Below are 55,033 nucleotides of genomic sequence, written 5' to 3' on the forward strand. Positions count from 1 at the left end.
CGCGGAACCTGCGACGCCAGTTTTCGCACACCCTTCTAACAATGGTGTGATGGCACCTTCCCTCGCGAGTGCCGAAAAAGAATGGTCCGCGACATGGGGCGCTGGTGCGGGCCAAGGCCGCGTCACCGAGAAGAACGCCGAAGTCGTGATTGATCGCATTCTTTACCTTGCAGCGCGTTATTCGACAGATACGCTGAACCCGAAAATCGTTGAAGTTTATGCACGAAACACCAAGTCCCAACGCTGCCTTTCCATGGCAAAGCTAACACTTGATCAGTGCATCGCGGCCACGCGAACACCATATGAGGAAGCATTTTGCCTTGGTGAACATGGGTTAAACGACATCGCCACTTGCACCGGATGGGTTGCTGGCGCTGACGGCAGCTAAAACCAAACTGAATTGCTTAAGAAAAAAGGCCGTGCAATGCGCGGCCTTTTTTATGTTGTTATTATTTGCGGCGATAGCTTCGGCAACTGGCCTCATAGGCTTTTGAAGAACGACGCGCGTTCCATCCGGCGGTCCAGGCATCGCCGCCATCCACCCCAAATAATTCACGGCACATCAAGAAACCGGTTTTATATTCCGATGACTGTACATTTAAGCCTTTTCCGCTCAGGCGTAGACCCTCATCGTAGCAGCCGCACACATCGCTGCTCACCGCCGTCGCCGTTTGGATCACTGGCGGTGCAAGCGGACCACCGCGATCAAAACGCGCAAAAACCTGATCTCGGTTCTGGGCTAAAAGCCCAAAACCAATCACGGTCACCACAAGCATCGTGCCGAGAATAATCTCCGTCCACGGAAGGTTGGTTGATGATTTCATCTTTTTGCCACGAGCGCGCGGTGCCGCTGTGGTTGCGTCCACAGGCGCGGCGGTCGGTGCCTCGTTCACCGGAAACATTTCCCATGACCGCCCACAATCCCGACATAGGTCGGCTTCTTGAAATTGGCGATTGTTACATTCGCGGCTTTGACAGCCCGTTTCGCCACAATGGCCACACCGATAAATCTGATGGTCGCAAGATTTTGCGCTCATCCGGGCTTTATCGCCTTTGCCAAAAAATTTCATCTTACGACCCCCACCCCAGCCCCCCGGCCTTTTGGGCATTAACCATAGACTAGCGGATGGGGCCGCCCGTCACAAGGATAGTACCGACGGGTTAATCGCTACGTCCGCCTTGAGTTTCACTCATTCGCAGGTTTCCGATTTCGCTGTTTTAGCTTGTGGCCGACCGCTGCGATGGCCTCAATCGCCGGGAGTAATTCACGGCCATCCGGGGTCAGCGAATATTCAACCGAAGGCGGCGATGTAGGCAAAACTTCCCGGAATATCACGCCCTTCGCTTCCAACTCTTTCAACCGCGTGGTCAGCATTTTTGCCGAAATTTCCGGAATATCCGCCCGCAATTCAGAAAAGCGCCGCGCGCCGGCCTCCAGCTTCCACAGAATGTTCGGCGTCCACGCCCCGCCGATGATCGAAAGACATTCGGCCAGCGGGCAATCATTAGGCGCGGGCGGGCTATGATTTTTGCGCATCTTAAGTGGCATGGCGGATACCTGGTTACCCTTCGGAAACTTCATTCCTTAATATCACGAATATATGAAGTTTACAAAAGTTACTTTGTGCGAATAGTTCATTACATCCCCGAAACACAACTCAGCACGGAGAATAACCATGAAACTATATTACCTACCCGGCGCATGCTCGCTGGCATCCCATATTGCGCTAAACGAAGTGGGTGCCGATTTTACCATTGAAAAAGTCGACACCAAAGCTGGCAGAACCGAGACCGGACAGGATTATAAAACCATCAATCCCAACGGATATGTGCCCGCCCTCGCGCTAGATGCTGACACTATTTTGCTCGAAGGCCCTGCGATCCTTCAGCATATTGCGGACAACAACCCTAGCGCCAAACTTGTGCCCCCCGTCGGCACTGTTGAGCGCGCGCGCGTTAATCAGTACCTCACCTTTACCGGATCAGAACTTCACGCCGCATTCCGCCCGTTCTTTGCGAACCCGGACATTACGGGGTCAGAAAAAGACGCCGCTCAACAAAATCTATTCCGTCGTTTCGACTATTTCGAAAATGAATTATCCGATGGCCGCGAATTTCTTGTCGGCGACACATTCACCGTCGCCGATTCCTATTTATTCGTCGTGTCGAATTGGGCAAACCATATTGGGTTTAATCTCAATCAATGGCCTAATGTTGCTGCATTTGCTGGTCGTATAGCATCACGCCCGGCCGTTCAAAAAGCATTGGCCGCTGAAGGTCTGTTGGAAAACGCGGCCTAGTGAGCATTCATTATGACGCAATTCTGCGCGTCCTGAAAAACTACTATGACGGTCTCTATCAATGTGACACACAATTATTAGAGACCGTTTTTCATCCCGACGCGCATTATCACACCACCAGCGGCGGCGAACACCTTTGTTACGATATGCCGGATTACATGGCGCTCATCAAAACCCGAATACCGCCGGCAAATGCAGGTGACACCTACGATTACAGCATTAGCAATATCAGCATCGCTGGCGACGACACCGCAGTTGCAACACTAAAATGTACGATGATGGGAAAACATTTTACCGATTTCCTTTCATTAATCCGCACCCAAAATGGTTGGCAAATCATCGCCAAAGTTTTTCATTACGACCTAAAGGACGAATAAATGCCTTATGTAAACATCAAAATCACTCGCGAAGGTGGCACCACGCCTGCCCAAAAAGCCGAATTGATCAAAGGCGTCACCAACCTATTGGCCGAAGTTCTCGACAAATCGCCAGCAACAACTTTTGTTGTGATCAACGAAGTTGAAATGGAAGACTGGGGTGTCGGCGGGCTTCCTGTAGAGGATTACCGCCGACAAATCGCAGCAAAGTAAACCCTGCTCCCGCACGGAAAATTCCTACTCAACCACCGTGAATTTATCGCGCGCGAGAACCTGATGTTGAAGTCCGGTTACATACCGGGCTTCATATTCCCCCGGCCCTGCCGTGATGGGATAGGCCGTGACGCGGCCTTCGGTCTCGCCTTCGACGGCGTCAAAACCATAGCGCACGGTGTATCCCCACATCTTTGAATCCGGCGCATCGGCGGGCGCAATCACCACGCGATCCCCGCCAAAAGCATCACCAGAATATTTCACGGTAAACTCCGTGCCGGCTTTTACGGTGTCTGGCGCATCTACTGTGGCGTTCGCGCGCGTGATGGTCATCGGTTGCCGCGCGATAATACGCGGGCCGGGCTGAATGCCGTAAACGATTTCATATTCGCCATCTATTGCTGGCACCCGGATAGCGACGGGATTAACAACTTCACCCGCACGTGTCGCCAATTTGGCGACGCTATAGCGGTTAAACTTCTCCGCCCCCGGTTCAACAATCGAGATCATGTCATCTGCCCAGCCGTCAGCGGGGCCAGTCCATGCAACGTCGATAGTTGATCCCCCCACTGCCGCTGTAGGTCCCGAAACAGTCGCCGTAACGTCCGTAACCTTGATCGGAATGACCGTCTGGACAGAGCGTTCCATCCCCGGATAGGTGGTATATCCGCCAGACATGACATAGCGAATTTCATAATCGCCCGGAACCGACGGCGTCGTCAGCGTCACCGGCTCACCATGGACAACACGCTTATAGCTCCCGTTATTAAGCGCGGCTGTCGCATCTTTTTCTATGAGTGTTATCACGCCACCCGGTTCTGCCGGCCCTGTCCACTCGATTTCAATCGGCGTCGCGACGGGCGCAGTTGCGGGTGCCGATAACGTATACTGACTATCGGTGACCGTAATCTGTTTACGCCCCAGAATAATTGCCGGATTATTCAGCACATAGCGAATTTCATAGTCGCCGGGGATGGTCGGCGCGCCAAGTAGCGCTGTCGCCTTGTCGTCATTGTCTATATCGCCATCGCCGTCTGTGTCAGCAGCGGTTTCATCGGCCGCACGCGCCCTTGCCGCACCGAAAAAGTAGATTTTCCGTAGCGGCGCATCATCAAGTCGGTTGACGCTAATTGCGGTGTTCAACTCATCGGGGCCTGACCACGTCACCGGAATTGCGACGCCCTCCGGCGTTTCGTCTGGGGCTTCGATGACCACCGGTAATTCAAGATCTATTGGGATCGTGACCACTTTTGGCTGTTGGGCTTTGATCGTAATCGCCGCATGGCCTTTCTTCGGCTCGCCATCGGTCCAACCGGCCCAGACGACATCGACATCGTAATCGCCAGGAAGAATTTCGGTTTCCGAAGCGCCTGTGTTTTCTGCGTTAAACACCGCATCACCGCCCGCTTGCGGCGTAACCGTCCACGTTAGTTGCGAAGAAATCTGTGGCCCGCCCGACAAGATCGTTGCCTTCATCGCCAATGACGATGGCACCGGCGCACCCGACACTTCCTCAGCCGGAGGAGCGGCCTGTGCGACCTGCGCTAATGCGCCCGATAATTCCGATGCGTTATCAGCCGCTAAAAATACGCCCCCCGTTTCTTCGGCAATACATTTTAGGCCGTTGCGTTCTTCGACAGTAACATCAAAACCGATAACATGGACGGTAAAATCAAGACCGTTTTCTTCTAGGGTGCGGGCCAACGCACAAGGGTCTGCCTTACACGTTTCAAGGCCATCAGAAACTAAAATAACATTCGCCGCATTTTTGGTGTAGTTCAGGGCATTGGCCGCATGTTCGACAGATTTTGTCAGTGGCGTTTTTCCTTTTGGATTCAGTGTACGGATGGCACTAATAACATCCTGTCTGCTCGCCCCCACATCGGCGATGGTTTGGATATCATTGCAATCGCCCTCTTTGCGGTGACCATAGGCCACCAGCCCCAATCGTTGTTCTACGGGCAGGCCGCGCACCAATTCTTCGACAACATCCTTTGCGATCACAATTTTGTTGACGCCGTCAATCTGGCCCCACATTGATCCTGATGCGTCCAAGATCAAAATTGCATCTTTATTTTGTACGGTTTCGGTCTGGGCCATCGCTGGCAATGCAACTGATGACATCAACGCAAAACCCAGCGCTTTTGCAGTAATCTGGTCGATCATATTTCCCCCTTGAACGGCAACGCTTTTGGAGCGCCTTTGGGGCGCACTATCGCCTGACTTCTGGTTCAATTTATCCGCGCTCGCTTGGTCTGGCAAATTCACACCGCAATCGGACCTTTTGGCCGGTTGCGGTGCAGCGGATCAGGGCTTATGTGACCGCCATGGCAAGTTTTGAAGACATCCGCAGCGATTTTGAGTTTCTCGACGAGTGGGACGAGCGATACAAATATCTCATTGATATTGGTCGCAATCTCGCGCCCTACCCTGATGAATTTCGCGACGAAGCCCACAAGGTTCGAGGCTGCGCGAGCCAAGTTTGGCTTCATGCGATCCGCGAGGGCGACCGGCTGTTTCTAAAAGGTGATTCGGACGCCCATATCGTCAAAGGGCTGGTTGCTTTGATGATCGCGCTCTATTCCGGCAAACCAGTTCATGAGATTTCCGCGATTGACCCAGAGGCCGAACTTGCACCATTTGACCTCAAGGATCATCTAACGCCGCAGCGCTCCAACGGCCTTCATTCGATGATCGCCCGTATTCGCGCAATTGCCGCTCAAGGTTAAATCCGGCTCTACGCCAACGTCGCGCGCTTTATGTTCGACCACCGATAAAGCTTGTTTGAACAATCCCTGTTGAACCGCCTTGCGCAGGCGCTCGCGCAAGCGCTTTTCCATATATTCAATTTGCAAATCGATGATGGGGCTATCGCGGCTGTCTTCTATATTGATGCAGGCATGCGATACGGTTGATCGGTCTCGGTTAAAATGTTCAGCCACCTCGTTAAGCGTCAACTGCCCTACCACATGCGCCAGATACATGGCGACCTGGCGCGCCCGGGCATGAAGCGCACCACCGCGCACGGGCGAAATCAAAACCGCATGCGGAAACCCATACGCTTCGCAAACAATTTCTTTGGCCATGCGCGCCGTGAGCCGGTTGGCACTTTGCGAAAATCGATTGGTCTTCTTCGACATCCCACATCCCCATCTTGCGCTGTCGCTTGGGCAACAACAATTGAGACAAGGATAAGAGCTGTATACAAGTTGAGGATAAGTTTTCGAGCGTGGTTTAAGTCTCGTTAAGGATTAACCATAAACCACGCTTACTGACGATTAGGCCAAGAAAGACAAGATCAACGCGAACGCAAGTAAAACTGCGGCCCAGAGCGCCATAAACCCGATGGGCCATGAACGCGCCATTTGCCCCTCTGGACCATGAACAGAGTAAATGCGTGCCATTATTGCGTGCACTCTGCCGGAGAAAATCCCCCATAAGGCGTTCCATGTTGCGCGCGACGCACCACTCACCCATCCGAGAAATGCCCGTCCCGGTATCCGATAGAACCAATCACTATCGAGATTGGTCGATGGGACCTCAGCGGGATACCATTTGATCAAGACCAACACGGCGAATGCAAGGATAGCCCACAACAATAGCTGTAGCTGTTCAACAATATGATAGGCCGTATAGGGATGATAACTCGCAATCTGTTCTTGGTCCGGTAACAGCGCATAGAGCGGGTCCGGATGAACCCCAAGACCGATACACATAACCGCCGCAATCCCCATCGCGATCATCATGCCCATCGGCGCATCTTTTGGCCGCTTGCCGCTATCATGGGCAAAAAACGTGAAATACGGAATTTTGATCCCCGCATGTTCAAGAACGCCCGCCGATGCAAAGAGCAATGTCAGCCAGATCCAGAACAAATTCGCGCCTGCCGCACCATCAATGATCAGACCTTTGGTGACGAAACCAAGCGTGCCGGGGAATGCGGAAATAGATAGCGCACCGATAATGCAAAGCCCCATGGTGATTGGCATGGTCCGGTAAAGGCCGCCCAACTCGGTCGCTTTTGACGTTCCGGTCCGATACATCGCGGTACCTAGCGCCATAAACAACAGACCTTCGAAAATGATGTTTCCGAACGCATAGCCAACCGCGCCATTAATCGCGCCAAGCCCGATGGCGCAGACCATAAAGCCCACCTGGTTGTTGATGGAATAGGTCAAAACCTTGCGCAGATCATTTTCGATCAATGCAAAAAAGATCGGGAAGATCGTCATCACTGCGCCGATATAAATCAGCTCTGGCGTGCCGGGGAATGCCCGCGCCAGCGAATAAACCGCCAATTTGGTGGTGAAAATTGATAGAATGATCGCGCCCGTGATGGTCGATTTCGAATAGGCATCCTGTACCCAATTATGGAGAAGCGGAAACGCAGACTTAATTCCGAACGCCAAAAACAGGACAAGTGCGGAGAACTTCACTGCGCCATCAGCATCACGCAAACCGACAAAATCAAACGCGAGCGAGCCTGTTTCGCGGTACGTCAACACAACGCCCGCGAGCAGCAATACACCCGAAAGGATTTGAACGGCCAAATAGCGCATGCCCGAAAGATACGTAACGCGCGTACCAGGTGCCCATACAAGAAACACCGATGTAATCGCCGCCATCTCCCACCAGAAAAACAGCGTGATTAAATCGCCCGCGAGAACGCCGCCAAGCGCCGCCGCCGGATAAGCCAATGTCGCGAAATTCTGTGAACGGTCTTTTTGCCCCCACGCATAGATAATGTTCAGCGCCGCTGCGATATGAAACACTACCGCAAAAAGACGAGACATCGGATCAAGCCGCACGGTCGTCAGTTGCTCGCCAAACAGCGAGATCGAGCCATATTCACCGAGCCCGAGCGTATAGAGTTTGACGGCCGATAGCGTTGTCGCAACCAACAAGATCACACTGGCTAAGTGGCGCGGAACCGCTAGACACATCAACGCACCAACAATGAGGATCACTGCCGGGTTGTCAGCAAACAGGGACATAAAACTACTCGCGCTCATCGTAATAACCCTCTTTGCGGCCTACGAGTTTGCGCAAATGCTGGCCCGCGAGAACGATGAAAAAGAATGCGGCAAAGCCCCAAACAGCAAAAAATACGCCGAGCCCTTCCACGTCAAAATGTGGGTGAGGGTTTTTCCATGCGCCGACAAATCCGGCGAGCGCCGCGCCAATACTCGACACGACTAAAACACCGAGAAAGATGCGGATAAAGGTCGGGTTGTCCGCCCAGCCGGGCTTTTCGTCGGGATTATGGTGGTCGGTCATTGGGCAGCCTCAGTTGTTCCCAGCAGCCATTTGAAGAACGGCCAATTTGATAAAAACGGCTCAGCAAAAAATGAAGTCACTAAGATTATTAGACCGCTACGCAATCGAACCGAAACGCTAAGGGTACCAATATCAGTCATCCATCTTGGCGGATTTAACCCTTTAGCATGCGCTACACGGGCCACTAACTGTAAGGTTCCGACGATGGCCGCGCCAGCAAAGAAAGAAATACCGGCAACAGCTAGAATCCGTTCCATTACTGCCCCCCGATCAACGGTAGGAGAAATTTATAAAGCGGGTCTGCAAAGAAGAAGAGAACCAACGCACCGGTCGCCGTGAATAGCGGCGGCGCGATACAAAGGATCGGTGCTTCTTTGAGGGCACCCCATTGAATGCCGGCACCGCCCGCCCCTTGGGGTTTAGCGTCACCTTCGGCAGGGTTCATATAAAAGGCCTGAACCGGGATCGACAAAAGATAAATCACATTGAGGATCGACGAGATTATCAGCACCGCGATGATCGCCATCTGTCCCGCATCGGCGGCACCCAACATCAAAAAGAACTTCGGCCATGAGCCAGCCAACGGCGGCAGACCAATAATCGACATCGCCCCAAGGAAGAACGCCCCAAAGGTAAACGGCATCACGCGGCCCAATCCGCGCATTTCGGAAATGAGTGTTTTGTGATGCGCCACATAGATCGCACCGGCACACATAAAGAGTGTCATTTTACCGAGCGCGTGCGCCGCAATCTGGGTCGCGCCGCCCATTACCCCCATGGAGGTCGCAAGCATCGCACCGAGGGTTACATAAGAAAGCTGAGACACCGTCGAATAGGCAAGCCGCGCTTTGAGGTTGTCTTTATGCATGGCAATCGCTGATGCGAGCAGAATGGAGATCGCAGCAACCCACATAAACGGAATTGACGCACCGGTATCAGCGAGAAAATCAATCCCGAAAATATAAACAACGATCTTGAGAACCGAGAACACACCCGCCTTAACAACGGCAACCGCATGAAGGAACGCAGATACCGGCGTCGGCGCGACCATCGCATTTGGCAACCATGGATGCGCCGGCATCAAAGCGGCTTTACCAATCCCAAAGACATAAAGTCCGAGCAGCACGCCCGCGATTGGCGCAACAGCATCGACATGTTCCGCAAAAATACCGCCAACTGCAAATTCAGTTGTGCCAGTAATCGCATAGGTCCAGACAATCGCGGGCAACAAAAGACCAATAGACGTCGCCATCAAGACGCCAAGATAAATCCGACCGCCGCGCCGCGCATTGTCGTCGCCTTTGTGTGTCACCAACGGAAAGGTCGATAGCGTCAGGACTTCATAGAAAATAAACAACGTGAACAAATTGGCCGCAAACGCAACGCCCATTGCCGCCGAGATCGCAACCGCAAAGGACATATAGAAACGGGTTTGATGTTTCTCGTTGCCGCCGCGCATATAGCCAATCGAATAGACCGAATTGACCAACCAAAGACCCGACGCAATGACCGCGAACATCGCGCCCAACGGTTCAGCTTGGAATGCGATGGGCAGACCGTCGATGACCTCAAACAGTTCATAGCCGGGGCGTTGCCCCTCGCCGACCGCCATAAAGACCGAAATCGCCAAAAGCAGCAAAACGCCACCGGTGATCAGGGTCGCCGCTTCGCGCAAATTTGGCTGCTTATCCAAAAGCCAAATCAGCAGACAGCCAACAACTGGCAAAGCCAAGGTTAGCGGAATTGCAAGACCGGGGGAAATCATGGCGCGCCTCCGGCCGTGAGCATGAGCGCTTCGGCAGCGCGGGTTGCGAGATCGCCGGTAAGATCAGTCCGCAGACCAAAATAAACATTCGCCGCTACGAGAATCCACATAGGAACCAACATCGACAAAGGCGCATCCTTTTTCGGGATCACATAGCGCCCCTCGGTTGCGGGTTCACGCAACAACATCATTTCAGCAATCCGGCCAATATATACGAGCGCGATCAGCGAACTCGCCACAATCAAAAAGCCTGCATACCAGTGGCCCGCAGAAAACGCAGCCTGAAGCAAATACCACTTCGAGACGAAGCCAACAGTGAGCGGCACGCCGATCAACGACAGACCGCTGATCAAAAATGCCCACGTCGTATACGGCATACGCTTAGACAGACCCGCAAAAGCATTGATCGAATGAGAGCCCGCACGCAGCACTACACAAGCAACGGCCATGAACAACGCACCCTTCATCAGTGCATGGTTGAACATATGCACCAGTGTAGCGGTTACGCCTTCGACAGTGGCGAAGGACAGACCAAGAAGCATGTAGCCAATTTGCGCAACAGAAGAATACGCCAACATCCGTTTGACGTCGTCCTGAAAGACCGCAACGAACGATGCAATAAACATCCCCGCAAGACCGAGTGGCAACAACACATATTGGAACGCCGCCCCAAGGAATGAAAAGTCGAAATTAAACACCGAAAAGAAGAAGCGGATCAAAACATAAACCGCGACTTTGGTTGATGTGGCAGCAATAAAGACCGAAACCGCTGACGGCGCATAAGTATATGCATTGGGCAACCAAAGATGGATCGGGAACATTGCGAGCTTAAGCGCGACGCCCACAAGGATGAAGGCAAAACCCGCCTGCACCATCCGATTATCTTGCCCCAACAAGCGATCATGAAGATCGGCCATATTGAGCGTTCCGGTGGTCTGATACAAAAGACCAATACCGATCACAAAGAATGTCGCGCCAATCGTACCCATCACCAGATAATTAAAAGCCGAGGTCAACGCCCGACGGTCCCGGCGGGCACCCATCGCGATAAGCGCATAGGTCGAAAGCGACGAAATTTCGAGGAAGACGAAAACGTTAAACGCATCGCCAGTGATCGTAACGCCCAACAGACCGGTCATGCAGATCAACAACGCACCATAGAAGAGCGGTGTTTGTTTCTCATCGACCTCAAGCTGAACAGAGCGATAAGCGAACGGGAATGTTAGCGACGCGATACCCGACACCAAAAGCAAGATCAAAGCGTTGGCAAGATCGATGCGGTATTCGATCCCTAATGGCGGTGCCCAATCCCCGAGGAAATAGGAGATCGTGCCGCCATCAGCGACTTCTTTCAGGAGCCACGCACATGTCGCAAAGGTCAGCCAGCTAATCAGCGTGGCCCATGCCCAAGCGGGACGCCCCTTTGGCAACAGCAATGTTATCGGCGCAGTGATCAGCGGCACGATAATTGGCAAAACGGGAAGTTGGGCAACCAAACTCATGCCGCGACCCCTTCGGTCTCGCCAAATTCAGCAACATCATCGATGGCTTCTAGCTCGTCCTCTTCGATGGTGCCGTAGGCTTCACGAATACGAACTGCGAGCGCAAGCCCCACAGCCGTCGTTGCAACGCCGACCACAATCGCCGTCAGGATCAACACATGCGGCAACGGGTTGGAATAAATAACTTCAGTTGCGTGATGAATGGCATCGGTCCCGGCATGGGCCGCGTCCGCCGCGCCATGGCCCGCCTCAGGCGCATGTTGGGTCGCGATATCGAAGCCACCAGAAGCCGCATGCTTATCGGCAGATGACAGAACATCGTTCGATATCTTCGCGCCATCAAGATGATTGGGGGCCGCATGGATCGCCGCCGCATCACCGTCCTGGGGTGCATTTTTTAACGCCTCTTTCAGGTCATTGCCGTGGGCATTGTCGATTTTAGCGTGGAGCGATGCCGCGCCGTCGGCTGCTGTTTCGCTCATTTCGTGCGCGCTGGTGTCGGCATCGTGAATTGGCGCTTCCTCGTGGCCGCCACCATGGTCTAACTCGCCACCGATATAAATCGGAGCCGTGCCGCCGGTGATCTTGCCGATCGTAATGTAGAAAATAAAGACGGAAGTTTGAAACAGGTTCAAGCCGACAATCTTTTTGACCAAATTGCCGCGCGCGAAAACTGTATAAAGACCGGTCATCATCAGGGTAATGACGATCCAGTAATTATAGCGTTCAAAGATGAATACGAGCCAATTATCCATTTGTGCTGCGCCTACCAATCTTCTTGATCGATGTCAGGCTCACGGCCCGTGAACTGATAGAAAATAGTGAGCATGGTTGACGCAACGGTCACGCCGACGCCCCACTCCACCAACAAAATTCCGTAATGCTGCCCCGCGTGGTGGGTCGATTCCGGCACGATTGCGTCATAGCCAAGAAGATTCGCCCCCAGCAGCATCGTCCACACACCCGTACCAGCATAGAACAGAACGCCGATAACCATGGCCCAAACCAGTGCCCTTTGCGGCAGCACTTTTTTGGTTTCATCAAGACCATAAACAAAGGCATGAAGAATGAACGCGACCGCAAAAATTACACCGGCCTGAAAACCACCGCCGGGACCGTAATCACCATGAAACTGCACATAAAGCGCGAATAAAATAATCGGCGCAAAAAGAAGTTTCGTCGCGACTCGAAGGATCAGATGGTCCACTACTCATCCTCCCCTTTCTTGACGTCGGAGACCTGACGGCCACCACGCACGGAACCCGCACCCAGCAACAACATGACCGCGACACCAGCGGTGAAAATCACCATGGTTTCGCCAAGTGTATCAAAGCCGCGATAGCTGGCCAGAACCGCCGTCACGATATTCGGCACAGCAATGTCATTGGGGGTCTGCTCTACATATTGTTGACCGATTGCCGTATTCGCCGGCGAATTTGCGTCACCAAAGGCCGGCATATCAATCGTCGCATAGACAAGCGCCGCACCCGCTGCCAGCACGACCGCAAGCGCCACAGGCGCGCGGCCCGGCGTTTTAGGTTTTTCCCGACGGGCGGTCAAAAGCATCCCCGCCAGCATTAAAACAGTTGAAATCCCTGCGCCCACAGCCGCCTCGGTGAAGGCCACATCAACAGCATCGAGCGACACAAAGAACGCCGCAGACAACAGCGAATAAATTCCCGACAACATAACAACCGCAAACAAATGCCGTGAACGGAGCATGGCAATCGCGACCAAAACCAACATGGTCAATAACGATAAATCGAGAAACGCTGTCGATGAAAGGCCGAGATCACTCATCGCCGTCTCCTTCATAACGAAGTGCGCTTCCTTGTAATGGTTTGAAGCCAACCATCCATGCGGAATGGGCAATTGCGTGGGTCGCAACGGGCGAAGTCAAAAACAGGAAAACACCAATAAAAATAAGCTTAACCGCAACAATCCATGTTGGGGCCTGAAGCAACATACCGATCAAAATCAACTCTGCTCCGCCAGTGTCCGTTACGCCCGCCGCGTGAAGCCGCGTATAGAAGTCAGGGAACCGCACAAGGCCAATGGCACCCGAAAGCATCGCCAGACCACCCGCGAGGAATAAGCCCCAAGATGCAATATCAAGGATCAACGCCCAATCGATATTCATGCGTCGCTCCTTTTGGCTTCGGTTTCAGCGGGGTCTTTTTGGTAAGAGAAGAATCGCAAAATCGCCAAGGTCGCCGTAAAATTGATCAGCGCATATAAAAGCGCGATATCGAGGAAGTCAGGGCGGCCGGTCACAAAACCCATCAACCCGATAAGCAACACAGTCTTGGTGCCAAACGAATTACCGGCCAAAATCCGGTCATAGAGCGATGGCCCCGCAAAAGCGCGAACCAGCGCCAGCACCATCGCCGCCACGATCGCGGTAATAACAACGGCAAACATCATTTGACGCGGCCCTCGGTTCGGGCCACGCGATTACCCATATCGGTAATTGCCGCAACATCACAAAGTTCTTCGGTCAAGCCGTGCACCAGAATTTCATTTTCACGCATATCAACAGAAACCGTGCCGGGCGTCAGCGTAATTGAATTCGCAAAAGTCACCTTGCCCACCGTGCTATGCGGGGGATTTGGTACGGTGAAAAGTTTCGGCGAGAGCTTTGGCTCAACAGCCAGGGCCTGACGCATGACCATCAAATTGGCTTTGCCAATCTCACCACCCAGCCAGATCCAATAGCCTAAAATACGCGGAAACAAGCTCGCTGGCACACTATCGTCATCAAGCACCGAGGCTCGACGCGCCAGCCATGCAGCAAACAGAACCGAGCCTGCGCCAAATGTGAGCAATAACGGATGGTCAAAATAGCCCGATAGCAGCAGCCACAATGCCGCCAATACCAGAACGAGGATTATAAAACGCCCCATCAGCCCTTTTTCAGGAACCTCTCATCATCCAGGCCATTCAAGTGAACAGCACCCCGATTGAAAACGGATCCGAGAATCACAGATCCGAAGACTTGAACCGTCTCGTTACAATATCCGCACAGTTTAGGTCGATTGCTAAAAATGCCGCAACGACTCGAGACGTCGCGAATTTCGCAGAATCTACGCAGAAATCAACGGGTTGATTGTCGAAAAGCAGCGAAGAAACAAAAGGTTTTCCCCGCCGACGCAACGCGCATCAGCGGTTTTGTCATGGAAAAGCTGTTTTGATTTTGTTGTGCGGTGCAAAAGTAATTGTGCGAACAACAATGGCCAAAACCGTGTGCGCTCTATCTAACTTTGGCGACGGGCGCGGGCGCGTTTTATCATTCGTGCCGTTTCACGAAGGATAGCGCTATCATTCATGTCCGACGGAACACCGTTCGCATCAAGATAACATTCAAGCGCTTCAAGAATAATGTTTTGACATGACATATCTAAATCACGCGCAGCCACCCGCAAGCGCACAAGGTCGCGCGTTGGCATTTTTAGCGTCACCGATGCCTTGCGATTCAAAAGATCACTGTAAGGACCACTTTTCGGTTCCGCTTTCGTCACTGGTTTGTGTGCGACGGGCCGCCCCGCGCTAGAGCGTTGACGCGGCACGCGCGGCAATGCCCAAATGTCTGGTGCGTCGCCGCTAATCGGTGCCGCTTGCGTTGAATGAACAAGTCTTACTGAGTTTTGTTGATAGTCTGAATTTTCTAATGGATCTGAATCGCCGCTATAGCTCGATGTAGAATCCTGGCTATTCGCCGGTTGCATCGGAGGTTGCATCGGGCGCATTTCAACATCGACGCCTTCATGCGCAACAGCATCAACCGCGGGCAAAGCTTCGCCTTTACGTGCCAACAAGCTGGACGTCAAAGACGCGTAGCCACCGCCAGATGCGGACGCATTTTGGGCGTATGCTGTCATTGCGCCGCCTTGCGCCCAAAGACACGATTATGCGGGTTTGACATACCGCTCTGTTCATCAGTTCGGTATCCATTTTCCGCACGCTGAAGACGTTCATAAAGATATTTCCACAATGTGGAAACTTCTTGTGATGACTGACAGAAAGGGTCGATCTCCATAACAGTTCGACCATCAATCATCGACGCCGCAAAATCCACACGGTGATGCAAGGTTACCGGCGCGACCGTACCGTGTTGTGATAGCGCGACCGCTGCCTCTGACGTGATCCGCGCGCGCGGGGTTGCTCCATTGACCACGAAAATCAACTGCTTTCCCCGTGCCTCGGCAATATCGACCGTTGGGCCAACAGCCCTTAGATCATGCGGGCTAGGCCGCGTTGGCGCGACCACAAGATCAGCAAAGCTCACGACCTCAGAGATGGCCCGGGTGACGGCTGGCGGCGTGTCGATCACCACCAGTCGAAACCCCTCGGCACGTGCACTGTCGAGGTCGTAAAACAAATTTGAAAACACGGATTGAATAAAGGCAGGAGCCGGATCTTTCCGAACATTCCACCATTTCGCCAATGAGCCTTGCGGATCGGTATCGATCAACGCAACAGGCCCAGCGCCCTGACGCTCCGCTTCCACCGCAATGTGCCCAGACAATGTTGTCTTGCCTGAACCACCTTTTTGCGATGCGAAAACGATAACTCGCATCGATGACAGCATGCGCCCTCCCGAAAAATCACAACCATTGTGACCCTTTCATTCATGGCACACTGCATATTAACACCGCGCGTTAAGCGAGATGAAAATTTTGTTTAAATTATACAGGAATAAAAGAAACGCCGGCAGCAACCTAAATACGCAAGACCGCCGCCAGCGCTAAAACGGGTATATCCCAAACCCCTTAAACGACACTTAAGAGAACGATTTTACTTCGCCGAGATCAAAGATACTGAGGTCATCAGCAAGCGCAGCCATAAGCCGTGTGATATGCGCAATACGCGGATTAGTTTCCCAATCCCAATAGCGCAGGACCGCTCTTGCAAAGTCGCGGGGCATTGAATCAAACACACCGAGCATTAATTCAGCATGGGCAACAGCCGCTTCGCCATCAGCAGCGTCAGTCAGAAAATCGAAAAAGTCCCCACGCGGAACACCCAGACTTTTACACAAAACGGCAAAGGGCTCGCCGCCCGCATCACGCAATATCCGGCCCGCGAGAACGCGAGTAACCCCGCCGATCATTGCAACGGCATCAATAATTTCTTCCGCCGGATATTTACATGCCGATGCCAAAGTACGCTTGACCACATCCATCGAAACTGGTTCGCCATTCATGCCTCGTGGGCGATGACGACGCTCCGCCAGAATCAGAATATCTTTGACGATCTGGTCATTATCGCCGCCCCGGAAAACCCGTGGATAAAGGTCGGCTAATGCATCCTGAATGATCGTCCGATCAAGCGTAAAGCGGGTTAAAACCCTGCGGCGACGTTCAGCGTCAATCCACCAGAACATGATAAAGCCATGCGCCGGTTCTAGCTCTCGTCGTTTCAAAAGCGGACCTTGCAGATCTTTATGGACTGCACTCATGGCAACAAGTTTGTTCACCGCATTTGGCGACAACACACAATCATCACGTTTTAATAGCGCCTTACACACATTGATCTCGTCATAGGTAAGACACGCATCAGCGACCGCCGTCGTCAGGTTTAACCGCTGAGCGATCATGACCCTGTGGGCCTCTGACACATCTCTCGCCGCTTCAATCAATAGCGCTTCGGGTAGTGTATCGGCTTCTTTGATTACATTTTCTGCGACCGCAGGCTCGTCCAGGATCAGCATACGCACCAAAACGGGCGAGCACTCAGCAACCCGCGCTACACGCTGAGCCACCTCTATCCGTAAGCTCTCTTCGACCTTGTCGAGAACTTGCAACAGAATATCGGCAACCAATGCTCGCTCATTCGAGGAAATACGCGAGGTGGGCAAAACTACAATATCTGTCAGTTTGCGCACCATGAGCGCCCTGACGGTTGGCCCAGACGCCGATAACGGCGTCAGCATTGTCTCCACGTCGATTGGCGACGTGGGTTCGACTTCGGGTGCGGTGTCAAATTCGGTCATAATTTCCAGATTTCACCTGTTTCATTCCGAACCGTTGTAACCGGAACACCCTTAACGGGGGATTTCACTTTTCGCTTCGGTTTTCCAAGACCTCGCCCGTTAGCGGTGTTAAGGTCGAAAAACGTAGCCAAGGAAGCCAGAAACCCGTGATTCGTCATATTTTCCGTACCGCCCTTCACCCCCTCTCAAATCACCACCCGGTCAAATTGGTTGGCATTTTGTCCCTATCGGCCCTTGGTTTAACGGCCTGTGTATCCACAGGCGACATTGACGCACTGCGGGAAGCCCCCGGATATCACGCAGGTTATGCCGATGGCTGCTCTACCGGTACGGAAGAAGACAAAAGCTTTTCGACTTCGCAAACCCGCGATGCCTATGCCTTTAAGAATGATGATGCGTATCGGATGGGATGGCGTCAGGGTTATCTTGAATGCTCACACACCACCCCGGTTCCAAGTAATGGCGGTCGGATTTTAGGTGAACGCAACGAATACTAATGAAGGGTTAATTTGTACGGAGCGGTTCGTACACGCCCAGAACCTAACGACGAAAAAAGGCGCTCCGGTTGGGAGCGCCTTTTTTCTTACCAATTTATCGTTGGTATTATTGTTCGTTTGCCGAAGCGTCGTCTTCAGTCGTTGCTTCTTCAGGGGCACTCTCTGCCTCTTCTTCATCTGGAGCAGACGACCGGTTCCGACTTGGCGGGCCCGCTTCCTCAAGTGCTTTACATTCACCCAGGCGTGCCTGTTGCTGTTCAATTTCTTCGGCGGAAGCTTCGCGATTCTGTAGGTCACGGATACGTTGATCACGTTCGAAACGCGCGATGTCATCCTTACACGCATCAAGGTTTTGCTGATACTCAAGCTTACGACCATCCCAATAGGCAGTCACAACCGCATCAATGTAAGTGATCCAGTCACTGGCACGACGGCGAGAGTTAGAGAAACGCTGAGCATTGACAAATGCCTCGCGTGCCCGAGCCCAGATCCGAGTATCTTCCGGCCCAGCTTGCGAGAACCGCGCTGTACCCAACAGCAGCCACGCATCGCCAGTGTCTTTTGATTCCATGCCGCCGCGATTAATCGCACTTTCGAGTGCTCTTTGCGACGCCGCGTATTGCTCGTCAGCAAGCAACACCATGCCAAGGCGATAATAAAGCTCGCCATTGTTTGATTGACCGGCTGCTTCGCGCAGGATCGGAATGGATTTTTTATGCTCGCGTGCCTGGCTCCAGAGCTGAGACAAAAGAATGAGGTTCTTTTGGTTCCGCTTGATGTTGTTCGCATTCATTTCACGTTCGAGCAAAGTCGCACCGCGATATGGATTGTCGAAGAACGAATAGTACTGGATTAGGGTCAAAAGTTCGTTCTCACCCTTCACCAATCCAGCGCGATACGCCACCTCAAGAACTGAAAACGCATCTTGGTCTTGGCCCATCACGGAGTAAGCCCCGGACAGCTGTGTCCAATAGCTACGTTCGTCCGGCCAAAGGTTGACCATACGCTCAAGCAAAGGCGTACGCTTGGCGTTATTATTAAGCTCAGAATATACGAGGTTCAGCAGATCAAAATAACCTTTGCGCGGTTCACCCATGCCAGAAATGGCCGCTTCGGCTGGCTGTACTGCAGATCTGAAGTTTGGTGGAGAAATCTGAGTATACGCGGCGGCTAACAAATAATATGCGTTGGAATCGACCTCGACATTACAAGTACGCGCATTTTGGATCCACTGATTCAACCCTGTAATGGCTGTCTGATAGCGTTCCATTTGGAAATTCAACTGCGCAATGAAGTAGCGAAGCTGGTTGTTTCGATTGGCTGGTAGACCATTCGCGTCAAGTGCAGTTTGGAAATCCTGTAACGCGCCGCCAAAGTTCTCCATGTTGACTTTGACGCTACCGCGCAATTCATAAACCGTTGACTTGTCGTACGCCTTCATGGAATCGCCACGATTGGCAATCAGATTATTGAAGCCCGTCAATGCTTCGCCATACTGCTCGGCTTGCATTAATTCATAGAGCTTTTGGATTTCTGCACCGACCCGTGGATCAAGTGTTTTAGAAGCTCCGCCCTCTTCCGCATCGCACTGTTGCGCCGCTGCCGGCAACGGCGCAGTGCTCATCATCAGCGCAGCCGTGAGCGACGCGACAGCCGAAAAACAAAACTTACGATAGTTCCCACGCATATTTATCATCCTGCCGTCTGTTGCCCTTAATTGGGCAGTCTCAAGCGTTAAGCCGGCGGAACGCCGCTAAAAAGTCAGCCCAACGGCCCGAATTACTGTTCCAATACGAATGTCACACTGGTTTGAACACCACGGCGCCATTCAGCTTTGTTATCCACCATCTTTGGTTGATACTTCCAACGCTCAACCGAACGCATCGCAGCACGATTGAGACAGCTATTTGTAGAATCAACTACGGTAATATTTGTTGTTTGACCGTCAGGGGTCACATCAAACTGTACCTGAACGGTTTCACTCGCACTCGCGCGGCTCATGCAACGCTCTGGATATTGTGGCGGGATACGAACCAAAGGCTGCGCATCACGGTCAGGATTGAAGCCCGACCCGATGCTTAGATTGGCCTCAATCGTAGGAATCTGAGCCGCAACACCATCAAGTGCTGGACGATTAGAAGGGTCGTTCACCGCCGGTGGTGGCGGAGGTGGTGTATCAAGTGTTGGTCGTTTGAATTCTCGGTTTGCACTATTCAATTCAGTATCATCGATCTTCGCCGTGATATCAATTTTCACAGCCGACTTCTCTTCTTGAAGTCGAACTTCCTGCTTAATCATCGCAGCCATGAACAAGAACAGCGCCCCAGTAACAATAATCGAACCGGGTATGCCGAGAACCAACCTAACGAGCGATCCCATAATCTTTTTCCTTAAACGTCTTCCGTCGAGACGGCGACATCAGTGAGACCAGTTGAGCGAATTTGATTGACCACCTCGACAAGAAGTCGGGTCTTTGATTTCGCATCAGCTTGAACCACAGCCGTCCCCTTAGGATTTTCACGACGCAACTGTTCAACCATTGTTTTAACGGCTTCGAGCGGGACCTGTTCTTTGTTGATCCAGATCTCGTCTTTGTCCGAAATCGCCACGATGATCGATGCCGCTTTACGCTCAGTCGCAGATTCTGCGAATGGACGTGTTACTTCAACACCTGGTTCCTTCACGAATGTGGACGTCACGATGAAGAAGATCAGCATGATGAACACGATATCGAGAAGAGGCGTTACATTGACGTCCTCGTCTTCGCCACCGCCGGACTGAGATATATTACGTCTCGCCATAGTTTTATCCGCCTACAAATCTTGTCGAAGTTGCGCAAAAAGCGCGGATCCGACTTAATTAACTTCTTTTTGCAACGCCAATGACACTGAGCATCCGCCACAGCCGCTTTGCGCTTGATCCAAAACCTGAACCGCAACACCAGATTCCGATGTCGGCGCGGCACTCACGAGAACGACGCCTTGAGGCTCCCGCGCGATGAATTCTTGGACCACTGGTGTCACTGAACCCGGATCAATCACACGGATATTATTTACCCGCACAAAGCCGTCTTCCTGAACCGCCAGCAATAATGCGGGGGGCGGAATTTCGTCAATCTTCGGTGGATTGTCTTCCGGTGTCCGAATGTCGATCCCTTTTTCGCGAAGGAACGTCGCCGTCACGATGAAGAAGATCAGCAGGATAAAGACGATGTCGAGAAGCGGAGTGATATTTACTTCCGCGTCATCGCCCGCATGTGTCGCTTTTTTTCTCATTGCGCTACTCGATCAACAGTTCATCGGAAATTTTGTGAGACGCTTTTTCAACATTACGATCAAAAGCGTTGATGAAAATCAGCCCCGACAGAGACGCAACCAAGCCGGCCATCGTCGGGATCGTCGCTTTGGAGATACCCGCCGCCATGAGGCGAGCATTCGAAGAACCAGTCACGGCCATTACGTCGAAGACCTCGACCATCCCCGTCACCGTACCAAGAAGACCCAGAAGCGGTGTGACCGCAACCAAAGCGCGGATCACATTGTTGAACCGCGAGGCTTCTTGGACGGCTTCAGAAATCAGCCGGTCCCGAACCGCATGAGCGTACCAAGACTTATGGTCGTTCCGTGCGCTCCAGGCGCGTTGGGCCCGCTTGGCGACGCCGCCATGAGCACCAGACCAGTACATTAGTCGCTCAATGATCAATGCCCACATAAAGAATGTAACGAACATGATGATCAGAAGGACATTTCCGCCTGCGCCAAGGAAATCCATTAGCGCGTCATAGGCGATCGCCGGATTTAGTAACTCGAGCATTCTCGAGACCCCTTTCCCTAGTCGGGTGGAGGGACCGGGCTATTAAGCCCGGCCGCCTTCCGCATGTTCAGCAATGATGCCAGCGGCTTGCTCTTCTAGAATTTGCGAGACGCGCTTAGACGCACCAGCCGCAAAGGCGTGAAGAAGAAGAAGCGGGATCGCAGCAACAAGACCAAGCACCGTTGTGACAAGCGCTTCAGAGATACCAGACGCCATGATCTGTGGATCGCCTGTACCGAAGAGCGTGATCGCCTGGAAGGTGTTGATCATACCGATAACCGTACCAAGAAGGCCAAGTAGTGGTGCAACAGCCGCAAGAACCTTGATGAGGTTGAGGCCACTTTCGAGTTTTGGCACCTCTTTTAGGATCGCATCATCAAGCTTGAGTGCAACCGTTTCGACATCATTCGAATTGGTGTTCTCGTAAGCCAACATAACGCGGCCAAGTGGGTTTGATTTCGATGCTTTTTTGCGACGAACCTGACCACGAACAGCACCAGCCGTCATTGTCAGTGTAACCCATTTGTAGATACCAAGGAGCGAACCAAGAAGCGCAGCAACGATGATCACCTTACCGATGAAACGACCTTGATCGATCCGCTCTTTAAGTGTCGGTGCTGAAACGCTGAGGTTCAGAAGCTGACCAAGCGCAGGGTCGATCGCGGCGCGAACAAACCCCTCACCAGAAGCATTTTCAACTTTAGAAGCTGCTCCGGTGACGTCACTAGCTGGCTGACGCGCGAGGAATTTAAGGCTTCCCGTTTCGCTATCGAGCGTAAGGAACTTGCCGTCAGAGAACGCAACGAAAGGACCAACGCGGGTCACGTTTGCGGTAGCGGCTTCACCATTTGCGAGACGAATGTCTGCTGGGAAGGTCGCTGTTTTGCCCTGCTCTGCCATTTGCTGGATCATAATTTCCCACAAATCACGAAGCTGTTCTTCAGTTGGCAGTTTCTCTGTTTGCGCAAGCTCAGTTAGTGCTTGGCTACGACCAGGGAACTGCGCAGAAATGATTGAACCTTTGATCTGAGCGTTCAAGTCAGCAGCAGCCGTACGCGCCGCACCAAACAACTCTTGGAATTCGCCCTGCTTAGACGCGAGTTCCTGATCGAGTTCAGCAATCGTATTTTTATTGGTTTCCATTACACCTTCGAGGCGTGTGGATTCCGCAGCCGCCGCAGTCACCTGCTGGCGCACCTGATTAAGAAGCGCCTGTTGCTGATTACGTTCAGCCAAAAAGCGCTGTTCACGCTCTCTGTTTTCCGCGCTGACTTCACGGCGCTCGGCGCGAACCGCGCTGAGGACCTGATCAAGTGTTAATTGCTGGGCGTCAGCCGATGCCATTCCGCCCGTTGAAAGATCCATGCTCACCGCGGCAACGCCGGCGATCAGGGAAAGAGATGCAAGTTTGAAGAATTTCATGACTTCATATTTCCTTTTAACCGATGCCACCAATTACTGCGCCGCGACCGGTGGCTTAACCGGTGCGAAGAAGATGTCAGGTGCGGTTTGCTCTTTCGCCATACGCAGAGCGAATTTTACGTCCTGCAAATAGCTGCGGTTAAGATCGGTCCAGCCACCCTGTGCTGTGTCCCAAATCCGCATCGTCGAATCATCTTCTGTCTTAAAGATCAGAGAGATACGGCCAATTTGCAGACACTCACCAGAAAGGGCCGCATCGCCGTCGCCGATCGTGCACTGTGAAACGCCGATGGTACGGCCTTTTTCATTCTCGATCTGGTATGCCTCGACGATCAAGCGGTAACGCTGCGCCGCTGACATGTCCGGGTTATCAAGAACACCTTCGAGGCGCGCAGCACGCGCTGAACGATCTTCGATTTCGAATGGCAGGTCAGCACTAACAAGCTCACCAAAGCGCATGACCATATCTTCCATCAATGGCTGCATAGCGCGCTGCAGACCCTCGACGTTAACGATATCATCTTGCAGCTGAGAAATTTGACGCTCTTGCGCTTCGATATTGCGCGTCAAAGACGCATTATAACGACGCGCCGCTTCGAGCTGTTTCAAATTCGCGCGATAATCATTGAGCAGCGACGCCGTTTGATCGTCTAACTGGTCAATGCGCTGTTGTGACGTAGCAGTGTCACGCGCTGTCGCTTCACTTTCTTGCAGCGCGGGGCGGAACTGAGCCTCGGCTGGTGCGCTCAAGGCCGCCAGCACCATTGCCGCTGAACCCAAAATCGCTGTTCTCTTCATAATTGCCTCACCTACCGGAATATTGCGGCTAATTGAAACGGCACCATTGCCGCGGACCAATGGCGCGTCACTGCGCCGTTTTGAAACACGTTGCCGCGTTTCGGAAATCTGTTGGTAAACACTCATCACCCTAGATTGTCCCCTGCTTCCCTCTAAGGAATACAAGCATTGATATATTTGCCAACGAATTGCAACGGCGTTTTTCCCCAAAGGGTAACACCGCTGGACTATTCGTTTTGTCCTGCAAGTAAAGTCGCAAGATTTAATACACCCTATACCACTCGGCGCACGAAACTCGCGCACCACCTCACACCCCGTTAGTTTGTAACAACACTCTGGGGAGCTTGCAATCATTGAATCGCATCAATTGTATACGAATGCCATTTTTTTTGGAATTTGTGCGCATACCAAAAAATAAGCACAGATGTTTCCCCCAAAGTTACGCACAACAAAACAACATGCGGAAAAACACGTCTGAGTCGTTTTATTTTAGGTATAAATTTGTGATGGCTGGGGCGCCAGGATTCGAACCTGGGAATGTCGATACCAAAAACCGATGCCTTACCACTTGGCGACGCCCCATCACCGCCAGACGACGCGCGCCCGACAAGAGGAAGCGGCGAGATAGCGCTTTCGGCCCTTGGTTGCAATGGGGTTGGAGGGGAAAATGTGTCGATTTTTCCCGCGATCCACAGCCGGCCCTATACTTTATACATATACACAGGCGGAAGCGCGGCAACTGGCGCATTTGAGTGGAAGAAAAACGACCTCCGCAGGGCAAACGCCCGAATCAGCAACGCCCCTCGGCCCTTACGCCGCAAATGCGTAACAAAATTCTGTGCGGATGAACTCTATTGGCGTATGAATGCACCGGATCACCCGGCTCGGTCGAAATCTATTTGCAGGAGATATGACCTTTTACTGCCCTCCCCCCTGCGCGTAACCTCATCGCGCATCAAGTAAGGACAGGTCTTCTGGAAACTCGTCATAATGCGGAGCGTTTTCGGGCACGACCTCCCACGGCGCTTTTGAACCCACAAAAATATGCGCTTTAATGTCGATGCCCGCACCATCATTAAGGCAACCCAGCGTAACACCATGCACCCGCCCTTCGACAATGCCGCAAAGGTTTGAACCACACCGCCCACAGAATTGCTTACCCGTAGTGCCGCCCGCCGGATAGGTCACCAACAAACCTTCGCCGGCCACCCATGAAAATTGATCCGCATCCACACGAGCATAGGAATTGGCTTGCGCGCTAAAGGCTTTGCGACAGCGTGAACAATGACATTGCCGCGCACCGTAAACATCCCCGTCGATTTTGTATTTCACACCACCGCAAAAACATTCACCTGTTCTGATTATTGTATTATTTACCATCGCCGAACGACCTTTGCTTATATTTTACTCCAAGAGTTCATAAAAAGATAAGTCAATTGGAGTTTACACTAGGAAACCCATAGAGCGCACTGTAAGGGAGAATAGTGTGGACTTCGTTGCACTTGACATAGAAACATCGAATTCGGATCTGACGTCAATCTGTCAAATAGGTATCGCCAAATTTGTAGGCGGACATTTTGTCGAGGGTTGGATTACCTATGTAAATCCGCAATCTTGGTTCGGAAATCGCCATACAAAAATTCATGGGATAGCGAAAAAAGATATTGCCAAGGCCCCAACGTTCAAACAAATTTCCAATCAACTGCGTGCCCGTTTATCAGGGATGCCAGTCGTAACCCACGCACATTTTGATCGTCTAGCTATTGATGGGGCATGCAAAAAGTTTGGCGTCCCAATCATTGATTGTCGCTGGTATGATTCTTCAATTGTCGTGAGGCGTTCGTGGAAGAAATTTTCACGATTCGGATTCGGGCTTGCGAATGCGAGCAGAGAAATTGGTTATAAGTTTTCTCACCACGACGCCCTGGAGGATGCCAAGGCCGCCGGTCATATCGTTGTAGCCGCGAGCGTCAAAACCGGGAAAAGCATTGAAACCCTGCTTTCTCAAGCGGAACATAAAATCAAAAAGAAAAAAGAATCACCGACTAAAGATCGCAATCCTAAATCGCCGCCCGGTAAGACAATTACTTTTACCGGGACACTCTCCGTAGACCGGGAATCCCTTTTATGTCTGGTCGAAAAAGCCGGATATGAAATCGCCCCAAATGTGACGGCCACCACAGAAGTATTATGTGTCGGCAAGTACAATGAAGCTCATATCCCTGCAGGACAAAAAAGTACAAAGCACAAGAAGGCTGAACATCTAATCAGTGAAGGGCATTCAATCCGCATCGTTACCGAGAGTGAGTTTCTGAAAATGACCGCGAACGGAAAAAACATTCACCCGTTCTGACCATAGCTTCCCTCCACATTCTCACGCATCGATTCTCATTTTTACAAATAGCGTGAGCCAAAAACAATAACATGACAGTGCCATCCTCGGTATCGCTGTTTGTTACGCGGTGATACGGCAAATCATCAAGCGTCAGCTGAAAGCCTTGCTAAAGGGATTGGCGAAACAATGGGCTTCAGATTAGATAGAGTCCGTTAAGCTCACGACCGGTATTGAAAAAGGAAGCCATCGCCAATGCACAGACTTTTTGCCTCCGCAATCGCTTTGACCGCATTGACCGCTTTGATCACACAATTTTTTGTGTCCACCGAAACAATGGGATCGCCCGGACTGGCCACCGTGCTTTGGCGAATGCTCGGTTTCTTCACTGTTCTGACGAATATCTTAGTCGTATTTACTTTTGCGCGAACGGCCATATCTGGCCAGCGGAATGGCCCTGTGTGGATCGGCGGCCTAACCCTTTGGATTTGTGCAGTCGGTGCCGTCTATCACGCGGTTCTGGCAACGCTATGGAATCCAGAAGGATTAGCGTGGTGGGCGGATCAAGGGCTGCATACGGCCGTGCCGATACTTGTTTTGATCTGGTGGCTGGGGTTTGCCGATAAAACCGGGTTGCGCCCTTATAGTGCCCTTATGTGGCTGGTCTGGCCGTTAGTTTATTGCGCCTATGCGCTGACCCGTGGCACGGTTAGTGGATTTTACCCCTATCCATTTATTGACGTGGCAACCTTGGGTACCGGTCAAGTGGCCTTGAATATTGCCATGTTGATCATTGCGTTTGGTCTTGGCGGCCTCGGTTTAGTCGCAATCGCGCGATTATTGTCTAACAGGTCGGTTTAAGCAGGAACGGCTGAATGAAAGCCGTGAAGTGCATTTAAGAAAAAGGGCCCCGCAGGGCCCTTATAATCGCTATGCTGATGGTTAAGCTGTCAGCTTACCCGGATCGAGCCGCGGAAGCGCCCCCGCAGTAATGCTATCGCCCAGACCAACGGTCTCGGTTAGATAATTATCCGCGTAAAAATTCGCGATGGCAATTTTCGCTTCATAGTAATCGGAGTCTTCGCCTTCGTTGATATAAAGCGCGGCTGCCTTTGCGCCCTGCGCGAGGTAATAGCCACCAGCCACATTGCCGAATTGCTTTAGGTATGGCGTCGCGCCCGCGAGCACCGCAGACTGATCGTTACTCGCCGCATCGAGCAACCATTCGGTTGACGCCGTCAGCGCATCAGCCGCCGCGAGAAGCCGCGCACCAATATGTTGCAGATCATCGCGCTTCGCCGCTTCAAGGATTTTCGCCTCTGACCGGACGTCAGCAATAAAGTCCTTTGCCGCCGCGCCGCCATCGCCCTGAAGCTTGCGGCCAACAAGGTCCATGGCCTGAATGCCGTTGGTGCCTTCATAAATCGCCGCGATACGCGCATCGCGCATATGTTGGGCTGCGCCAGTTTCTTCGATATACCCCATGCCGCCATGAACCTGCACGCCGATTGACGTGACCTCATTGGCGCGATCAGTCGACCATGCTTTTGAGATCGGTGTCAGCAACCCTTCAAGCGCCTTTGCTTTTTTTCGGGCATCTTCGTCTGGCGATGAATGTGCAAGGTCATAAGCCACCGCATTCGCGTAACAGATCGCGCGGGAGGCATCGGTCAGCGCTTTCATAGAATAGACCATACGCTGAACATCGGGATGTTCATAAATCGCAATCATGTCACCGGATTTGACGCCGGGTGCCCGACCCTGTTTGCGATCCTGCGCATAGGCGAGCGCGCGTTGATAACCGCGCTCTGCAATGCCGACGCCCTGCATCCCGACATCGAGCCTTGCCGAGTTCATCATCACGAACATGTTGCGCAGGCCTTTGTTTTCTTCGCCAAGCAACGTGCCGATACATTCACCGCTATCGCCAAACGCCATAACGCAGGTCGGGCTACCATGCAGGCCCATTTTTTCCTCTAGCTTGATGCAGTGTGCATCATTGCGCGCACCCAGCGAGCCGTCGTCATTGACGTGGAATTTCGGTACGAGGAACATCGAAATACCGGCTGTGCCCTCGGGGGCATCGGGAAGCCGCGCCAGCACGAGGTGAATGACATTGTCTGTCATGTCATGATCGCCATAGGTAATGAAAATTTTCTGGCCGCTAATTTTATAGGTACCGTCGCCCACCGGCTCGGCCTTTGCGCGCACCGCCGAAAGATCTGACCCCGCAGACGGTTCGGTCAGGTTCATGGTGCCGGTCCATTCGCCGGTCACCATTTTTTCAAGATAGAGTTTTTTCTGTTCATCGGTCGCCGCGTGAAGAATCGCTTTGACCGCGCCGGTGGTGAGCGTCGTGCCGATCGCGAAAGACATGCAGGCTGCGTTCAGCGCATCAACCAGCGCCACCGCTAGCGTCGAGGGCAATCCTTGTCCGCCAACATTTTCCGGAAATGCCAATGACGACCAGCCACCTTCCACATACTGCTTATAGGCTTCTTTATAGCCGGGGCTGGTGCGCACGATGCCATTTTCGAGAACCGCACCCTCGCGGTCGCTCACATCGTTCAGCGGCGCAATGACCTGATCACAGAACTTGCCCATTTCTTCGAGAATCGCCGAGACCAGATCGTCTGACAGCTCTGGATAAGCCCCGGTTTTTTCCAGCGAGCCAAAACCCGCTGCATGCTCAAGAAGGAATCGCATATCGCGAATGGGGGTTTGAAATGTCATTTCTCAGCTCCTGTTTGACGCTTTATGCCGGATTACGCCGCACTTGCGAAGATGAAATGTCAGGTCCCAGTGACGCATTTGGAAATCTTTTCAGCGTCCCATTTTAGGACAGTTGTTCGGCCCGCGCCGCAGTTTCGTTAATACCTGAAGAATGGCCCTAGAAATACTATCAGGTTGTTTCTCTAAATTACCGTTCTGTAACGGTTTTTCTCATTCTGCTCTCGTGATTTCACATAGGCGTGAGACACCCACAATTCGTCGATCTATCGATTGAAAATTTTGATGGCGATAGGCATCTGCGGCTTCCCCCCGAGGCGGAATGGTCCGCCCAGTAGAAGTAGAGATACCCTCCCCATGCGTAAAATATTGATCGCAGCCTCACTGATCGGCGCAACTGCGGCAGCCACCTCAGCGAATGCGGAAAGCTACGGTAAAATTTTCGGCGGTGCCACCTATGGCAGTGACCATGATGTAGTCGTCACCACAGGCGCGGTTGCCGCCCCTGGCGAATTCGACACCGACACTGGTTACGCTGTTGGCGGCGCTTATGGCTACAACATTAACCAGTTTTTCGCCGTTGAAGGCGAAATCGCCTATCGTTCAAACGAGATTGATTCCTCGACCGTCGCGGCCGCTGGCCTCGTCGATGATGACATCAATTCCCTCAGCTTTATGGGCAATGCGGTCTTTAACGCACCGACCTATGCTGGCTTTACCCCTTATGTCGGTGCCGGTGCTGGTGTCGCGCGGATTGGCGCACTTAACGACCACGACACTGTCTTTGCCTATCAGGCATTTGGCGGCGTGAAAAAAGGCATCACTCAAAATATCGATGCTGGCCTTGAATATCGCTATTTCGATGCGGACACAGCTTCGCTCGTCAATGGCGGTACCCTCCTCGACACAGAATATGACTCACACAGCCTCAACGTTGTGTTCTCTCGCAAATTCTAAGACGTCGGCCCCTCCCTGCCACGTCAAAGGGCGCAATGATTCATTGCGTCCTTTTTTGTGGCGAGACGTAGTCGAAAACCAATGTTATATGCGCGCCATGAACACACCGCGCGCATCAGATCTTGCAATCGCCGCCGACATCATCCGCAAAGGCGGGCTCGTGGCCATGCCCACAGAGACCGTTTACGGCCTTGCCGCGGATGCGACCAATGACGATGCGGTCGCGCGCATATTCGAAGCCAAGGGCCGTCCACAATTCAATCCGCTGATTATTCACGTGGCCTCGCGCGAAATGGCCGAGCGACATGTGATCTTCAGCCCGCTTGCGCAAAAGCTCGCCGATGCATTCTGGCCCGGCCCGTTGACGATGGTTTTGCCTCGCCGCGCCCAGAGCCCGATCTCGCTGTTGGTCAGTGCCGGGCTTGATACGATCGGGGTGCGGATGCCCAAACATGATCTGGCGCACGAACTGATCACCGATGTTGATGGTCCGTTGGCGGCCCCCAGCGCAAATATCTCTGGCGCGATAAGCCCGACATCCGCCGACCATGTAAAGGCTTCATTGGGCGACCGGGTTGATTTGGTGCTTGATGGTGGATCATGCACGATCGGACTTGAATCAACGATTGTTTTCGTGAGCGGTAAAACGGCGTCATTGCTGCGACCCGGCGGAATAGATCGCACGGCGATTGAAAAAGCCATCGGCAAACCGCTTGCGGCGCCGGCCAAATCGGATACACCGCAAGCACCAGGCATGATGAAAAGCCATTATGCGCCACGCGTAGAGCTATATCTGAATCAAACAGCCCCGAAAGATGGTCAGGCATTTCTCGGTTTCGGAAAAAATGGCGCTGGCAGCCCTTTCTGTTTGAACCTTTCGCCACGCGGGGACCTGCGCGAGGCCGCTGCGAATTTGTTCGCCTATCTTCGCCAGCTTGACGCACTTTGCGCCGAACACGGACTAAGCGCCATTGCCGCTGCGCCAATTCCCCGAACCGGCCTTGGCGAAGCGATCAATGACCGCCTCTCCCGCGCCGCCGCCCCGCGCGACACTTAAACTGAGCCATCAATCCATGGTGGTTCTGGCGTATCGAGGCCAGTGACGCGGGTCAGCGCGCGTTTTTTAAAGGCCGGGATTTTCAAAAGCGTATTCGCAAGATGATCGCGCGCGAAACGCCCGAAACCGCCAAGGTTTAGCAAAGCATCGGTTTGTTGGCGGGTTTGCTTTATAACCATACGCACTTGGGGCATACGCATTTTTGAATAATCAGCATCGGTGTTTTGGTGGATCATCCAGGCGAGCCAACAGGCGTCTTCGATACCTAAATTCATACCGCGCGCACCCACTGGCGAATGAATATGCGCTGCATCGCCAGCCAAAAAAACTGACCCGCGCTGCATCTTTTCCACATATCGGAAATTGATATGAAACGATGATTGCCAGATCAGATGTTTAATTTCCAAATCTTTCGGCAGCATATTCGATATATCGGCACGCGGAGAGATGTATCGGCACACATTGCCGCCCAACGGCATTCGCGCGAGAACGCCATCATTGGAAAAATCAACAAACAGCTCATCGGTCGCAAAAGGCTCTACGGTTTCAACATCCACTAGGCCAAATTCCGTCGGATAACTTTCGCCTGCAAAAGAAAATCCAAACCCGTTCCGAATGACTGAACTCGCACCATCGGCACCGATCACTTTGCTGGCGCGAATGCTCTCCAGCCCGTCTGGTGCATTAATATCGAGCACCGGCTTTTTCGGATTGCCGTTGGTGGCGATCACTTCTTTGTACCATTCGATCTCGACGCCATATTGCCTTAATGCGGCGGCGAGAATTCGCTCGGTCCGGCCCTGCGGCAAGATCAAAACAAACGGATAAAGTGCGCCGGGGTGGTCAAAACCGGCCTTGATAACATCGCGACCTTTTTCGTTGCGCATGCGAACGCGCTTGGCCTTAACCCCTTGCGCCAATAATTGCGCACTAACGCCAGACGGTGCCAGTAATTGTAATGTGCGGTTGTTGACGCCAAGTGCGCGCGATTCTGCCTCTGGCGTAAAGTCAGACCCCTTGTCAATAATGCGCGGCTTTAATCCGCGCCGGGATAATTCAAGCGCGCAGGCAAGCCCTGTTGGCCCTGCCCCTACAATTAAAATATGCGTGTCGTTCAAGGTGGTTTACTCTGGCTTTCGGAATTTCAGAATAAAGCGATCGGTTTTGCGGCGCACGGATGCGTCAAAAACATTCATATTGTAGTTATCGTCACCGTTGATAAGCACATCACTCTCGCCCGCAAATACCAATGACGCGCTCGTCGCAAGATTTTGTACAATCGCAGCATCAATCCGATGAACAGTACCACCCGTGGTTGATGGCGATCCTACGGCGGCCTGGTGATCAAGTACAATCAACGTTCCACCCGGCTTCAGGATGCGTGCAATTTCCGCAAAAGCCGCTTCGTCATCGCCGAGTGAACTGCCGTCAGCGGGCGTGTAATAAAGATCATGCGGTCCCAATATCCACGTTACAATATCGACCGAGGCATCGTCAGCATCAAGATCATCAAAACGCGACTTGGAAAGCCGTACATTCGCCAGCCTGTCATCCGCCAGACGTTTATCAACCGCATCGCCCAAAAAGCTATCGAATGCGCTCGGGTTCTGCATGATGACTTGACCATCCGGCCCCACAAGCCGCGAGAACAGCTCGGTATAATAACCACCGCCAGCTTCCATCTCAAAAATAGTCATGCCCGGCTCTATGCCAATAAAAGAAAGGACGCTACCGGGCTTTCGCGCCGCATCGTCTTCGCTGTCCGCTGCTAGCCGATCTTGATGGCTAAGCGCCGCTTCGACAGCACGATCATTGGCGTCCACATCCTCGGCAAGCTCTGCGGGGGTTGTCGTCTGATCCGGGGTGCATCCAATAATCAACAATGCACTTGCAATGCTAATCAGGGCCGCAGGGTTACGTGTCAGGCGCGCCATAGCTCTCTCCCCAGTCAGGCGGGTGTCCGCCCGAAAAAATCTTGTAAGGTCTATTGATAATCCTCTTTTGGACTGATGGCAAAAGGCGCGGACCGCCGGTCGGGCCTCAGTTTGAATTTGGTATGTCTGCGTTTGGGCTGAAGCTAGTCAACTGCACCGCCGAGAGAAACGTCACCTATTCGCCCTTTGCAGTCATACGTTTGATGTTGCTGAATGTCTTATTTCCGGGCCATGCGGCAATCGCTCATTATTTATTTGACGATTAAAATTGTTGCGGGAGCAAGGCTCTCAAGTGCTTCAGTTGTCAAAGAACGCCTGTTTAGTTCCGTTCTTTTTAGACTGAATTTCGGATTGTTGAGCAGCCCTGAATAATCGTTAACTGTAATACCAATATGGCTGGTGAGCTTTTGGCTGAATAGTTTTTGAATTAACTCGATCCACGATTCAAGCTCACTGCCCCAATGTTCCGAAAGCGATTCCATTGTCCTTTCTATTTTCGCTTTGGTTTTCTTGAGATCGTGTAAACGGCGCTGAATTTTCGCGTCTGACCAGCCTTTTTTGCGCAGATCACCAACAATCGTTTCCTCTGCAGCTTTTGAATGAGTTTCAATTCCTAGATAAGACGACCCAAGCCGCGTGCCACAATCGCAATGCCCGTTGCAAGTAAAATAGTAGTTTTCAGTAGCAAGAACGCCTTTGGGTTGGCCGTTTGCTTCCATGGCGTCAAAAGCTAGCCGATGTTCAGAAAACAACTCGCGACATGCACCGATTTTTGCAGACGCCGGTAACGTAATGGATATAAATGTGCACATTGAATACGGCCAATTGATTCACTTAATAACTATCCGATAGAGCTCCAAAACAAAATATCTGTTCACCACGAATTCAACAAATCAGCCGTTGGCAATATGGCACTGAATGACGGTTGTTGGCGATGGCCCGCCAGTTTAAAACTCTAACAAAAGGGCACTTTCTGGCCCATTGCGGTCATTTGCGGAGTGGCTATCTTTTGATGTATACTGATCGGAATAGCTTCTGTTAGAGTCAATTATGCTTTCTGCACTTATAACTATTGCTGCCGTTCAAGTCGCCACCGCCAGGCCGCCGATGCCCGCGACGATAGAAGAAGCCCTGGAAATAGTTCAATTAGACGAAGCTTGCGAACGGAGTGAATATCCAAGTCTTCGAATGACTATGTATTTGTGCCAGGAAAAGTTGACCAGTTGGTACTTTACCGTTCCCGATAATACACTTTCGCCGGGCTTTGTGAGGAGAATGGTAATCCGCGACGGAAAAGCAATAAAGATGCTTACTGACTCAAAATATTTCGGAACGGATTCTCAAGAAACAGCATTTTTTGAGTGGCAAACCGATATTGCAGAATCGATTGGGCAGTAACGTTCTATCGAACACCATTGACAGAGAATTGTGACATTGTTGAACGTCTACTTCTGGCGATTTGTTACAACTCGAATTTCTTCTCTAATCCACCGGAACTATCCGGAAAATAGACACTGCCATCTTGCGGATCGAAAACGCCAATTCCGTGTTTACCTGCGGCGGCAAGCAGGTCTTCAACAGCATTTTGAGAGGCAGAAGATGTAATCCCCGTTTCTATCCGATCCTTAGAGAAAAAATAATCAATAACATTTGGGTCGTCTAAATCATCTTCGGATGCCGCATCCGGACCATTGAGCGGCGGATATTTGGTTCTCACCTGATCATACCAGACTTTGAGGGCCTCGCTTAGGTCCTTCGGATCGATCATCTCCATATCATCGTCAGCATCTAGCCATTCGTCGAACTCATCAGCATTTTTGGGAGCCGCTGCCGCAGGGAAGAATGTCAAGTCGAAACTCATGATGTGTTTACTCCCTTTGTGAATTAGCTTTGCTAAGACTTTAACGTGCCTTTGAATTCATACAAGAAAGTCGTCTAGACTGGCGGCAAGAAGTAACCGCAAATCGGTCGTTCGCAGATTACGTGTCTACGACTGCTTTTGGCGAGTATTTGCCTATCGACGTTTGGCGGTCGGGGGTAAGTTTTGACAGAAACAAGCTAGTCAAAATTCAAACTGAGATACTACCGAACCGACACAATAGGGCCAAATGCTTTGCTTACTGGCTTGAACCGACCCCCGGCCATAACTAGACAAGGGTGATAAAGGACCGAATTCATGACCGCCGCCCCGCACCCCAAGCCCAACCCACAACAGCTTGACGCAATCCGCGCCGTCGTTGGACCAAAGGGGATCATCGAGGGTGACGACAAAGCGCCTTACCTGACCGAGTGGCGCAAACGATGGCATGGTGCGACGCCGTTGATCGTTGCGCCAGCATCAACCGAAGATGTCGCCAAGATTGTCAAAATTTGCGCGGCTGAAAAAATCGCAATCACACCCCAAGGCGGCAATACCGGTTTGGTCGGCGGTCAAATTCCATTGGGGAACGAAATTCTTTTGACGCTGAAACGTATGCGCAACATTCGCGCGGTCGAGCCGCTTAATAACACCATGACCGTTGATGCAGGGATTACCCTTGCTGAGGCACAAGAGCGCGCGCACGAAGCAGGACGGTTGTTTCCGCTTTCGATTGGTTCAGAGGGAAGCTGTCAGATCGGCGGCGTGATTTCGACCAATGCTGGCGGCGTCAATGTTTTGCGTTATGGGAATACCCGCGATTTAGTGCTCGGGCTAGAGGCCGTCATGCCCGATGGTGAAATCTGGAATGGGCTCAAACGTCTGCGTAAAGACAATACTGGATATGATCTCAAACAGCTTTTGATTGGCGGCGAAGGCACCCTGGGGATCATCACTGGCGCAGTGTTAAAGCTATTCCCGCAACCGGCTGAAAAAGTCACTATCTGTGCGGGCATGTCGAACGCCGACGACGCTGTACGGCTATTATCGCTGGCGCAAGCGGCAACGGGCGGCAACGTATCTAGTTTTGAATTGATGTATCGGCTTTGCATTGACCTGACGCTTAAACACATCCCCGATACGCGCGACCCGTTGGGCGACAAACATCCGGTTTATGTCCTTGCGGAGTTTTCTTCCGGCGTGGGGGTCGGCCTTCGCAATAGCGTCGAGTCGATGCTGGCCAAAGCACTGGAACAAGGCATCATTAACGATGCAACGATCGCCGAAAACGAGGCCCAGGCCGATGGACTTTGGCGAATTCGCCACGCGATATCGGAGGCAACCAATGGCGAAGGATTGGGCGCACGTCATGATGTTTCTGTGGGCACCAGCGACATTCCAGCCTTTATCAACAAAGCGAACAAAACCGTCGCCGCCATCGCGCCCGGTGTACGCTTTGTTACTTTTGGTCATATTGGCGACGGCAATATTCATTACAATGTCCTTGCCGAAGAAGGTGCCGCCAAGGACGCCCTTAACGACAAACGCGCAACGATCGAACAAGCGGTCTATGACATCATCGGCGAATTTGGCGGATCGATCTCTGCGGAACATGGCGTTGGTCGCCACCGCCGCGAAGACATCGCCGCACGCAAGAGCCCAGTTGAGCTGAATATGATGCGGGCCATAAAAAATGCGCTCGACCCCCATGGCATCATGAATCCCGGCAAAATGCTTTAATCTGTTTTTCAAGAACAAGGACGTTACAACGTATGCTGATTTTATTGTCTCCGGCGAAAAATATGAACTTTGATCCCGTGCCGGGCACACCACGCGCGACAAAGCCAGTTTTTTCAAAAGACACCGCAGAGCTGTCAGAAACCACGTTGAAATTGACCAAAGCCAAAATCAAATCCCTGATGAGTATTTCAGAGAACCTTGCCGAACTTAACTATGAGCGCTTTCAGGCATTTAACCCAGAAGGAAAAAGCGAAAGCCTGAAACAAGCTGCGCTAGCGTTTAATGGTGACGTCTATCTTGGGCTTGATGCAAACAGCCTTTCCGGGGAAGACCTCAAACGCGCACAGGACAAAATTCGGATCCTTTCCGGCCTTTACGGATTGTTGCGCCCGCTTGATGCAATCCAGCCCTATCGGCTTGAGATGGGATCAAAGCTCAAAAACACACGCGGCAAAAACCTCTATGAATTCTGGGGCGCGCAAATCGCCAATGAGATCGACAAATCGCTTAAGGGCCACGAAGACCCAACTGTCGTGAACCTCGCCTCGAACGAATATTTCTCTGCTGTGGACCGAGCGGCCCTTAAGGCACCGGTCATCACCCCGATCTTCAAAGAAGAGAAAGACGGCAAGCCCCGCCAGCTTCAGTTTTATGCCAAACGGGCACGCGGAATGATGGCGCGCTGGTCGGTCGAGAACCAAATCAACCGCGCTGAAGAGCTCAAGAATTTTGACGTAGATGGCTATCGGTTCCGGGCGAGCGATTCCACGGATGACACCTGGCTGTTTGCGCGACCCCAACCGCCGCTCAAAAAACCATCCAAAAAGAAATAGCGCGACACAAAAACGCCGCCACGCTTTTGTGACAGTTTTTCGCCGTGTGTTAATTCGCTAACACAGCCAGATGACCATATCGTCATCTGGCTTGCCTTGTTTTTCTTATATTTTTCACGACATTGATTGCTACGCTTTTGTGACAGTCACATAAGCCAAAAAGCTGGAAGCCCCGTCATTAGTGGGTTTCAGCCCCCATCAAAGTTACACTTTTGTGTCAAATGCGCATAATTTGCGCACACCTGTTGACTTTGCGCAAATAGTGCGCAATTATTCATGACAGTTTGATGACGGGCCAAAACAACAGGCACAAGAGCCAATAACCAAGCCCGAGGAGTAACAACTATGGCTATCACATCTCACCCGGCTGATTTCGCCGATCATGGTGTTTCATTTGGACCAAAAGCTAAATTGGCGGCGTTCTACGTCTTTGTTGGTATTATCGCGATGGCAGTCGCAATTCCGGCCGCGCTCGCTTTCGGGAACACTGCTGTTTTCTAAACACACCTAAAGAGGCCACCCTCCTCTTTGACCTAAACAAAAACGGACGGCTTGAGCGAAGACTCAGCCGTCCGTTTTGTTTTTTGGGCTAGCGTGGCGGCAAATTCGCCCGGAAGAACCGAACCGCGTTCTCGCCCATGACGGCGCGAATGGTTGCTTCATCTGCTCCTTTGTCGAGCAAGGCTTGTGAAAGTGCCACCATTTCTGAGCCATCAATCGGCGTTGTGACCGTACCGTCAAAATCTGATCCAAGCGCCACATGATCGACACCTAAATGTTCCACCGCATATAAAAGCGCATCCGCAATTCCGGCTGGCGATGCGTCACACACAGCAGCGTCCCAAAATCCAATCCCCACAAGGCCACCCGCATCAGCAATCGCCTTCATAAGGTCATCAGAGATATTGCGCGCAGTATCACAATGGCCCTTCATCCCCGTATGGGAGACGATGACCGGACGCTCGGTCCGCGCCAAGACATCCCATACAACTTGTTCTGACGAATGGGCCACATCAATGATCATGCCCTTGGCGATGGCGCGATCCACGGCAGCCTTGCCAAAATCCGTTAGCCCAGCGCCGGATTGTCCGTGTAACGAACCGCCCAATTCATTATCAAAGAAATGCTGAAGCCCCATAATACGAAGGCCGAGATCATAGAGCCGGTCAATATTTTCAAGCTCACCCTCCAATGGATGCGCACCTTCAATCCCGTACACTCCCGCGAGCACGCCACGATCGAGCGCCTTGTTAAGGTCGCTTGCGCTTTTCACATAAACAAAAGCGTCTGGCGCATCGCGTTCTAACTTATCAAGCCGTTGGGCCTGATAGGCCGCGCGTTCATAGATGGAATCCCACGTTCGTCGCGGCCAAGCCTGCACAACGGTCAGCATGGTAATATCATCCGTAGCCGCATCGTTCTCTTCATAGTTGAGCCCGCTCGGCGATTTGGTAACGGCGGTAAATACTTGTAGCGCAACACCACCAGCCAAAAGGCGCGGAACATCGGTATGGCCGCGTGAATTTTCTTTCGCGGGGTTCCGCCGCCACAACAACATGTCAGAATGGAGATCAGCGACAGGGATCGAGTCATGAAGCGTTTGCGCCGCCTCGCTGATTTCATAAGGGTCATGGGGAATGACCACATTCATCTTGCGGTCAATCCGCTGAGGAAGAACGCCATAAAAAATCGAAGCCGCTGCGACCAGCAACACAACCAACGCCAAGCCGATTTTCTTCATTCTAAATTTCCCTCAAAACTCTCTGGGTTCCCGCTTTAGCGAGTGAAAACCGGAAAGCCGCCACATTCAAGCATTGTTCTCAGCTAGGCTTTGGAAAACGGACCCATCGCGTCAAGGTCGTCTTTGGTGTCCACGTCACGAAGCTGATCAATGAGCGCAACTTGAAAATCTCTCGGCAGGCTTTTGACCGTGTCTTTGAGCGCATGTTTCGTTGACCAGCGCACACCATCAAAAAGATCAGGTGCCGCGCGACGGCGTGATAAACCAACCAGCCAATAGCCGCCATCTTCCGCCGGGCCAAAAACTGCGTCGGCAGCGCTAAGAGCGTCAAACGCGGCCTTTAGATGGCGCACGCGCATGTCCGGTGCATCTGCACCAATGACAATCACCGGACCGTCCGCGATTTGACCCATCGCATATTTCATCCGCTGGCCGAGATCGCCATTACCCTGCCCAATACGCCGCAAGGTTGGCGGCCAGAGATTACGAAACCCCGCGACCAACGGATCAACTGCCAACACGGTCTGCCAGCCCCCTTTGCGGGCCTCTGTGATTGTTCGTTTGGTCATCATACGGAACAAAACGCTCGCGCGGCCCATTCCAATCTCTGAACCCAGCCGGGTCTTGACCCGGCCCGCGATTGGGGCCTTTAGGAAAATAACAACGGTGCCGCGCATTATTCATAGCTCCGCTTTAGCGCTTCGGGCGATGCGCCCATTAAAAAACGCAATAAAATACAGCTATTTTTGAACACCCGCGTGAAATACCCATCACGCTCATAGCGCGCCGCCGACGTGATCGCCCGCGCCGGCAAAATTTCTAGCGCCTTACGGCCATGTTTTTTGGTCAGACGGCGGATAAACTCTGCATCTTCCATCAATGGCATATTGCCAAAGCCACCAACCGCATCATAAAGCGCGCGCGAAATCAAAAGCCCTTGGTCGCCATAAGGCAACTTTAACAAACGCGTGCGCACCATCGCGCCGCCCGATACAATATTCGGCGCAAAGCCCGATGTATCAAACCGCAGCGTAAATACTGCGGCGCGCATTGCACCCTCTTTTACAAAAATAGCAGCGTCTTTCGACCAGTCGTCGGCCAAAACGGTGTCGGCATGAAGGAACAAAAGCCAATCGGACTTTGCTGCCTTAGCCCCCATCGCTAATTGTTGGCCGCGGCCCGGTTCAGACATCACAACGCGCGCGCCAAAACCATCGGCGATAGCGGCGCTTTGGTCATCCGATCCGCCATCAACGACGATGACTTCGCGCACCAGGCCATCAACAGTCGGCCCCACCAACGCATCAAGACATGCGGGCAAGCGCGCTTCGCCATTAAGGCAAGGAATTACAACAGAAATCAAAGCGGCCCCCGGGCATTTGTGAACCGCCGAGCCATAGCGTTTTGCAGTGCCTCCGCAAAGGCCGCTCGCCAAAAGATGAACGAGCGTTACCGGCCTCGCATTATTTTCGGCTTATCCGCCGTGCCAAATAAAGCACGACGAAAATCGCAATTCCAACACCCAGCCCAACCGGCACATCATCAAGCGCAACCCCCACCGCCACGCCGACGGCGACACTGACCCCAATTCCCGCACCGAGTGGCATCGCTGATTTCATGTTCCCGCCTCCATTTTCGTTGGGTTTTGTCCAAACATGTCAGCGCACACGGCTACTTCATAATACCAGTAATTGCACATGTTGAAAAAATGTTCTTGATTTGTTCTTTTCTGGTGATAGCTTCATTTCATGGCCCGCGCCGCGCACCTTTCTTTCCACCCGCCCCACCGCCCTGGGGTCACCGCCGACAGGGATCTCCCTGCCAAAGGGTCCGCCAATGGAAAGGGACGCGGCGCGCGGTCTAACCAATCTGGCCGATATGAAACCGAACAACGCGTCGAGATGGATGATGGTTGGGATAGTGACGATGCCTTACCGCCCCTGCGCACCGACGTCACAGACGAAACCCCGCGCAAGATCATCACCTTTAATGACTCGCCCTATGTGGGGTTTGACCGGTCGATCAATCCCTATCGTGGGTGTGAGCATGGCTGTATCTATTGTTTCGCGCGCCCGACCCACGCCTATATGGGATTGTCGCCGGGGCTCGATTTTGAAAGTCGGCTGTTCGCCAAACCGTCCGCATCAAAATTATTGGAAAAAGAACTTTCCAATAAGCGCTATCAACCCTGCGCTATCGCAATGGGCACCAACACAGACCCCTATCAGCCGATTGAAAAACGCTATCAAATCATGCGCGGGCTTTTACCTGTTTTTGCGAAATTCAATCATCCAGTTTCGGTTTTGACCAAATCACAATTAATTGTGCGTGATCTTGATTTGTTGGTACCGCTTGCGGAAAAAAGTCTTACACGGACGATGATATCCATCACCACGCGAGATAAAAAACTCGCCCGCTCTATGGAGCCGCGCGCCGCCGCGCCCAAATGGCGGTTCGATGCCATCCGAAAAATGAGCGACGCCGGAATCGACGTCGGCGTTATGACGGCACCCATGATCCCCGGTCTTAATGATGATGAAATGGAATCCATTCTCGAAGAAGCCGCCGATGCGGGCGCAAAATTTTGTGGCTACACAATTATTCGCCTACCGCTAGAGGTCTCGCCACTTTTTCAGGAGTGGTTGGAGGCATTCGCACCCAATCGCGCCAAGCGGGTCATGAAGCATATTCGCCATATGAATGGTGGTCGTGATTATGACCCCAAATGGTCGCGTGGCGGCGAAATCAAAACCGAATATGCGCGGCTGATCTCAATGCGGTTTCGCAAAGCCCGCACCAAATATGGCCTAGACAAAAAACTCGCACCGCTGGATGTCAGCCAGTTTCGTGTACCGCCTTCGGTGACCGGGCAATATGATCTGTTCGGCTAATGGTTCCTATCATCAGCGACTCGCGCGAGATGAAAGAGATGACAAAATTCACGCCCAGCTTTGACATCGAAAACAGCCATAACGGCATCGTCGCCGGCATTGACGAAGCCGGACGCGGCCCATGGGCCGGGCCCGTGGTCGCGGCGGCGGTCATTCTGGACCCTGCGAACCTGCCCAATGGCCTCAATGATTCAAAAACCATCGCCGAGAAAAAGCGAGACATCATCGCCGCTGAAATTCGCGCAAAAGCCATTGTGGGGGTCGGCATCGCCAGCGTCGACGAAATCGACGAGATCAACATTTTGCAAGCGACCTTCCTTGCCATGGCCCGCGCCGAAAAAGAGTTATCCACCCAGCCTGACATCTGTATCGTTGATGGGTCCGCCAAGCCGAAACTTCGCGCGCCATTCGAAATGGTCGTTAAAGGCGACGCAAAATCATTTTCAATCGCGGCGGCATCGATCATCGCAAAGACTGTTCGCGATCAAATGATGCGTGACCTTGCGAAAATTCATCCCGAATATGCGTGGGAGAAAAATAAAGGTTATGGCGCACCGGCCCATCGTGCCGCCCTTGATGCCCATGGCGTAACCCCACATCATCGCAAGAGCTATGCCCCGATCCACAACATCTTGTATCCTGACCCTTAGATTATCAAAGAGTGTAAGGATTTGTTAACCTAGGTTAACACTCTGATTCCATTGAAAAATTTACCAAGACTCTTGACGGGGAATCCCCCGCGACTCACAGTGCCGGTCCTCAACTTTCTGCGCGGCGTTATCCTTCGCCGCCATTCAGGAAACCCGGTACGATCATGGCGAAGAAAAAGACACCAGCAAAAAAAGCCGACGCGAAACCTGTCGATATTTCGAAACATCTCGATAGCATCATCGAAGGCGATTGCATCGAAGGAATGAAAAAGCTTCCCGATGCATCCGTTGATCTGATCTTTGCCGATCCGCCCTATAACCTTCAGCTCGGCGGCGATCTGACCCGGCCAGATAATTCCCGCGTTGATGGCGTTGATGACGAGTGGGACAAGTTCGACTCGTTTCGCGCCTATGACGCGTTTACGCGTGAATGGCTGGCCGAAGCGCGCCGGGTCTTGAAACCCGATGGCGCAATCTGGGTCATCGGTTCGTATCACAATATTTTCCGCGTCGGCGCCGCCATTCAGGACACAGGCTTTTGGATCTTGAATGATGTCATTTGGCGCAAGTCCAATCCAATGCCGAATTTCCGTGGCACACGCCTGACCAATGCGCATGAAACATTGATCTGGGCGGCGAAAAGTCAAAAATCGAAATACACCTTTAATTACCGCGCGCTGAAAACATCCAATGATGATCTTCAGATGCGTTCAGATTGGGAATTCCCGATTTGCACCGGTAGCGAACGCATAAAGGGCGAAGATGGCAACAAAACCCATCCGACGCAAAAACCGGAATCGCTTTTATTCCGTATTCTGATCGGGTCAACAAAACCCGGCGATGTTGTGCTCGATCCATTCTTTGGCTCTGGCACAACCGGCGCGGCTGCGAAGTATCTGGGCCGCCGCTTTATCGGTCTTGAGCGCGACGAAACCTATATCAAAGCCGCAAAGGCGCGGATCGCCAAGGTCAAACCGCTTGATGATGAAAGCTTGATCACCCAACCCTCGCCCAAGGCCGCTGCGCGCGTACCATTCGGAACAGTAATCGAGCACAAGCTATTGAAACCCGGCTCTAAACTCTATTCGCCCCGTAAAAACCACGCTGCACAAGTCCGCGCTGATGGATCGCTCTATGTGAAAGAGGGCGAAAACGAAATTCAAGGGTCAATCCACAAGGTCGGTGCCGCCGTCCAAAATGCAGCGGCCTGCAACGGCTGGACCTATTGGCACTATGAAGAGAAAACTGGCCTCAAGCCCATTGACTTCCTGCGCGACAAAATCCGCAAAGGCATGGCCAGCTAAAGTTTGTTCTGATCCTGACTTTCGTCAGGATGATGAAATGTTTAGCTTTCGTCATCCCGGACTTGATCCGGGATCCACTCACCTACGCTACGCCTTCCGATGGATTGCGGGTCGAAGCCCGCAATGACGCAAGTGATACTGGGTCGGGGACAGCAATGACGCTCTTTGCATCAGCCCGGCGGTTGTTTCGTCCAATAGAGCGCATCAATATTATATCCAAGAGCTTCGAGCCTACTCAACGAGTCAGCGCGAACCTCGTCCGAAATTGTTGGTGTACGGGATAAAATCCACAAATATTTTCCGGACGGCTCGCCGACGAGCGAAAGCGAATAGTCGTCGGCCAAACCGATCACCCAATAATCGCCCCAGAAAGGCCCGAAGAAACTGACCTCTAATTTTGCGTTGGTGGTTTCATCAACGATGCGCGCACGACCGTTTGCGACTTTTTCCTCGCCATCGGGTGCGCCCTTGCGGCAGGTGTTGACCACCGAAATCAAGCCGTCGTTACGCTTGTCATAATCCGCCGTAACGCCCTCACAATTTTCTTCAAAGCTGTTTGGGAAACGCGCAATCTCATACCACCGGCCCAAATAGCGTTCGGTATCAACAAATTCGACGGTCGTCAGCGGAACCGACTGATCACGGTTCACCGGCGGGCTTTGGCACGCCATGAGGCCAAGCGGCGCTAAAAGCGCACACAAGATTGATTTTCGCATAGGGACTCCTTTCGCCACCAAACACAGGTTTTACGTTTTGGTTCGCAAATTAGATCCCCTTCGATGCGAATACGCCTTTACGAAATTTAGTGGCCCATTACAGTCGGCTTTCATTTGAGTAATTTTATCAGGGGTATTTTATGATCCGTGTCACATTCGGCGCAGCCAAAACAAAGTTTATGATCTGCGCAGCAGCGCTAGCACTTTCCGCCTGTGCAACAATGTATGACAGCGCGCCCGACGCCAATAAACTTGCGGCCAATGAGCCCGCACCAAACGACCTTCTAAACGCAACATTATGGTTGCAACAGGCGGTTGAATATAAAGCCACCACAGACAGCGTTTATGCATTGGCGCATGTTCGCCTTGACGAGGCCCTAAACGACCCGAAATGGACCGCCCTACCCGACGATCAAAAGCCCGGATATGAGTCTCTACCGACGGCTATTATTCTTGATGCGGATGAAACCGTGCTTGATAATTCGCCCTATCAGGCAATGTTGGTCAAAACGGGCCAAACCTATACGGATGCGTCATGGACGGCTTGGGCCGGCGCTGGTCAAGCGCGCGCTGTTCCCGGCGCATTGGCCTTTACTCGCGCCGCCGCGGCCAAAGGCGTAACAGTCTTTTATGTGACGAACCGCAATGTGAACGTGGATGAAGGCACGACACGCAACCTCAAAGAACTTGGGTTTCCGGTCAAAGATAGCATCAACGCCGTCATGACCGTGGGCGAAAAACCCGAGTGGACATCAAAAAAGGGCACACGCCGCGCCGAAATTGCAGAAAACTATCGGGTCTTGATGTTGTTCGGCGATAATCTTGGTGATTTCGTTGATGACTATAAAGGCTCCCCTGCCGCACGCCAGAAAGTTTATGTGACTAACGAAGGTCATTGGGGCCGCGACTGGTTGGTGTTGCCTAATCCGGGATACGGATCATGGGAGTCATCAGCGTTCGGCAACGACTATTCCCTGACGCCCGGCCAACAACGCGCCCGCAAACTTGAGCAGTTAAAAGGCTGGGCACCAGAATAACTCGCGCTTTATTTCCGCTAAGATGCGCAAAGGCCCCTCTAAAAGCATTTTAGAGGGGCTGATCATGGTTTACGCCTTTACCTGAGGTAATAGCACGCTACACTTGCATAACAATACCAATTCCAAAAGAGCGAAAAATGGCCTTTGAAAAGCAACTGGACGAACTGAAACACCGCGAAGCGCTGGCCGACAAAATGGGCGGCGAAGAAAAACTTGCCCGCCAATATTCGCGCGGCAAGCTAGATGTGCGCGAGCGGATGCGTCGCCTTTTGGATGATGGCTCTTTCCGCGAGATCGGCAAAATCGCAGGCAAAGGAAATTACGACGAGAAAGGCGATATGATCGACTTTTCGCCTTCTAATTTTATCTTTGGCCGTGGACGGATTAATAACGCCCCCATTGTCGCCACAGCGGATGATTTTACCGTACGCGGCGGCGCGGGCGATGCTTCGATCCACCGCAAGTTCATCATGGCTGAACGTATGGCCCATGAAATGAAAATGCCGATTGTACGCATGATCGACGGCACAGGTGGCGGCGGATCAATCAAGGCGCTTGATGATCTAGGTTTTACCTATGTGCCGTTTATTCCGCTTTGGGCGGATGTGGTGAAAAACCTAAAAACTGTGCCGGTCGTTGCGCTCGCACTTGGCCCAACGGCTGGTCTCGGTGCCGCGCGGATGGTCGCCAGCCATTATTCGATCATGGTGCGCGGCGTTGCGCAAATTTTTACGGCTGGCCCTGCGGTTGTCGCGGGCATGGGCGCTGGCAGTGAAGCCCTCGACAAGGAAGCACTAGGCGGCGCAGATATTCACGCACGCAATGGTGTCATTGATGACGAAGCCGAAAACGAAAACGAAGCCTTTGCCATGGCGCGGACATTTCTGTCTTATTTGCCGCCACATGTGGGCGCACCCGCGCCACGGGTTGAGACCCATGACAGCCCAGAGCGGCGCGACGAGTCGTTAAGCAATGCAGTCCCGGAAAACCCCAAACACGCCTATAATATGCGCCGGATTGTTGAAACTGTGGCCGACCACGGTTCCGTTTTTGAGATCGGTCGTCGTTGGGGACGCGCCGCGATTACGGCTTTTGCGCGGCTTGACGGATATCCGGTTGCGATCCTTGCTGGTGACCCAACATTCCTTGGCGGCTCTTGGACAGCGGGCACAGCCGAAAAGGTTAAACGCTTTATTCAGCTAGCGGAACAGTTCCGAATTCCCGTTGTTCATCTAGTGGATAATCCCGGCTTTATGATCGGCCTAGAAGCGGAGAAAGCCGCGACCATCCGGCGCGGTGTTGAAGCGCTGAATGCAGTCTATGAAGCAACTGTTCCGTGGGCCACCGTTATTGTGCGTAATGCTTTTGGGGTTGCTGGTGCGGCCATGTCGGATGATACGCGCTTTCAATATCGGTTTGCGTGGCCATCGGGTGATTGGGGCTCGCTGCCCATGGCTGGCGGCGTAGAGGTTGCGTATAAGTCAGAGCTTGAAAAAGCCGAAGATCCCGCAGCCGAGCTAGAAGCCATCAAATCCCGCCTGTCGAAAATCACCTCGCCTTTCCGAACGGCTGAACAATTTTTGATCGAAGATATTATTGATCCGCGCGAGACACGGCCACTGCTGTGTGAATTTGCACAGCTCGCACAGCGCAATCTTTAGGCTTGGGTGATGCTCACGGCCTTTTTCATAACCGTGGGCAAAAGTGCTTTTTCAGGCTTAATCCATTGCTGATCGCTGGATTTGCGGAAACCCTTGGGGGCGCTGGCCACATAAACATCCAGCGTTAAATGAAAATGGGTGAACACATGAACGACCTCGCCCACGCGCGCCCATTCGGCTTTAACCGGCGCAAGAGCAAAACTCTCGTCTTTTTCGCCAGCGGTCCATGCCGTACCCGGCAAACCTAGCATCCCGCCCAGCAAACCTTTTTCGGGACGGCGTTCAAACAACATCTCGCCGCGCCCATTGCTCAAAGCAAAGACTGCTCCTTTACGATATGGCTTTGGTTTTTTTGCCGGCCGAACGGGGAATGCCTCTTGGTCACCACGCGCATATGCATCGCATGCGGCAGAAATTGGACAGATCAAACAGAGTGGCGTTTTCGGGCGACACACCCCGGCCCCGAGATCCATCATTGCTTGGGCAAAATCGCCTGAACGCAGATCGGGCCAAATTGCATTGGCTCGTGCTTTGATCTCAGGCTTTGCACCGGGCATCGGCGTATCAATCGCAAACAGGCGCGCAACCACACGCTCGATGTTTCCATCAACCACAACCGCACGCCGATCAAACGCAATAGCGGCCACCGCAGCCGCTGTGTAATCGCCAATTCCCGGCAAGGTTTTTAACTCGTCCTCCGTATCCGGAAAACTGCCGCGTTTCGCCACGGCCACCGCACATTTATGAAGGTTACGCGCGCGGGCGTAATAACCAAGCCCCGCCCATTCCCCAAGCACATCGTCAAGCGGTGCCCCGGCCATGTCTTCGACAGTCGGCCATCGCTTGAGAAAACGCGCAAAGCGCGGCTTTACGGTTGCGACGGTTGTTTGCTGCAACATTATTTCTGAAAGCCAAACCACATAGGGATCAGCACGCTTTCCCAATTTGCGGGCTTTCGGCCCGACCCGCCAAGGCAAGTCACGGGCGTGGCTATCATACCAATCGAGCAATGCCTTCGCCACGCGTTTAGGCGCAGCGGATTCAGCGCTGTCGGGATTTGCGGATTTCTTTCCTGAGACGATTGTTTCCGATGCCATACACAAAGTATTATATTCATCACTGGAAAGCCCGCAAAGAGCCAATACGCTATGTATATGAAACGCAATACGCGTCCCGCGAGAATGGCACCGCCCGCAATCGGTCGTGCCGGCGCAGGGGTTTTTGCGGTTTTGGCCAAAAAGACCAAATATATGGACCCGTCCTTAGCCGGTCACTGGCCAACTCTTGCGGGGCCACGACTTGCAGCACTTTCTCGGCCTGGACGCATAACCGGCACCGGACGGGTCGGTAGAACCCTCGAGCTGCACGTCCCCAATGGCGCAGCGGCAGCCGAAGTGCAGATGAACATTGATACGCTCGTAAAAAGTATCAACGCCTATCTCGGGCCAGGCAGTGTCACGCGCATTGTTGTCCTCCAGTCCGGAAAACGTGCCGCGCCACCCCGTGAAAACGCTCCAAAGCCGCCAAAATCCGAGGACGACGACAGCCCACTTGGCTCGGCACTGGCGTCTTTCCGAGCGGCAATCAACAAGCGCGGTGACGGAAATTAACCGTTTTCGACAGTTTCAGCCCCCGATCCGCCATTCCTACCTTGCCATCGGGCCCGCCATCAGCGATTTTGCGCCCCAGCTTTCGATTCCTAATAGTAAGCAGCCGCGCACTGGCGTCGCTGCGACGGAAAGGTCCCCTGTCTGATGTCTGATATGTTTTTCTCATTCCGCAATCCTGTAGTCAAAACCAGCCTCGCTGCTGTGGCGTCATTCGCTCTGATCGCGTGCGGCGGTGCCAATTCTGAATCCAACACGGAAACACCGGCAGGCTCCAGCGAAAGCGCTGAAATCAAAGGCGAAGGCGCGCTGTCTGACATGGCGCTCGGCAGCCCAGACGCAAAAGTCACCGTAATTGAGTTCGCTTCGGTGACATGCCCGCATTGCGCGACCTTCCACCAAGATATTTTTCCTGAAATTAAAGAAAAATATGTAGATACCGGTAAGGTTCGGTTCATCTTCCGCGAGTTTCCAACGGCTCCGGCTAACCTTTCAGTTGCAGGTTCCATGATTGCCCGTTGTGCCGCAGATAAAGGCGGCCCAGACGCTTACTTCCTAGTTTTGGGATCATTGTTCAAAACCCAACAAACTTGGATTTATGGCGAAAGCCCACGCACAGAGCTTCTGAAAATCGCCTCTCAGGCCGGTATGGACGAGGCCGAATTCGATGCCTGTGTAAAAAGGGAAGAATTGCTTGATTTCCTTAATGAAAATATCAACGAAGCTACCGACAAATATAAGATCGCATCAACACCGAGCTTTGTAGTGAATGGCCAAACACGTCACCTTAATTCTGCCGAAGCCTTTTCCGAGGCGCTTGATCAAGCGCTCGAAAAAGCTGGCGATACGGAAGAATAATAGACCACGACGGAGTACGCCGGAGACTAGGCTGGGGAATAACGGATGGCGTGGGGGCGCTATCCAACCCTTGGCCTTCACGCAGAATCGGCGATCATTAGTGGTTTACCGGGCTGAAATGAGGAAGTGGGCCTTATTTCAGCGACAACCGGGCCAGCGACTTTCGGGTCAGCACTTATCGGGAAAAGACGCGTGAAATTCACCAATGTTCGCCTTGTAGGATTTAAATCCTTTGTAGAACCGACAGACTTCGAAATTCGCGAAGGTTTGACGGGGATCGTCGGCCCTAATGGGTGCGGCAAGTCAAACCTCCTCGAAGCGATGCGTTGGGTTATGGGCGCAACATCGGCAAAAGCCCTTCGTGGTGCTGCAATGGATGCCGTGATTTTCTCAGGCACGACCATGCGCCCTGCCCGTAATTGGGCCGAAGTGATTTTGACCGTCGATAATTCCGACAGGTCCGCCCCCGCTGAATATAACGAAAATGCGACTCTTGAAATTTCACGCCGGATTATCCGCAAGGAAGAAGGCTCGCAGTCGATTTATCGCATCAACAACAAAGAAGTTCGCGCAAAAGACGTGCAGCTTCTGTTTGCCGATGCATCAACCGGCGCAAACTCCCCCGCCCTAGTCCGTCAGGGCCAGGTCGCAGAATTGATCAGTGCAAAGCCACAAAATCGCCGGCGCCTGTTGGAAGAAGCTGCTGGTGTCACCGGGCTTCATTCGCGCCGCCACGAAGCGGAACTACGGCTGCGTGCAACCGAGGCAAACCTAGAGCGTCTTGACGACGTGATCTCAGAGCTTGAGACCCAAAAAGGTGCGCTCGCCCGACAGGCGCGGCAGGCAACCCGCTACCGCAATGTTTCTGGCGACATTCGCCGCACCGAGGCGATGCTGGCTTATCTGCGCTGGCGCGATGCTGTGGAAGCGCAAGAAAAAGCAAAAGCCGGGCTTGATGAAATCAGTGCCCTGATCGAAGAGACGACGCGCGTTGCCGCGATCGCAGCGACCGCACAATCAAACGCCCATGAAGCGCTAGAACCACTGCGCCTGAAAGAAGCCGAAGAAGCCGCTGGCCTTCACCGCCTCACGGTTGCGCGTGAAAACCTTGACGAAGAGGGTCGCCGTGCGGAAGCCGAATTGCGTCGTCTTTCAGGCGAGATTGAACGTCTTCAAAACGACATGGCACGGGAGAAAGACCTGCTTTCCGATGCTGATAATGCGGTTGCGGCCTTAAACGAAGAACGCGAAACCCTTGCGGCCAATGCGGCGAGCGAAGAACAGCGGGTTTCGGAAGCTGCTTCAGTCATGAGCCAAGCCAGCACGGCGCTAGAACAAGCCGAAGCTGAATTTGACCAAAAGAGTAAAGAAGCGGCCGATATTGAAGCACGCCGCAAAGCCGTCGCAGGCAACCTTGCGGCGACCGAACGGCGTCTTGAAAAGATTGTAGACCAAATCCGTAACTATACGGATGAACGCGAAGTTATCGAACCTTCGCCAGAGCAAGCGCGCTCGCTCGAAGAGGCGACACAGAAATTTGCCAATGCCGAACAAGCCGCTGGTGCCGCTGAAGCGGCATTCCACCGCGCCGAAGAAGAACGCAACAGTGCCGAGGAACAAGAAAAGTCTCAACGTGGACCGCTGCGTGATGCCGAACAGAGCGTTACAGAAATGGGTGCGGAACGCGATGCGCTACGGCGGGTTCTCGCGGCGAATGACAGCGATGATTACGAACCCCTGATCGAACTAATCGAGGTTGATCCCGGTTTTGAAAACGCACTCGCCGCGGCGCTTGGTGATGATCTCGGTGCACCAACTGACGAAGACGCCCCTGCGCATTGGTCAAACTTTGGCAACAACGCCGATGAAATGTCCTTGCCTGAAGGCGCGCAACCACTGAGCCGGTTTGTTCGCGCACCAGCCGCATTAAACCGTCGCCTTTCCGCGATTGGCGTGATCGATGCCCAAGACGGCCCACGCCTTCGCGATAGTTTGCACCCCGGTCAACGGCTCGTCTCTCGCGATGGCGACTTATGGCGTTGGGATGGCTTTACCAGCCATGCCGACGCGAAAACCGCTGCCGCCATTCGGCTCGAACAGCGCAACCGCCTGCAAACGCTAGAACGCGACCTTGAAGCCGCACAAGCCAACGCAGATGAAGCGCGCCGCATCCACAGCGAAGCGAGCGAGAACCTAAAAGCCAAACAAAACATGGAGCGCCAAGCCCGTACACTTTGGCAGGACGCGCGTCGCGCCGTTGATAGCGCTCGCACGAACCTGAATGCGTTGGAACGGGAACACGAACGGGCAACCGCGCGCATTTCGTCCATTGATGAAAATCTCTCGCGATTAGCCGAAGAAAATGTCGAGTCAACGCGCAACCTAGAAGCGCTGAACACAGAACATGCCGAATTTCCGAATGCGGATCTTATTGCTGAAGGCTTGAACACCTCGCGGGAACAGGTCGCAGCGGCACGTGCCCACGCGACGGAAACCCGCACCGCCCATAATGATCTGGCAAACGAAGCCCGTCGCCGCGCCAATCGCCTCGCCGAGATCGAACGCGATTGCACCTCTTGGTCGAGCCGTGGTGAAACCGCTCGCGGTCGCCTCGCTGAGATTGAAAACCACCTCAACGAAACAAAAACCGCCCATGAAGGCGCGGCGGGTGCCCCAGCGGAGATCGACGAAAAGCGCAAAGCCCTTCTTGATCAGCTCTCTGTTGCGGAACAACGCCGCAACGAAGCCGCCGACGCATTGGCCGAAGGGCAACGCCTATCACTTGAGAGTGACAAGAATGCCAAGGCCGCAGACCATGAATCCAGCGAAGCGCGTGAGGCCCGCGCCCGCCTGGAGGCCCAAGCCGAAGCCGCCGAAGAGCGCGTAGAAGAAGCAACACATCTCGCACAAGAAACTTGCGAAGCAGCGCCCGAGGAATTGCTCACTATTGCGGAGCATAAAGAGGGTGCCGACCTTCCAGCCCGCGACGACATCGAGCGCAAGCTTGAGCGTTATAAGCGCGAGCGGGAAAATCTGGGCGGGGTTAATCTGCGCGCAGACGAAGAGATGCAAGAAGTCACTGAGCGGCTTGAAGAGTTAGGTACCGAGCGCGAAGATTGTGACGCTGCGATCCGCAAATTGCGCACGGCCATCGGCAATCTTAATCGCGAGGCACGCCAGCGTTTGCTGGATGCGTTTGAAACAGTCAGCACAAACTTCACTGACCTGTTCAAAAGGTTGTTCAATGGTGGACAGGCCGAGCTTCGTCTCGTTGATGCCGAAGACCCGCTTGAGGCCGGCCTTGAGATTTTCGCCTCACCGCCGGGCAAAAAACTCGCATCCATGTCGCTCATGTCTGGTGGCGAACAGGCTTTGACGGCAACAGCCTTGATCTTTGCAGTCTTTATGGCGAACCCTGCCCCCGTTTGTGTGCTGGACGAGGTCGACGCACCGCTTGATGACGCCAATGTGGAACGCTTCTGTCGCTTGCTTCATGAAATGGCACAGGAAACGGAAACTCGCTTTATCATCATCACGCACCACGCGCTCACTATGTCGCGCATGAACCGGTTGTTTGGCGTTACCATGATCGAACGCGGCGTGTCGCAACTCGTCTCTGTTGATCTTTCCAGCGCCGAACAAATGGTTGCCGCTGAATAATCAGCCTAAAGATTTTAGAACGCCTTGCAGCCCCCCGAGATGATCTATTTCGCGAAAACGCGGATGTGATTGCGGGGGGTCTGCATGTTCAAAAACCCAAGTTTGTGAATGAGGTACATGCACGCCCCAACCGCCTAGGTCGAGGACCGGCAACACATCTGACTTTAGGGAATTCCCCACCATCATCGCATTTTCGGCCGTCACACCATGGCGCGAAAAAACATTCCGATAGGTTTCCGGGTTCTTGTCAGAGACAATCTCAATCCCATCGAAATGATCTGCTAATCCCGAAAGTGCAATCTTTCGCTCCTGATCGAACAGGTCACCCTTGGTGATCACCATCAATCGAAAATCGCCTTTCAAACTTTGAATAGTTTCGGCGACATGGGGGAGCAATTCGACAGGATGCTCAAGCATCTCATGCCCCTTATCCAAGATCGTTTGGATCACACTTGCGGGTGCCTTGCCTTCGGTGATCTCCAACGCGGTTTCGATCATCGAAAGGGTGAACCCTTTAATCCCGAATCCATAGCGGGCGAGATTGCGCCGTTCGGTTTCAAGCAATCGCTCGGTCAAATGGGCAGGATCCGCATAATCTGACAACAGGTCGGCAAATGCGGTCTCGGTCAATCGAAAAAACCGCTCATTTTGCCAGAGGGTGTCATCGGCATCGAATGCTAGAACCTCGAGCGTTGTCATTTTCCAATCTCCACTTGCTGAGTTTGCTCTTTGACCATTCGCAAAACCAGTAGGCAACATTAAACTTAGGCAATCACCTAATTAATGCTTGCGCTCAAGCCTCTCTCCCCATAAGTTAGGTATATGCCTAACAATAGCCCCCCCCCCGCCCCGCCCCTTGATGGCATTTTTCAAGCGCTCGCTGATCCGACGCGCCGTGCTGTGATTCAACGCCTCACCGCAGGTCCCGCAACAGTCAGTGAACTTGCCGGCCCCTTTGAAATGGCCCTGCCGTCATTCCTCCAGCACCTAAAAGTGCTCGAAGACAGCGGGATGGTGTCATCCACAAAAAAGGGACGTGTCCGGACTTGTGAAATTGATATTCAAAACCTTTCCGCCGCTGGAGGCTGGATCGATCATCAGCGCGCAATCTGGGAGAGTCGCTTGGGTCGGCTCGACAATTATCTGAATGAAATTCAATCAACGGAGAACGATTAATGCAAATCAACGTGTATCTAAACTTTGATGGAAATTGCAAAGAAGCCATGCAATTTTACCACAAGGTCCTTGGCGGCGAAATGGAAGTAATGATACCTGTCGCCGGGTCTGAGGCCGAACCACACATGCCCGACAACATGAAGAACAGCACACTTCATGCCTCCCTCGCCGTTGGTGGAATTAAAATCATGGCGAGTGACTCACCAGCCGAATATTACCGTCGCGCCAGCGGTACAAGTGTTTGCATCAACCTTGAGGACACCAAAGAAGCCAAGAGGTTGTTCGATGCGCTCAGCGATGGCGGAGAGGTATTGATGCCGTTTGAGCCAACATTT

The 55,033-nt window shown here is 52.8% G+C and carries 62 protein-coding genes and 1 tRNA gene (2 of these 63 running past the window's edge); 24 read left to right on the forward strand and 39 right to left on the reverse strand.

The annotated features are described in order from the left end of the window. Positions 1-388: the end of a hypothetical protein gene (locus tag ABFZ84_RS01320; RefSeq protein ID WP_369311998.1), read on the forward strand. The gene continues 686 nt to the left of window position 1, outside the view; 388 of the gene's 1,074 nt are visible here — the last part of the coding sequence; the start codon falls outside the window, past its left edge; the stop codon is at positions 386-388. A 61-nt stretch (positions 389-449) separates the two neighbouring features. On the opposite strand, the gene ABFZ84_RS01325 is transcribed toward ABFZ84_RS01320, so the two are convergent. Both ABFZ84_RS01325 and ABFZ84_RS01330 read right to left on the reverse strand, forming a co-directional pair. After that, entirely contained in the window at positions 450-1,070 is a 621-nt protein-coding gene (locus tag ABFZ84_RS01325) for a hypothetical protein (RefSeq protein WP_369312000.1), read from the reverse strand. 116 nt (positions 1,071-1,186) lie between these two features. Next, complete coding sequence (locus ABFZ84_RS01330) at positions 1,187-1,549, reverse strand: winged helix-turn-helix transcriptional regulator (RefSeq protein ID WP_369312002.1); 363 nt, start codon at positions 1,547-1,549, stop codon at positions 1,187-1,189. 127 nt (positions 1,550-1,676) lie between these two features. On the opposite strand from ABFZ84_RS01330, the gene gstA reads away from it, so the two are divergent. Genes gstA through ABFZ84_RS01345 form a run of 3 tightly spaced genes read left to right on the forward strand, consistent with a single transcriptional unit; the run spans position 1,677 to position 2,890 of the window. Then, a complete protein-coding gene (gene gstA / locus ABFZ84_RS01335; RefSeq protein ID WP_369312004.1) occupies positions 1,677-2,300 on the forward strand; it encodes a glutathione transferase GstA in 624 nt (207 codons plus the stop codon). Beyond that, positions 2,300-2,677: a nuclear transport factor 2 family protein gene (locus ABFZ84_RS01340; RefSeq protein WP_369312006.1), complete on the forward strand. Its 378-nt coding sequence runs from the start codon at positions 2,300-2,302 to the stop codon at positions 2,675-2,677. The genes gstA and ABFZ84_RS01340 overlap by 1 nt, the downstream gene beginning before the upstream one ends. Then, positions 2,678-2,890, forward strand: coding sequence for a tautomerase family protein (locus ABFZ84_RS01345; RefSeq protein ID WP_369312008.1), 213 nt, complete (start codon positions 2,678-2,680; stop codon positions 2,888-2,890). 24 nt (positions 2,891-2,914) lie between these two features. On the opposite strand, the gene ABFZ84_RS01350 is transcribed toward ABFZ84_RS01345, so the two are convergent. Next, positions 2,915-5,056, reverse strand: a complete 2,142-nt coding sequence (locus ABFZ84_RS01350) for a vWA domain-containing protein (protein WP_369312010.1) — start codon at positions 5,054-5,056, stop codon at positions 2,915-2,917. A gap of 161 nt (positions 5,057-5,217) precedes the next feature. On the opposite strand from ABFZ84_RS01350, the gene ABFZ84_RS01355 reads away from it, so the two are divergent. Next, the gene (locus ABFZ84_RS01355) at positions 5,218-5,619 is read left to right on the forward strand and encodes a SufE family protein (RefSeq protein ID WP_369314529.1); all 402 of its coding nucleotides are present in this window, start codon (positions 5,218-5,220) and stop codon (positions 5,617-5,619) included. Here ABFZ84_RS01355 and ABFZ84_RS01360 read toward each other — a convergent pair. The 15 genes from ABFZ84_RS01360 to ABFZ84_RS01435 all read right to left on the reverse strand — a co-directional run bounded on the left by ABFZ84_RS01360 (position 5,548) and on the right by ABFZ84_RS01435 (position 17,426). Next, positions 5,548-6,030 carry a helix-turn-helix domain-containing protein gene (locus ABFZ84_RS01360; protein WP_369312012.1) on the reverse strand — a complete coding sequence of 161 codons (483 nt, stop codon included), beginning with the start codon at positions 6,028-6,030 and terminating at the stop codon, positions 5,548-5,550. The two genes, ABFZ84_RS01355 and ABFZ84_RS01360, sit on opposite strands and share 72 nt — an antisense overlap. A gap of 138 nt (positions 6,031-6,168) precedes the next feature. Continuing rightward, entirely contained in the window at positions 6,169-7,902 is a 1,734-nt protein-coding gene (locus tag ABFZ84_RS01365; protein ID WP_369312014.1) for a Na(+)/H(+) antiporter subunit D, read from the reverse strand. Further along, positions 7,889-8,167 (reverse strand): hypothetical protein, encoded by a 279-nt coding sequence (locus tag ABFZ84_RS01370; RefSeq protein ID WP_369312016.1) that lies wholly within the window; start codon positions 8,165-8,167, stop codon positions 7,889-7,891. The genes ABFZ84_RS01365 and ABFZ84_RS01370 overlap by 14 nt, the downstream gene beginning before the upstream one ends. Beyond that, positions 8,164-8,424, reverse strand: coding sequence for a hypothetical protein (locus ABFZ84_RS01375; RefSeq protein ID WP_369312018.1), 261 nt, complete (start codon positions 8,422-8,424; stop codon positions 8,164-8,166). The genes ABFZ84_RS01370 and ABFZ84_RS01375 overlap by 4 nt, the downstream gene beginning before the upstream one ends. Next, the gene (locus tag ABFZ84_RS01380; protein ID WP_369312020.1) at positions 8,424-9,932 is read right to left on the reverse strand and encodes a monovalent cation/H+ antiporter subunit D family protein; all 1,509 of its coding nucleotides are present in this window, start codon (positions 9,930-9,932) and stop codon (positions 8,424-8,426) included. The genes ABFZ84_RS01375 and ABFZ84_RS01380 overlap by 1 nt, the downstream gene beginning before the upstream one ends. Beyond that, positions 9,929-11,434 carry a monovalent cation/H+ antiporter subunit D family protein gene (locus tag ABFZ84_RS01385; protein WP_369312022.1) on the reverse strand — a complete coding sequence of 502 codons (1,506 nt, stop codon included), beginning with the start codon at positions 11,432-11,434 and terminating at the stop codon, positions 9,929-9,931. The genes ABFZ84_RS01380 and ABFZ84_RS01385 overlap by 4 nt, the downstream gene beginning before the upstream one ends. Next, complete coding sequence (locus tag ABFZ84_RS14755) at positions 11,431-12,189, reverse strand: sodium:proton antiporter (RefSeq protein ID WP_407067068.1); 759 nt, start codon at positions 12,187-12,189, stop codon at positions 11,431-11,433. Before ABFZ84_RS14755 ends, ABFZ84_RS01385 begins: the two co-directional genes overlap by 4 nt. An 11-nt stretch (positions 12,190-12,200) precedes the next feature. Beyond that, the gene (locus ABFZ84_RS01400; RefSeq protein ID WP_369312024.1) at positions 12,201-12,641 is read right to left on the reverse strand and encodes a Na(+)/H(+) antiporter subunit B; all 441 of its coding nucleotides are present in this window, start codon (positions 12,639-12,641) and stop codon (positions 12,201-12,203) included. Beyond that, on the reverse strand, positions 12,641-13,234 hold the full coding sequence (locus ABFZ84_RS01405) for a DUF4040 domain-containing protein (protein WP_369312026.1): 594 nt from the start codon (positions 13,232-13,234) through the stop codon (positions 12,641-12,643). The genes ABFZ84_RS01400 and ABFZ84_RS01405 overlap by 1 nt, the downstream gene beginning before the upstream one ends. Further along, positions 13,227-13,574: a monovalent cation/H(+) antiporter subunit G gene (gene mnhG / locus ABFZ84_RS01410; protein WP_369312028.1), complete on the reverse strand. Its 348-nt coding sequence runs from the start codon at positions 13,572-13,574 to the stop codon at positions 13,227-13,229. Before mnhG ends, ABFZ84_RS01405 begins: the two co-directional genes overlap by 8 nt. Then, entirely contained in the window at positions 13,571-13,855 is a 285-nt protein-coding gene (locus tag ABFZ84_RS01415) for a monovalent cation/H+ antiporter complex subunit F (RefSeq protein ID WP_407067098.1), read from the reverse strand. Before ABFZ84_RS01415 ends, mnhG begins: the two co-directional genes overlap by 4 nt. Continuing rightward, positions 13,855-14,337: a Na+/H+ antiporter subunit E gene (locus ABFZ84_RS01420; protein WP_369312032.1), complete on the reverse strand. Its 483-nt coding sequence runs from the start codon at positions 14,335-14,337 to the stop codon at positions 13,855-13,857. The genes ABFZ84_RS01415 and ABFZ84_RS01420 overlap by 1 nt, the downstream gene beginning before the upstream one ends. A 351-nt stretch (positions 14,338-14,688) precedes the next feature. After that, positions 14,689-15,312: a hypothetical protein gene (locus ABFZ84_RS01425; RefSeq protein ID WP_369312034.1), complete on the reverse strand. Its 624-nt coding sequence runs from the start codon at positions 15,310-15,312 to the stop codon at positions 14,689-14,691. Then, positions 15,309-16,010: an AAA family ATPase gene (locus ABFZ84_RS01430; RefSeq protein WP_369314530.1), complete on the reverse strand. Its 702-nt coding sequence runs from the start codon at positions 16,008-16,010 to the stop codon at positions 15,309-15,311. The genes ABFZ84_RS01425 and ABFZ84_RS01430 overlap by 4 nt, the downstream gene beginning before the upstream one ends. A 204-nt stretch (positions 16,011-16,214) precedes the next feature. Then, positions 16,215-17,426, reverse strand: a complete 1,212-nt coding sequence (locus tag ABFZ84_RS01435) for a DUF2336 domain-containing protein (RefSeq protein ID WP_369312036.1) — start codon at positions 17,424-17,426, stop codon at positions 16,215-16,217. Between the two features lie 146 nt (positions 17,427-17,572). On the opposite strand from ABFZ84_RS01435, the gene ABFZ84_RS01440 reads away from it, so the two are divergent. Next, positions 17,573-17,923 carry a hypothetical protein gene (locus tag ABFZ84_RS01440; RefSeq protein ID WP_369312038.1) on the forward strand — a complete coding sequence of 117 codons (351 nt, stop codon included), beginning with the start codon at positions 17,573-17,575 and terminating at the stop codon, positions 17,921-17,923. Positions 17,924-18,029: 106 nt separating this feature from the next. On the opposite strand, the gene ABFZ84_RS01445 is transcribed toward ABFZ84_RS01440, so the two are convergent. From ABFZ84_RS01445 to ABFZ84_RS01485, 9 genes are all read right to left on the reverse strand, one after another. After that, positions 18,030-19,610 (reverse strand): hypothetical protein, encoded by a 1,581-nt coding sequence (locus ABFZ84_RS01445; RefSeq protein ID WP_369312040.1) that lies wholly within the window; start codon positions 19,608-19,610, stop codon positions 18,030-18,032. A 92-nt stretch (positions 19,611-19,702) separates the two neighbouring features. Next, positions 19,703-20,302, reverse strand: a complete 600-nt coding sequence (locus ABFZ84_RS01450) for an energy transducer TonB (RefSeq protein ID WP_369312042.1) — start codon at positions 20,300-20,302, stop codon at positions 19,703-19,705. Between the two features lie 11 nt (positions 20,303-20,313). Then, a complete protein-coding gene (locus tag ABFZ84_RS01455; RefSeq protein ID WP_369312044.1) occupies positions 20,314-20,724 on the reverse strand; it encodes an ExbD/TolR family protein in 411 nt (136 codons plus the stop codon). Between the two features lie 54 nt (positions 20,725-20,778). Then, the gene (locus tag ABFZ84_RS01460) at positions 20,779-21,198 is read right to left on the reverse strand and encodes an ExbD/TolR family protein (RefSeq protein ID WP_369312046.1); all 420 of its coding nucleotides are present in this window, start codon (positions 21,196-21,198) and stop codon (positions 20,779-20,781) included. Positions 21,199-21,202: 4 nt separating this feature from the next. Then, positions 21,203-21,736, reverse strand: a complete 534-nt coding sequence (locus ABFZ84_RS01465; RefSeq protein ID WP_369312048.1) for a MotA/TolQ/ExbB proton channel family protein — start codon at positions 21,734-21,736, stop codon at positions 21,203-21,205. Positions 21,737-21,778: 42 nt separating this feature from the next. After that, complete coding sequence (locus ABFZ84_RS01470; protein ID WP_369312050.1) at positions 21,779-23,158, reverse strand: MotA/TolQ/ExbB proton channel family protein; 1,380 nt, start codon at positions 23,156-23,158, stop codon at positions 21,779-21,781. A 33-nt stretch (positions 23,159-23,191) separates the two neighbouring features. After that, positions 23,192-24,082 carry a DUF3450 domain-containing protein gene (locus ABFZ84_RS01475; RefSeq protein ID WP_369312052.1) on the reverse strand — a complete coding sequence of 297 codons (891 nt, stop codon included), beginning with the start codon at positions 24,080-24,082 and terminating at the stop codon, positions 23,192-23,194. A gap of 381 nt (positions 24,083-24,463) precedes the next feature. Then, positions 24,464-24,538: transfer RNA gene (locus ABFZ84_RS01480), tRNA-Gln, on the reverse strand. Between the two features lie 363 nt (positions 24,539-24,901). Beyond that, positions 24,902-25,336: a GFA family protein gene (locus ABFZ84_RS01485; protein ID WP_369312054.1), complete on the reverse strand. Its 435-nt coding sequence runs from the start codon at positions 25,334-25,336 to the stop codon at positions 24,902-24,904. Positions 25,337-25,442: 106 nt separating this feature from the next. On the opposite strand from ABFZ84_RS01485, the gene ABFZ84_RS01490 reads away from it, so the two are divergent. Both ABFZ84_RS01490 and ABFZ84_RS01495 read left to right on the forward strand, forming a co-directional pair. After that, on the forward strand, positions 25,443-26,309 hold the full coding sequence (locus ABFZ84_RS01490) for an exonuclease domain-containing protein (RefSeq protein WP_369312056.1): 867 nt from the start codon (positions 25,443-25,445) through the stop codon (positions 26,307-26,309). A gap of 234 nt (positions 26,310-26,543) precedes the next feature. Continuing rightward, positions 26,544-27,149 (forward strand): Pr6Pr family membrane protein, encoded by a 606-nt coding sequence (locus tag ABFZ84_RS01495; protein ID WP_369312058.1) that lies wholly within the window; start codon positions 26,544-26,546, stop codon positions 27,147-27,149. A gap of 81 nt (positions 27,150-27,230) precedes the next feature. On the opposite strand, the gene ABFZ84_RS01500 is transcribed toward ABFZ84_RS01495, so the two are convergent. After that, positions 27,231-29,021 (reverse strand): acyl-CoA dehydrogenase, encoded by a 1,791-nt coding sequence (locus ABFZ84_RS01500; protein WP_369312060.1) that lies wholly within the window; start codon positions 29,019-29,021, stop codon positions 27,231-27,233. 354 nt (positions 29,022-29,375) lie between these two features. On the opposite strand from ABFZ84_RS01500, the gene ABFZ84_RS01505 reads away from it, so the two are divergent. Both ABFZ84_RS01505 and ABFZ84_RS01510 read left to right on the forward strand, forming a co-directional pair. Next, complete coding sequence (locus ABFZ84_RS01505; RefSeq protein WP_369312062.1) at positions 29,376-29,975, forward strand: outer membrane protein; 600 nt, start codon at positions 29,376-29,378, stop codon at positions 29,973-29,975. Positions 29,976-30,072: 97 nt separating this feature from the next. Further along, on the forward strand, positions 30,073-31,032 hold the full coding sequence (locus ABFZ84_RS01510; RefSeq protein ID WP_369312064.1) for an L-threonylcarbamoyladenylate synthase: 960 nt from the start codon (positions 30,073-30,075) through the stop codon (positions 31,030-31,032). On the opposite strand, the gene ABFZ84_RS01515 is transcribed toward ABFZ84_RS01510, so the two are convergent. From ABFZ84_RS01515 to ABFZ84_RS01525, 3 genes are all read right to left on the reverse strand, one after another. After that, on the reverse strand, positions 31,029-32,150 hold the full coding sequence (locus ABFZ84_RS01515) for an FAD-dependent oxidoreductase (protein WP_369312066.1): 1,122 nt from the start codon (positions 32,148-32,150) through the stop codon (positions 31,029-31,031). The two genes, ABFZ84_RS01510 and ABFZ84_RS01515, sit on opposite strands and share 4 nt — an antisense overlap. A 6-nt stretch (positions 32,151-32,156) precedes the next feature. Continuing rightward, positions 32,157-32,966 carry a class I SAM-dependent methyltransferase gene (locus ABFZ84_RS01520; RefSeq protein WP_369312068.1) on the reverse strand — a complete coding sequence of 270 codons (810 nt, stop codon included), beginning with the start codon at positions 32,964-32,966 and terminating at the stop codon, positions 32,157-32,159. Between the two features lie 251 nt (positions 32,967-33,217). Next, positions 33,218-33,685, reverse strand: coding sequence for a hypothetical protein (locus tag ABFZ84_RS01525; protein WP_369312070.1), 468 nt, complete (start codon positions 33,683-33,685; stop codon positions 33,218-33,220). Between the two features lie 331 nt (positions 33,686-34,016). On the opposite strand from ABFZ84_RS01525, the gene ABFZ84_RS01530 reads away from it, so the two are divergent. Continuing rightward, the gene (locus ABFZ84_RS01530) at positions 34,017-34,364 is read left to right on the forward strand and encodes a hypothetical protein (protein ID WP_369312072.1); all 348 of its coding nucleotides are present in this window, start codon (positions 34,017-34,019) and stop codon (positions 34,362-34,364) included. A 64-nt stretch (positions 34,365-34,428) separates the two neighbouring features. Here the strand turns inward: ABFZ84_RS01530 and ABFZ84_RS01535 are convergent, their stop codons facing one another. After that, positions 34,429-34,827: a hypothetical protein gene (locus tag ABFZ84_RS01535; protein ID WP_369312074.1), complete on the reverse strand. Its 399-nt coding sequence runs from the start codon at positions 34,825-34,827 to the stop codon at positions 34,429-34,431. Between the two features lie 315 nt (positions 34,828-35,142). Here ABFZ84_RS01535 and ABFZ84_RS01540 point away from each other — a divergent pair, with 315 nt between their 5' ends. The 3 genes from ABFZ84_RS01540 (at position 35,143) to ABFZ84_RS01550 (ending at position 37,898) form a co-directional block, all read left to right on the forward strand. Next, positions 35,143-36,564, forward strand: a complete 1,422-nt coding sequence (locus tag ABFZ84_RS01540; RefSeq protein ID WP_369312076.1) for an FAD-binding oxidoreductase — start codon at positions 35,143-35,145, stop codon at positions 36,562-36,564. A 32-nt stretch (positions 36,565-36,596) separates the two neighbouring features. Then, positions 36,597-37,397 (forward strand): peroxide stress protein YaaA, encoded by an 801-nt coding sequence (gene yaaA / locus ABFZ84_RS01545; RefSeq protein WP_369312078.1) that lies wholly within the window; start codon positions 36,597-36,599, stop codon positions 37,395-37,397. 345 nt (positions 37,398-37,742) lie between these two features. Next, complete coding sequence (locus ABFZ84_RS01550; protein WP_369312080.1) at positions 37,743-37,898, forward strand: hypothetical protein; 156 nt, start codon at positions 37,743-37,745, stop codon at positions 37,896-37,898. An 88-nt stretch (positions 37,899-37,986) separates the two neighbouring features. On the opposite strand, the gene ABFZ84_RS01555 is transcribed toward ABFZ84_RS01550, so the two are convergent. The 4 genes from ABFZ84_RS01555 to ABFZ84_RS01570 form a co-directional block, all read right to left on the reverse strand. Beyond that, positions 37,987-39,138, reverse strand: a complete 1,152-nt coding sequence (locus ABFZ84_RS01555; protein ID WP_369312082.1) for a dipeptidase — start codon at positions 39,136-39,138, stop codon at positions 37,987-37,989. An 83-nt stretch (positions 39,139-39,221) separates the two neighbouring features. After that, complete coding sequence (locus tag ABFZ84_RS01560) at positions 39,222-39,815, reverse strand: TIGR04282 family arsenosugar biosynthesis glycosyltransferase (RefSeq protein ID WP_369312084.1); 594 nt, start codon at positions 39,813-39,815, stop codon at positions 39,222-39,224. Beyond that, positions 39,815-40,501, reverse strand: coding sequence for a TIGR04283 family arsenosugar biosynthesis glycosyltransferase (locus ABFZ84_RS01565; RefSeq protein ID WP_369312086.1), 687 nt, complete (start codon positions 40,499-40,501; stop codon positions 39,815-39,817). Before ABFZ84_RS01565 ends, ABFZ84_RS01560 begins: the two co-directional genes overlap by 1 nt. 100 nt (positions 40,502-40,601) lie before the next feature. Continuing rightward, the gene (locus tag ABFZ84_RS01570) at positions 40,602-40,757 is read right to left on the reverse strand and encodes a hypothetical protein (RefSeq protein ID WP_369312088.1); all 156 of its coding nucleotides are present in this window, start codon (positions 40,755-40,757) and stop codon (positions 40,602-40,604) included. A 129-nt stretch (positions 40,758-40,886) separates the two neighbouring features. On the opposite strand from ABFZ84_RS01570, the gene ABFZ84_RS01575 reads away from it, so the two are divergent. From ABFZ84_RS01575 to ABFZ84_RS01585, 3 genes are all read left to right on the forward strand, one after another. After that, positions 40,887-42,029, forward strand: coding sequence for a PA0069 family radical SAM protein (locus ABFZ84_RS01575; RefSeq protein ID WP_369312090.1), 1,143 nt, complete (start codon positions 40,887-40,889; stop codon positions 42,027-42,029). 38 nt (positions 42,030-42,067) lie between these two features. Further along, positions 42,068-42,679, forward strand: coding sequence for a ribonuclease HII (locus ABFZ84_RS01580; RefSeq protein ID WP_407067099.1), 612 nt, complete (start codon positions 42,068-42,070; stop codon positions 42,677-42,679). Positions 42,680-42,942: 263 nt separating this feature from the next. After that, positions 42,943-43,983 carry a DNA methyltransferase gene (locus ABFZ84_RS01585; protein ID WP_455429341.1) on the forward strand — a complete coding sequence of 347 codons (1,041 nt, stop codon included), beginning with the start codon at positions 42,943-42,945 and terminating at the stop codon, positions 43,981-43,983. Between the two features lie 170 nt (positions 43,984-44,153). Here the strand turns inward: ABFZ84_RS01585 and ABFZ84_RS01590 are convergent, their stop codons facing one another. Continuing rightward, entirely contained in the window at positions 44,154-44,699 is a 546-nt protein-coding gene (locus ABFZ84_RS01590; protein WP_369312096.1) for a lipocalin family protein, read from the reverse strand. 140 nt (positions 44,700-44,839) lie between these two features. On the opposite strand from ABFZ84_RS01590, the gene ABFZ84_RS01595 reads away from it, so the two are divergent. Continuing rightward, the gene (locus tag ABFZ84_RS01595) at positions 44,840-45,736 is read left to right on the forward strand and encodes a 5'-nucleotidase, lipoprotein e(P4) family (RefSeq protein WP_369312098.1); all 897 of its coding nucleotides are present in this window, start codon (positions 44,840-44,842) and stop codon (positions 45,734-45,736) included. 137 nt (positions 45,737-45,873) lie between these two features. Next, complete coding sequence (locus ABFZ84_RS01600) at positions 45,874-47,397, forward strand: acyl-CoA carboxylase subunit beta (protein ID WP_369312100.1); 1,524 nt, start codon at positions 45,874-45,876, stop codon at positions 47,395-47,397. On the opposite strand, the gene ABFZ84_RS01605 is transcribed toward ABFZ84_RS01600, so the two are convergent. Beyond that, positions 47,394-48,494 (reverse strand): A/G-specific adenine glycosylase, encoded by a 1,101-nt coding sequence (locus tag ABFZ84_RS01605; protein WP_369312102.1) that lies wholly within the window; start codon positions 48,492-48,494, stop codon positions 47,394-47,396. The genes ABFZ84_RS01600 and ABFZ84_RS01605 overlap by 4 nt on opposite strands. A 57-nt stretch (positions 48,495-48,551) precedes the next feature. Between ABFZ84_RS01605 and ABFZ84_RS01610 the strand changes: the two genes are divergently transcribed. The 3 genes from ABFZ84_RS01610 to smc all read left to right on the forward strand — a co-directional run bounded on the left by ABFZ84_RS01610 (position 48,552) and on the right by smc (position 53,522). Continuing rightward, positions 48,552-49,007, forward strand: coding sequence for a DciA family protein (locus ABFZ84_RS01610; RefSeq protein ID WP_369312107.1), 456 nt, complete (start codon positions 48,552-48,554; stop codon positions 49,005-49,007). A gap of 144 nt (positions 49,008-49,151) precedes the next feature. Further along, complete coding sequence (locus tag ABFZ84_RS01615) at positions 49,152-49,862, forward strand: DsbA family protein (protein WP_369312109.1); 711 nt, start codon at positions 49,152-49,154, stop codon at positions 49,860-49,862. A 192-nt stretch (positions 49,863-50,054) separates the two neighbouring features. Beyond that, entirely contained in the window at positions 50,055-53,522 is a 3,468-nt protein-coding gene (gene smc / locus ABFZ84_RS01620; RefSeq protein WP_369312111.1) for a chromosome segregation protein SMC, read from the forward strand. Here the strand turns inward: smc and ABFZ84_RS01625 are convergent, their stop codons facing one another. After that, positions 53,523-54,221, reverse strand: coding sequence for an HAD family hydrolase (locus ABFZ84_RS01625; RefSeq protein WP_369312113.1), 699 nt, complete (start codon positions 54,219-54,221; stop codon positions 53,523-53,525). A 123-nt stretch (positions 54,222-54,344) separates the two neighbouring features. Between ABFZ84_RS01625 and ABFZ84_RS01630 the strand changes: the two genes are divergently transcribed. After that, positions 54,345-54,698 (forward strand): ArsR/SmtB family transcription factor, encoded by a 354-nt coding sequence (locus tag ABFZ84_RS01630; RefSeq protein ID WP_369312115.1) that lies wholly within the window; start codon positions 54,345-54,347, stop codon positions 54,696-54,698. Next, on the forward strand, positions 54,698-55,033 hold the 5' portion of the coding sequence (locus ABFZ84_RS01635) for a VOC family protein (protein ID WP_369312117.1). The gene runs 66 nt beyond the window's last position; the window shows 336 of its 402 coding nt (coding positions 1-336); its start codon is at positions 54,698-54,700; the stop codon falls past the right edge of the window. Before ABFZ84_RS01630 ends, ABFZ84_RS01635 begins: the two co-directional genes overlap by 1 nt.

It is taken from the genome of Hyphococcus lacteus (assembly GCF_041058985.1).
In the GTDB taxonomy this organism is placed as follows: domain Bacteria; phylum Pseudomonadota; class Alphaproteobacteria; order Caulobacterales; family Parvularculaceae; genus Hyphococcus; species Hyphococcus lacteus.

Coding starts and splice junctions, on each gene's coding strand:
- ABFZ84_RS01595 (WP_369312098.1), top strand. CDS start 44,840: ATGATCCGTGTCACATTCGGCGCAGCCAAAACAAAGTTTATGATCTGC.
- ABFZ84_RS01415 (WP_407067098.1), bottom strand. CDS start 13,855: ATGTTTGCCGTTGTTATTACCGCGATCGTGGCGGCGATGGTGCTGGCG.
- yaaA (WP_369312078.1), top strand. CDS start 36,597: ATGCTGATTTTATTGTCTCCGGCGAAAAATATGAACTTTGATCCCGTG.
- ABFZ84_RS01470 (WP_369312050.1), bottom strand. CDS start 23,158: ATGAAATTCTTCAAACTTGCATCTCTTTCCCTGATCGCCGGCGTTGCC.
- ABFZ84_RS01460 (WP_369312046.1), bottom strand. CDS start 21,198: ATGAGAAAAAAAGCGACACATGCGGGCGATGACGCGGAAGTAAATATC.
- ABFZ84_RS01525 (WP_369312070.1), bottom strand. CDS start 33,685: ATGGAAGCAAACGGCCAACCCAAAGGCGTTCTTGCTACTGAAAACTAC.
- ABFZ84_RS01610 (WP_369312107.1), top strand. CDS start 48,552: ATGAAACGCAATACGCGTCCCGCGAGAATGGCACCGCCCGCAATCGGT.
- ABFZ84_RS01405 (WP_369312026.1), bottom strand. CDS start 13,234: ATGAGTGATCTCGGCCTTTCATCGACAGCGTTTCTCGATTTATCGTTA.
- ABFZ84_RS01535 (WP_369312074.1), bottom strand. CDS start 34,827: ATGAGTTTCGACTTGACATTCTTCCCTGCGGCAGCGGCTCCCAAAAAT.
- ABFZ84_RS01615 (WP_369312109.1), top strand. CDS start 49,152: ATGTCTGATATGTTTTTCTCATTCCGCAATCCTGTAGTCAAAACCAGC.
- ABFZ84_RS01555 (WP_369312082.1), bottom strand. CDS start 39,138: ATGAAGAAAATCGGCTTGGCGTTGGTTGTGTTGCTGGTCGCAGCGGCT.
- ABFZ84_RS01375 (WP_369312018.1), bottom strand. CDS start 8,424: ATGGAACGGATTCTAGCTGTTGCCGGTATTTCTTTCTTTGCTGGCGCG.
- ABFZ84_RS01345 (WP_369312008.1), top strand. CDS start 2,678: ATGCCTTATGTAAACATCAAAATCACTCGCGAAGGTGGCACCACGCCT.
- ABFZ84_RS01355 (WP_369314529.1), top strand. CDS start 5,218: ATGGCAAGTTTTGAAGACATCCGCAGCGATTTTGAGTTTCTCGACGAG.
- ABFZ84_RS01530 (WP_369312072.1), top strand. CDS start 34,017: ATGCTTTCTGCACTTATAACTATTGCTGCCGTTCAAGTCGCCACCGCC.
- ABFZ84_RS01575 (WP_369312090.1), top strand. CDS start 40,887: ATGGCCCGCGCCGCGCACCTTTCTTTCCACCCGCCCCACCGCCCTGGG.
- ABFZ84_RS01520 (WP_369312068.1), bottom strand. CDS start 32,966: ATGGCGCGCCTGACACGTAACCCTGCGGCCCTGATTAGCATTGCAAGT.
- ABFZ84_RS01475 (WP_369312052.1), bottom strand. CDS start 24,082: ATGAGTGTTTACCAACAGATTTCCGAAACGCGGCAACGTGTTTCAAAA.
- ABFZ84_RS01465 (WP_369312048.1), bottom strand. CDS start 21,736: ATGCTCGAGTTACTAAATCCGGCGATCGCCTATGACGCGCTAATGGAT.
- ABFZ84_RS01485 (WP_369312054.1), bottom strand. CDS start 25,336: ATGGTAAATAATACAATAATCAGAACAGGTGAATGTTTTTGCGGTGGT.
- ABFZ84_RS01580 (WP_407067099.1), top strand. CDS start 42,068: ATGACAAAATTCACGCCCAGCTTTGACATCGAAAACAGCCATAACGGC.
- ABFZ84_RS01445 (WP_369312040.1), bottom strand. CDS start 19,610: ATGCGTGGGAACTATCGTAAGTTTTGTTTTTCGGCTGTCGCGTCGCTC.
- ABFZ84_RS01625 (WP_369312113.1), bottom strand. CDS start 54,221: ATGACAACGCTCGAGGTTCTAGCATTCGATGCCGATGACACCCTCTGG.
- ABFZ84_RS01495 (WP_369312058.1), top strand. CDS start 26,544: ATGCACAGACTTTTTGCCTCCGCAATCGCTTTGACCGCATTGACCGCT.
- ABFZ84_RS01500 (WP_369312060.1), bottom strand. CDS start 29,021: ATGACATTTCAAACCCCCATTCGCGATATGCGATTCCTTCTTGAGCAT.
- ABFZ84_RS01560 (WP_369312084.1), bottom strand. CDS start 39,815: ATGCGCGGCACCGTTGTTATTTTCCTAAAGGCCCCAATCGCGGGCCGG.
- ABFZ84_RS01630 (WP_369312115.1), top strand. CDS start 54,345: ATGCCTAACAATAGCCCCCCCCCCGCCCCGCCCCTTGATGGCATTTTT.
- ABFZ84_RS01365 (WP_369312014.1), bottom strand. CDS start 7,902: ATGAGCGCGAGTAGTTTTATGTCCCTGTTTGCTGACAACCCGGCAGTG.
- ABFZ84_RS01325 (WP_369312000.1), bottom strand. CDS start 1,070: ATGAAATTTTTTGGCAAAGGCGATAAAGCCCGGATGAGCGCAAAATCT.
- ABFZ84_RS01605 (WP_369312102.1), bottom strand. CDS start 48,494: ATGGCATCGGAAACAATCGTCTCAGGAAAGAAATCCGCAAATCCCGAC.
- ABFZ84_RS01425 (WP_369312034.1), bottom strand. CDS start 15,312: ATGACAGCATACGCCCAAAATGCGTCCGCATCTGGCGGTGGCTACGCG.
- ABFZ84_RS01540 (WP_369312076.1), top strand. CDS start 35,143: ATGACCGCCGCCCCGCACCCCAAGCCCAACCCACAACAGCTTGACGCA.
- ABFZ84_RS01380 (WP_369312020.1), bottom strand. CDS start 9,932: ATGATTTCCCCCGGTCTTGCAATTCCGCTAACCTTGGCTTTGCCAGTT.
- ABFZ84_RS01350 (WP_369312010.1), bottom strand. CDS start 5,056: ATGATCGACCAGATTACTGCAAAAGCGCTGGGTTTTGCGTTGATGTCA.
- ABFZ84_RS01600 (WP_369312100.1), top strand. CDS start 45,874: ATGGCCTTTGAAAAGCAACTGGACGAACTGAAACACCGCGAAGCGCTG.
- ABFZ84_RS01385 (WP_369312022.1), bottom strand. CDS start 11,434: ATGAGTTTGGTTGCCCAACTTCCCGTTTTGCCAATTATCGTGCCGCTG.
- ABFZ84_RS01590 (WP_369312096.1), bottom strand. CDS start 44,699: ATGCGAAAATCAATCTTGTGTGCGCTTTTAGCGCCGCTTGGCCTCATG.
- ABFZ84_RS01550 (WP_369312080.1), top strand. CDS start 37,743: ATGGCTATCACATCTCACCCGGCTGATTTCGCCGATCATGGTGTTTCA.
- ABFZ84_RS01430 (WP_369314530.1), bottom strand. CDS start 16,010: ATGCGAGTTATCGTTTTCGCATCGCAAAAAGGTGGTTCAGGCAAGACA.
- ABFZ84_RS01360 (WP_369312012.1), bottom strand. CDS start 6,030: ATGTCGAAGAAGACCAATCGATTTTCGCAAAGTGCCAACCGGCTCACG.
- ABFZ84_RS01510 (WP_369312064.1), top strand. CDS start 30,073: ATGAACACACCGCGCGCATCAGATCTTGCAATCGCCGCCGACATCATC.
- ABFZ84_RS01450 (WP_369312042.1), bottom strand. CDS start 20,302: ATGGGATCGCTCGTTAGGTTGGTTCTCGGCATACCCGGTTCGATTATT.
- ABFZ84_RS01505 (WP_369312062.1), top strand. CDS start 29,376: ATGCGTAAAATATTGATCGCAGCCTCACTGATCGGCGCAACTGCGGCA.
- ABFZ84_RS01585 (WP_455429341.1), top strand. CDS start 42,943: ATGAAAAAGCTTCCCGATGCATCCGTTGATCTGATCTTTGCCGATCCG.
- ABFZ84_RS01570 (WP_369312088.1), bottom strand. CDS start 40,757: ATGAAATCAGCGATGCCACTCGGTGCGGGAATTGGGGTCAGTGTCGCC.
- ABFZ84_RS01435 (WP_369312036.1), bottom strand. CDS start 17,426: ATGACCGAATTTGACACCGCACCCGAAGTCGAACCCACGTCGCCAATC.
- ABFZ84_RS01455 (WP_369312044.1), bottom strand. CDS start 20,724: ATGGCGAGACGTAATATATCTCAGTCCGGCGGTGGCGAAGACGAGGAC.
- ABFZ84_RS01370 (WP_369312016.1), bottom strand. CDS start 8,167: ATGACCGACCACCATAATCCCGACGAAAAGCCCGGCTGGGCGGACAAC.
- ABFZ84_RS14755 (WP_407067068.1), bottom strand. CDS start 12,189: ATGGATAATTGGCTCGTATTCATCTTTGAACGCTATAATTACTGGATC.
- mnhG (WP_369312028.1), bottom strand. CDS start 13,574: ATGAATATCGATTGGGCGTTGATCCTTGATATTGCATCTTGGGGCTTA.
- gstA (WP_369312004.1), top strand. CDS start 1,677: ATGAAACTATATTACCTACCCGGCGCATGCTCGCTGGCATCCCATATT.
- ABFZ84_RS01330 (WP_369312002.1), bottom strand. CDS start 1,549: ATGCCACTTAAGATGCGCAAAAATCATAGCCCGCCCGCGCCTAATGAT.
- ABFZ84_RS01420 (WP_369312032.1), bottom strand. CDS start 14,337: ATGGGGCGTTTTATAATCCTCGTTCTGGTATTGGCGGCATTGTGGCTG.